Source organism: Streptomyces sp. NPDC041205 (assembly GCF_055591765.1).
Genome location: NZ_JBVIZH010000006.1, coordinates 454,317 through 511,987 on the forward strand (window position 1 = coordinate 454,317; position 57,671 = coordinate 511,987).

Here is a 57,671-nt window from a genome sequence, read left to right on the forward strand (position 1 = left end):
ACGAGTGCGGCTACCAGCGGTCGTGAACTGTGTGGAGTGGTTGGGCAGTTGGTGGCCGCACCCGTGCGTCATCCCCAGCAACAGCGGTACGGCGGGTGCGCGTCGGCGCGTCACCTGTCCAGGTATGAGGAGACGCCCCCATGGCGAAGGCGAAGTTCGAGCGGACCAAGCCGCACGTGAACATCGGCACGATCGGCCACGTCGACCACGGCAAGACGACGTTGACGGCGGCCATCACGAAGGTGCTGCACGACGCGCACCCGGACCTGAACCCGTTCACGCCGTTCGACGAGATCGACAAGGCTCCCGAGGAGCGCCAGCGCGGCATCACGATCTCGATCGCGCACGTCGAGTACCAGACCGAGGCGCGTCACTACGCTCACGTCGACTGCCCCGGCCACGCGGACTACATCAAGAACATGATCACGGGTGCGGCGCAGATGGACGGCGCCATCCTCGTGGTCGCGGCCACCGACGGCCCGATGCCGCAGACCAAGGAGCACGTGCTCCTGGCCCGGCAGTCCGGCGTCCCGTACATCGTCGTCGCCCTGAACAAGGCCGACATGGTGGACGACGAGGAGATCCTGGAACTGGTCGAGCTGGAGGTCCGCGAACTCCTCAGCGAGTACGAGTTCGACGGGGACAACGCCCCGGTGGTGCAGGTCTCCGCCCTCAAGGCGCTCGAAGGCGACAAGGAGTGGGGCGAGAAGCTCCTGGGCCTGCTGAAGGCCGTCGACGAGAACATCCCGCAGCCCGAGCGCGACACCGACAAGCCGTTCCTGATGCCGATCGAGGACGTCTTCACCATCACCGGACGCGGCACCGTCGTCACCGGTCGTATCGAGCGTGGCGTCCTGAAGGTCAACGAGACCGTCGACATCATCGGCATCAAGACCGAGAAGACCACCACCACGGTCACCGGCATCGAGATGTTCCGCAAGCTGCTCGACGAGGGCCAGGCCGGTGAGAACGTCGGTCTGCTCCTCCGTGGCATCAAGCGCGAGGACGTCGAGCGCGGCCAGTGCATCATCAAGCCCGGATCGGTCACCCCGCACACCGAGTTCGAGGCCACCGCGTACATCCTGTCCAAGGACGAGGGCGGCCGCCACACCCCCTTCTTCAACAACTACCGCCCGCAGTTCTACTTCCGCACCACCGACGTCACCGGTGTCGTCACCCTCAAGGAGGGCACCGAGATGGTGATGCCGGGCGACAACGCCGAGATGACGGTGAACCTCATCCAGCCCGTCGCCATGGAGGAGGGCCTGCGCTTCACCATCCGCGAGGGCGGCCGCACGGTGGGCGCCGGCCAGGTCACGAAGATCAACAAGTAGCCTCCCGCCCGCCCCTGCGAGGGCGGGGCGCACCTGCCGGACCTCGGCCTCGGCAAGACTGGCCCGTCATCCACTCCGGAGCGGGCCAGTACGCGCTCAGGCGTCCGTCACCCGCAGACCGGCCATGACCGCCAACGCCGGTGCCAGCTCAAGCAGTTGAATACCGCTGATCGTCGCCCCGCGCAGCCCTTCGAGCCCCGAGGCGATGCCGAGAGCCGCCGCGCCGCTCAGGTCGGCCCGGTCCACGGTGACGCCGTCGAAGCGGACACGCTCCAGCGTCGTACCGGGAAAGGCGACGCCGTTGAGGCGCGCGCCGCCGAAGTCGACATCCCGCAGCAGGCAGTCCACGAAGACGACATCGCGCAGCTCGGCCGCGCGCAGGTTGACCGAGTCGAACTTGCAGCGGTGGAACACCACGCGGCGGAGCCGGGCGCCGTACAGCTCCACCCCGGCGAGCAGCCCCGCGCCCGACTCGCAGTCCGTCCACTGGGTCTCGGCGAGGTCGGTGCCCACCCAGCGGGTCTGCCACGTCCAGACATCGGTGAAGCGGACCCGGCGATACCGCCCGCCCTCGACGGCCACCGAGGAGAAGGCGCACTCCAGGAACGCGGTGCCACCGCCGTCCAGATCGACGAAGTCACCCCCGTCGAAGTGCACGGACTCATGGTCCCCGTCCCGCCCGAGCTCCCCCGCGAACACCTCGAGGCGGTGGGCGAACGGAAGGTCGGCGAGGCTCCGGGGGGCGGGAGTGGCGGGGCGCGGGGTCGCGGGCATGACGGGTCCTCTCCGAGGGGCGGAGTCAGGGGTGGGGATGAGGGGTGGGATGCCGTTCGTTGTATCGCGCCCGGGCAGCGGCGACCCAATCGGGCGGCGCGGGACACCTGCCTCCGCCGCCCGAGCCGTCGCGGCGAGACACCTTCGAGGAAAGGGTGGAAATGACCCCAAACCATCCACCCCAAGTGTGAGGTACGCCACTTGCCGGAGAGCCCGACTCAAGCCGGAGAATCCCCAACTCACCTGCCAGCAGGGCGAGTTGATGAAACCAAGGCACCCTCACCCGCCCCCCGCGCCGGTTCCCTCAAACGGATCCTGCGCCGCACCGTCCGGCAGGCGACAAGCAGCCCCTCGCGGTACGTCGCGCTCCGGCTCGGCAGGGGCGGCCATGCGCAGGGACTCCACCAGTTCGCGGCAGAGCGCGTCCGAGCACAGCACCTCCTCGCGCCGCCCTTGCGCGCGGATGCGGCCGCCCTCCATGACGACGACGGTGTCCGCGTCGAGCACGGTCGACAGGCGGTGGGCGATCGCCACCGCGACGCCGGTGGCCGCGCGCGAGCGGATGCAGTCGCGCGCGGCCACCTCGGCCAGTCCGCCCAACCGAGCGGTGGCCTCGCCCAGGAGCGGCACGTCGGGGGTGGCGAGCAGCGCACGGGCCGGGGCGACGCGCTGCCGCTCACCACCGGACACGCCGGTCGAGGACAGGGGGCATCCAGGCCCTCATGGAATCGCCGATCACTGATCGACCCCGCCCCCGCCCCCCGACCCTGACCCCGGCGCGGCCGGGCGGAAGGCTTCGCCGGATCGCTTATCGAACGAACGTGCGAACATTGAGTTAGAGTGCTCATGCGGCCCGAGCGAGCCGGACGACACAGAGGGGGGTCATGGGAGCCAGGAGGTGTGTATGTCGTTTACGCACCTCCGTGTGGCGAGTGGCTACTCGCTGCGGTACGGGGCCAGCCATCCGCACACGCTCGCCGAGCGGGCCGCCGAGCGGGGGCTCGACGCCCTGGCGCTGACCGACCGGGATTCACTCGCGGGCGCGGTGCGCTTCGCCAAGGCGTGCGCGCGGTCGGGCATCCGGCCGCTGTTCGGGGTCGACCTGGCGGTGCCCGGCGTACCGGCGCCGGGAGCGGCACCGGCCGGGCGGCGGCGGACCCCCGCCAGGGGCGGCGCGTTCGTGACGGAGGCGCCGCTGCGCGCGGTGTTCCTGGCCCGGGACGCGCGCGGCTGGGCCGAGCTGTGCCGTCTGGTGACGGCGGCGTCGGACCAGGGCGTCACCTGGGAGGACCTGACCTGCGCGGAGGACGAGGCGTTCGTGCTCCTCGGGGCGGACTCCGAGGTGGGGCGGGCCCTGGCGGCGGGACGCCCGGACCGGGCCGCGGCGCTGCTCGGCCCGTGGCGTGAGCGGTTCGGCCGGTCGCTGCGCGTCGAGGTGTCCTGGCACGGGCGGTCCGGCACCGGCCCCGGGTCGCTGCGCCTTGCCGCGCGGATGGCGGGATTCGCCGCCGAGCAGCGGGTGGAGGTGGTGGTGAGCAACGCCGTGCGCTACGCCGATCCGCGGCAGGGCGAGGTCGCCGACATCCTGGACTCCGCCCGCCTCCTCGTCCCCGTCGACGACCGGGACGCGTCCCGGCTCGACGGCGGGCAGCGGTGGCTGAAGGACGCCGGGGAGATGGAGCGGATCGCCGGGCGGATCGCCGAGGCCGCGGGCGGCCGGGGCGTGGACGCGCGGCGGCTGCTCGCGGCGACCGAGGAGACGGCCACGGCCTGCGCGGTCGACCCCGGTGAGGCGTTCGGGCTCGGGCAGCTGAACCTCCCGGAGTCCGAACTGGTGGGCGCACGCGCCGAGTTGGTCGACAAGGCCCTTGCGGACCGGTGCGCCGCGGGCATGATGGGGCGCGGCTACCACCGGGACGTCCGGCGCTGGGACCGGCTCGAGGACGAGCTGCGGATCATCGCGGGGCACGGTTTCGCCGGGTACTTCCTGACCGTCGCCGAGGTGGCGGCGCAGGCGCAGGCGCTCGGCATCCGGGTCGCGGCGCGCGGTTCGGGCGTGGGCTCGCTGGTCACGCATCTGCTGGGGATCAGCCCGGTCGACCCGGTGGCGCACGGGCTGCTGATGGAGCGGTTCCTGTCCGCGCGGCGGTCCGCGCTGCCCGACATCGACCTGGACGTGGAGTCGGCGCGGCGCCTGGAGGTCTACCAGGCGGTGCGGAAACGTTTCGGCGCCGACCGGGTGGCGACGCTCGCGGTGTACAAGACGTACCGGGCGCGCGGCGCGATCGAGGACGTGGCGCGGGCCCGGGGCATGGCCCCCGACAAGGCGGCCCGCCTCGCCAAGGCGTTCCCGCACATCCGGGCGAAGGACGTGCGGGCGGCCCTCGCCGAGCTGCCGGAGCTGCGCGAGGTCACCGCGGAGGACCACGGCCGGCTGTGGGAGCTGGTGGAGGCGCTCGACGGGCTGCCGCACGAGGCGGCCATGCACCCCTGCGGCCTCCTGGTCTCCAACGCGGGACTGCTGCGGCGCACCCCGGTGGCTCCGACCAGCGTGGAGAACATCGCCATGTCCCAGTTCGACAAGGAGGACATCGAGGACACCGGGCATCCGAAGATCGACGTCATCGGCGTCCGCATGCAGTCGGCGCTCGCGCACGCGGTCGCCGAGATCGAACGGGTCACCGGCGAGCACCTGGACCTGGACGACCCCGCGCAGGTGCCGCCGGGCGACCCTGCCACGTACGACATGATCACGTCCGGGGACACCCTGGGGACGTTCCAACTGGAGAGCCCGGGACAGCGCGAGCTGGTCCAGAACCTGCGGCCGCGGTCGTTCGACGACCTGACCCTCGACATCAGCCTGTTCCGCCCCGGCCCGGTGGCGGCCAACATGGTGGCGCCGCTGATCGAGGCCCGCGACGGCCGGGCCCGCGCCCACTGCCCGCACCCGGACCTGAAGCCGATCCTGGCCCAGACCGAGGGGCAGGTGGTCTTCCACGAGCAGGTCATCGCGATCATGGCGACGATGACCGGCTGCGACCGGGGCACGGCGGACGAGGCGCGCCGCGCCCTGTCCGACCCCGAGCGGCAGGGCCGGGTGCGGGCCTGGTTCGCCGCTCAGGCCCGCACCCGCGGCTATCCGGTGCGGGCCGTACGGGACGTGTGGGACATCCTGGAGGGCTTCGGCAGCTTCGGCTTCGCGAAGGCGCACGCCGCGGCCTTCGCGCAGCCCGCGTACCAGTCGAGCTGGCTCAAGGCCCACCGGATGGCGGCCCTGCTCGCCGGGCTGCTCACGCACGACCCGGGGATGTACCACAAGCGCGTCCTGGCCGCGGACGCCCGCCGACACGGGGTGCCGCTGCTGCTGCCCGACATCAACCACTCCCAGGCCGCACACACAATCGAACTGGTGTCCGGCAAGTGGGGTGTACGGATAGGGCTTTCGCAGGTCCGCGGCATCACCGAGGCCGAGAGCGGCCGCATCACCGCCGGGCAGCCCTACACCTCGCTGAAGGACTTCTGGCAGCGCGCCCGGCCCAGCCGTCCGCTGGCCGAACGGCTCGCGCAGGTCGGGGCGATGGACTCCTTCGGCGTGCGGCGCGAACTCCTCCTGCGGATCTCCGAGTTGCACCGCTCCGGCCGCGGCCAGGACTCCGCCACGGGACAGCTGCCCATGGGCGACGGCGGCGAGCCGGGCGGCGGCACCGCCGCTCTCACCGGCCTGCCGGCCATGGACAGCTCCGAGCAGCTCGCCGCCGAGCTGGACGTGCTCGGCATGGACGTCTCCCGCCATCTGCTCGCGGACCACCACGCCCTGCTGGCCGACATCGGCGCGACGCCCGCCGCCGATCTGCCCCGGCTGCGGCACGGTGCCACGGTGCTGGTCGCCGGGGTCAAGGTCGCCACCCAGACACCGCCGATCCGCTCCGGCAAGCGCGTCATCTTCGCCACCCTCGACGACCCCACCGGCCTGTCCGACCTGGCGTTCTTCGAGGACAGCCACGCGCACTGCGCCCATACGGTCTTCCACAGCAACCTGCTGCTCGTACGCGGGACGCTGACCCGCCGCCCGCCGCGCGCCTTCAGCATCACCGGCACGGCCGCCTGGGACCTGGCCGAGCTGATCGAGCTGCACCGGGACGGCGGACCGGCCGCGGTCGCGGATCGGCTCGCCCGTCCCGCGACCCCCGGGCGCCGGGCGGGCACGCGCCGCACCCTCACCCAGCCGACCGGTTACGCCCTGCACCCCTGGGCCGACCTCAAGCCCCCGGGAACCCCGGCCGCCCTCACCGCTCTCGACGGAAGGACCTTCCACCATGCGAGTCCCGGAAGCGCGGGGTGACCGACGATGATCCTCTACCTCCACTTCGGCGACCCGCAGCCCGAGCCGACGTACCGCCGGCTCATGGACACGCTGGCCGAGTTCACGCCCACGGTCCAGGCCCTGCCGCCCGACGCGGCACTCGCCGACGTGTCCGGGAGCGTGCGGTACTTCGACCGTGACGCCACCGCCCTCGCGGCCCTGATCCGGATGCGGACGGCCGCGGTCTTCGGCCTGGACGCGACCGTCGGCGTCGGCCCCAACCCGCTCCTCGCCCAACTGGCCGCCCACCGTGGCGCCCCCGGCGCGATCCGCGCCGTCCCCGACGCCCCCGGGGCCATCACCGCGTTCCTCACCGGGCTGCCCGCCGCCGCGCTGCCCGGGGTCGGCCCGGCGACGGTCCGCACCCTGGCCTCCTACGGCCTGGCCACCGCCGACCTGATCGCCGCCACTCCCCTGCTCACGCTCCAGCGCATCCTGGGCACGGCGGCCGGGCGCCAGCTCCACCAGCGCGCGGCCGGCATCGACCCCACACGGGTCGTCCCCGGCGCCCCGCCCCGCACCTTCAGCGCCGAGCACCGCTTCACCCGCGACGAACTCGACCCCGACCGGCAGCGCGGCGCCCTGGCCCACCTCACCGAAAAGCTCGGCACCCGGCTGCGCGGCGAGCGGCAGGCCTGCCGCTGTCTGACCTTGACCGTCCAGTACGCCGACCGCACCGGGTACTCGTCGATCACCCGCAGCCGCACCTTGCCCGAACCCACCGCGCACAGCCCTCGACTCCGCGTGGCGGCACACGCGTTGCACGGCACCCTGGGGCTGCAGCGGGCCCGGGTCCGGGGCCTCACGCTGCGCGCGAGCGACCTGTGCGACGCGGGGTCGGCGTCCCGGCAACTGACCTTCGGGGCCGACGACGACAAGGCCCGCCGTATCGAGGCGGCGGCCGACCGGGCCCGGGCGCGCTTCGGTCCGGGCGCGGTGCGGCCCGCGAGCACCGCGGGGCTGCGGTGACCTTTCCGGCGCCGGGCCGCGCGTCGGCCTGTAGTCACGTGCGCCGGTGCCTGTAGTGCGCAGGCACCAGGGCGGGTGCGGGCTGGTCCGGGCGCACCAGGGGAAGACGGCGGCGGGGGACGATGCCCGGCCGGGGGGCCGGAGGCAAGTGTGGGAGGCGCGCACCTTCTCGTGCCCGCACGCACTCGCCCACCCTTCACGCGCTCGCTCGCGCCTGCCGCGCTTGCCCGCACCCCAACGATGAACGGGACGTCCATGTCCGTGACTGTCGCTCCCCCGGCCCGCGTCGGGAAGCTGTCGATCGGTGCCCTCGGTGTCCTGGCGCTCGCCCTAGGCACCCTGCAGTCGGTGGTGGAGCCCGCGCTCCCGCAGTTGCAACGCGAGTTGGGGGTCAGTCCCGCCGAAGGGGCCCTGATCGGCAACACGTTGCTCATCACCGGCGCGGTCGTCGCACCCGTCGCGGGCAAGCTCGGCGACCGCTACGGCGGCAAGCGGGTCCTCGTCCGGCTGATGGCCGTCGTCTCGGCCGGTGGTCTGCTGGCCGCCCTGGCGCCGAACCTGCCGGTGCTGCTGGCCGGTCAGGTGCTGCAGGGCGTCATGGTGGGCGCGCTGCCCCTCTCCTTCATCCTCGTCCGCAAGCACCTCGCGGCAGGGCCGTCGCGGCTGGCGATCGGCCTGGTCATGGCGCTGTTCACGGGCGGCGGCATGGTGGGGACGCTGAGCGCGGGGCCGATCGCCGAAGGGCTGTCCTGGCCCTGGATGTTCGCGCTGCCGACCGTCGCGGTCATCGTGACGACGGCGGCCGTGGCACGACTGCTGCCGCACGATCCGCCGGTCCGGTCGGACAGCGGGATCGACTGGCCCGGCATGGTGCTGCTGAGCGGCACGCTGCTCGTGTTCATGCTCGGGCTCGTGAAGGTCACGGGCTCCGGCCTGCCGCCCCTCGCGGTCGGTGGCCTCGCGGTGGTCGTCGTCGCCCTCGCGACCGGATGGGTCGTCGTCGAGCGCCGGGCGGCCGCGCCGATGGTCGACCTGCGCATGCTGGCACGGCCCGCGCTCTGGCATTCGTGCGTGCTCACCTTCGTCGTCACCGCCGGTTTCGGGATGGTGGCCTTCCTGCTCCCGCAGTTGTTCGCGTTGGAGGCCGACGGGTACGGCTTCGGGCTCGGCACCACCGACATCGGCCTTCTCCTGCTGCCCGGCGCCGTCGCCGGGGCGGTCAGCGACTCGGTCGGCGGGGTCGCGGCGCGGCGTCTCGGTCTGCGTACCGTGCTCGTCGTGGGCGCCGTCGTCATGGCGGCCACGGCGATCGCCCTCGCGGCGCTGCACACCGCGGCATGGCAACTCGTCCTCGCGAAGGTGCTGACCGCGATCGCCGCGGGCGTCGCTTCCACGGCGCTGCTCACCCGCGCCGCCACCGCCGTCGAGACCGAGGACACCGGCATCGCCACCAGCCTGCTCGTGGTGACCCGTGTGATCGGCGTCGCCATCGGCGGCCAGGTCGGCGGCTCGATCCTCGACGCCGGGGCCGACCCGACGACGGGCCTGCCGACCGAATCGGCCTTCGCCACCGGCTTCGTCGCCGCCGGTCTCATCGCCGCACTCTCACTGCTCGTCGTCCGTGTCACGAAGAAGGGAACCCAGGCATGACACCTGTCGATCTGTCGATGAACGTGAGTACGCCGACCGCGCGGCGCACCGTCCTGATCTCGGGCGCCGGCGTCGCCGGACCAGCCCTCGCGTACTGGCTGCGCCGCTCCGGACACACGGTCACCGTGGTGGAGAAGGCGGGCGCACCGCGCGGCGGCGGCTACCCGATCGACATCCGCGGCACCGCGACAGAGGTGGTGCGGCGGATGGGCGTCCTGCCGCGGCTGCGGGACGCGCACATCGACGTGCGCCGCTTCACCTTCCTCGACGCCGACGGCGCCACCGTGGCCTCGGTCGGCGCGGGCACCGCCACCGCAAGCGCCGAGGGGCAGGACCTGGAGGTACGTCGCGGGGATCTGGCCGCGGTCCTCCACTCGCTGGTCCGCGACGACGTGGAGTTCCTGTTCGACGACTCCATCGACACCCTCGACCAGTACGGGCCCGGGGTCGACGTCACGTTCCGCAGTGGGCGGCAGCGCACGTTCGACCTGGTCGTCGGCGCCGACGGCATGCACTCGGCCACCCGGAACTCCGTCTTCGGCGTCGAAGAGCAGTTCCACCGCCATCTCGGCCACTGCTTCGCCCTCTTCACCACGCCGAACACCTTCGGGCTCTCCCGCGAGCTCATGATGTGGAACACCCCGGGGAGAGCCGCGGCCCTCTACGCCACCGGGCACGACGACGAGTTGCACGCCTTCCTGAACTTCCACCAGCCACAGCCGCCGCTCGCCGCCCTGCGCGGCCCCGACGCCCAACGGGACCTGGTCGCCAGGGTCTTCGCGGACGCGGGCTGGGAGGTCCCCGCCATGCTCGACGCCCTGCGCAAGGCGGACGACCTGTTCTTCGACACGGCCGGTCAGATCCGCATGCCCCACTGGTCGAGGGGCCGCGTCGCGCTCGTCGGCGACGCCGCGTACGCCCCCTCGTTCCTCACCGGCCAGGGTTCGAGCCTCGCGCTCGTCGGCGCCTACCTGCTCGCCCACGCCCTGGCCACGCACCGGGACCACACCGCGGCCCTCACCGCCTACGAACACGGCCTCCGCCCGTTCGTGGCCCTGAACCAGGCCCTGGTCGACGAGGGCGGGGCCGCGCTCTTCCCCACCACGGCGCAGGCCCTGGAGCAGCGCGACGCGATGCTGCGCGGCCTCGTCACCATGCCCTCGGCGACGGCGCGACCGGCCCACTCGGCCCTGACGCTGCCGGAGTTCGCCCCGGCGCCCTGACCTAGTCGGCGTCCGCCCGGGCCAGGCCCGTCCGGTAGGCGATGACGACGAGCTGGGCCCGGTCGCGGGCCTCCAGTTTCGTCATGGCGCGCTGGACGTGGGCGCGGACGGTGAAGGGGCTGAGGAACATCTGCTCGGCGATCTCCTGGTTGGACAGGCCGGTCGCGACCAGGGCCACCATCTCGCGTTCGCGCGGGGTGAGCACGGCGAGCCGTTCGGGGTGGCGCGGCGGGGCGTCGGCCGGTGTGGCCAGGAACCGGGCCACCAGGGAGCGGGTCGCGGCCGGGGACAGCAGGGTGTCGCCGGCGGCGATCGTCCGTACGGCCGCCAGCAGGTCCTCGGCCCCGATGCCCTTGCCGATGAAGCCCCCGGCGCCCGCGCGCAGCGCCTGCGCGACGTACTCGTCGGTCTCGTACGTGGTGAGGATCAGGATGCGGCTGGCCCGCAGGTCCGGGTCCGCGCAGATCTCCGACGTGGCGGCGAGGCCGTCCACCTCGGGCATCCGGACGTCCATGATCACAACGTCCGGGCGCAGTTGCCGGGTGAGCCGCACCGCCTCCCTGCCGTCGGCGGCCTCGCCGACCACGGTGATGTCGTCGGCGGAGTCGAGAAGCAGCCGGAAGGCCCCGCGCAGCAGGGCCTGGTCGTCGGCGAGCAGCACGCGAAGGGTCATGGGGCGCCCCCGGTTTCTCCGGCCTCTCCGGCGCCCGGCCGTCCGGCGCCTGTCGCTCCGTCAGACATCGGCGCTTCGATGGGTGTCGCCCCGTCCGTCATCTGCCCCTCGGCAGTCGTCGCCCCGTCCGTCATCTGCCCCTCGACAGTCATCACTCCACCCGTCATCTGCCCCTCGGCACTCGTCGCACCGTCACCGCTCCGCGTCGTGTCCTTGGCGGGCGGCAGGGGCAGTTGGGTGGAGACGAGGAAGCCGCCCTCCGGGCGCCTGCCCGCGGAGAGTCGTCCTCCGACCGCGGTGGCGCGTTCACGCATCCCGATCAGACCGTAACCGGGCGGGCGTTCCGTCGCCGTGGCCGCGCCCGCTCCGGCGGCCGCGTTCGGCGTCGTACGGGATTCCCTGCCGTCGTCGGCGACGGTGATGGTCACGCGGTCGCGGTTCCAGGCGAGGCGCACCCGGGCGCTGCCGGTACCGGCGTGCTTGGTCACGTTGGTCAGGGCCTCCTGGACGATGCGGTAGGCGGTGAGGTCCACTCCCGGCGGCAGCGGCCTGGCCGTGCCCTCCTCGTGCACCGAAACCTCTAGGCCCGCGCGGCGGAAGGACTCAAGGAGCGTGGGGAGCCGGGACAGTCCGGGCGCCGGTTCGGCGGGCCGGGCCGTGTCCCCGGGTTCCGTGTCCTCGGACTGGCGCAGCAGGCCGACCGTGGCCCGCAGGTCGTCGAGCGCGTCGCTGGTGGTCTCGACGAGTTCCCTGAGGCTCTTGCGGGTCTGCTCCGGGCGGGTGTCGAAGAGGTGGGCGGCGACCGTGGCCTGCGCGTTGGCCAGGGTGATCTGATGGGCCACCAGGTCGTGCAACTCCCGGGCGATGCGCACCCGTTCCTCGGCCACTCTCCGGCGCGCCTCGCTGTCCCTGCTCTCCTCGGCCCGCAGGGCCCGCTCCTCCACGGCCGCCAGATAGGCCCGCCGGTTCCGCACCGAGCGCCCGAGCACCCCGGCCACGAGGGGAAACGCCGCCACCGCCCCCACCCTGCTCGCGTCCTTCCAGGAGAGGGCCCCGAACAAAGGGGTGGCGGCGAGAAGGAGTGCCGCGGAGATGAGCGACACCGCGCTCGCCGCGCGCCGTTCGTTGCGCACGGTGAGCGCGTAGGAGTAGGCGGTGATCACGGCGGGGGCCACGATGAGCGGGCTCAGCAGGAGGCCCAGGGGCGGCACGAGGATGCCGCTCGCGGTCGTGACCGCCATGACGGCCAGGGGCGCCCGGTGCCGCAGCGGCAGCACGGCACTGGACACCACGGCGATGGCGTAGGCAGCGGCGGACGGCGGTGACAGCGGGCCGTCGTCGTCGCGCAGCACGCCGCCGAGCAGGCAGAGCGCGAACGCCGTCGCCGTGACCGCGCCCTCCCGCCACCATGTGCCGCGTGTGCGCGGGCCACCGCCGTCCGTGTGCGTCATGACCGGCTCAGTACCGGTGCCGGCCGACGGGCAGCGGCTGCGCCGCCGCGTCCACCACGGCCGCGGGGGCCGGGACGTGCCTGTTCAGCTTCTCGCCCTCGATGTCCACGTTCGGCAGCACGCGGCTCAGGATACGGGGCAGCCACCAGGCCCGGTGGCCGAGCAGGGCGAGGACCGCGGGCACGATCGCCATCCGCACCACGAAGGCGTCGAAGGCGACGGCGGCGGCCAGGCCGACGCCCATCGTCTGGATGGTCGGGCTGCTCATCCCGATGAATCCGGCGAACACGCTGACCATGATGATCGCCGCCGCGGCCACCACCCGTCCGCTGTGCCGGAACCCGGTCACGATGGCCTCGCCGGGGGACGCGCCATGGACGTACGCCTCCCGCATCCGGGTGAGCAGGAAGACCTCGTAGTCCATGGCGAGGCCGAACACGATCCCGATGACGAGGATCGGCATCAGCGACATCACAGGGCCGGTCTGCTCGATGCCGAGCAGGTCCGCCGCCCAGCCCCACTGGAAGACGGCGACGAGGACACCGAAGGCGGCACCCACCGACAGCAGGAAGCCGAGCGCTGCCTTGACGGGGACCAGGATCGAGCGGAACACCACCATCAGCAGGAGCACCGCCAGGCCGATGACCACCGTCAGATAGGGGATGAGGGCGTCCGACATGGCTTCGGAGATGTCGATGTTCATCGCGGTCTTGCCGGTCACCAGGACGCCGGCGCCGGTGTCGGCCTCGACCCCGGAGACCGCGCCCCGGATCGCGTTCACCAGGTCCTTGGTCTCGCCGCTGTTCGGCGCGGTCTTCGGTACGGCGGTGAGGACGGCCGTGTCCTTGGTCTTGCTGAGCAGCGGATCACCGACCGACGCGACCCCGTCCACGCCCCGCACGGCCTTGACGACCAGGTCCGTCGCGGCCCGGGTGTCCGCGGCCCGCGACGAGTCCACGACCACGGTCAGCGGGCCGTTGAAGCCGGGGCCGAAGCCGTCCGACAGCAGGTCGTAGGCGCGGCGCTGGGTGGTCTCCACCGACTTGGACTCGTCTCCGGGCAGCCCGAGTTCGAGGCTCAGCGCCGGTGTCGCGACGGCACCGAGACCGAGTCCGGCGACCATCAGGACGGCCACGGGGCGACGCAGCACGAACCGCGCCCAGCGGGTGCCGAGCCCGGGACGGCCCGCCGCGCCGGGCACCGGGTGCTCGCTTCCCTCCTTCTGGTACGAGGGTGCCTTCCGGGCGGCGCGCGACAGCACCCGCCGGCCGAAGAAGCCGAACAGCGCCGGGACCAGCGTCAGCGCGACGAGTACGGCGAGGGCCACCGCGCCCGCCCCGCCCAGGCCCATCTTGGTGAGTTCGGGGATGCCGACGACGCCGAGGCCGACCAGGGCGATGAAGACGGTCGCCCCGGCGAAGACGACGGCGGATCCGGCCGTGCCCGCCGCCCGGCCCGCGGCCTCCTCCGGGTCGCTGCCCCGGGCGCGCTCGTCGCGGTAGCGGGAGGTGATGAAGAGCGCGTAGTCGATGCCGACCGCGAGGCCCAGCATCAGCGCCAGGATGGCGACGGTGTCCGTCAGGCCCAGCGGCACGGCGAGCGCGGAGACCAGGCCGAAGGCGATGGCCACGCCCACGAACGCGGTGAGGAGCGAAAGGCCGGCCGCGACCAGCGACCCGAGGGTGAGGACGAGGACGACGGCCGCCACCGCCACGCCGACGATCTCCGTCGTACCGCCCGGTGCCTCTTCCGACTCCAGGGCCGAGCCGCCGATCTCCACGGTCAGACCCGTGCCCCGGGCCTTGCCCGCGGCGTCCTCCAGGGCGCTCTTCGTCGGCCCGGTCAGGTCACGGGCGTCCGCGGTGTAGGTGATCGTGGAGTAGGCGATGGTGCCGTCCTTGCTGACGGCGCCGGTCTTGTACGGGTCGGTGGCCGACGCGACCTGGTCGCCCCCGTCCAGCGAGCCGAGCGTGTCCTTGACGGCCGCCTTGTTCTCCCCGGCCGTCACCCGCTGCCCGTCCGGGGCCTGGAACACCAACCGGGCCTCGGCGCCCTGGGCGTTGCTCTCGGGGAAGCGCTCGTCAAGGAGGTCGAACGCCTCCTGCGACTCGGTGCCCGGCATGGAGAGGTCCTCTTCCTCCGCGGCCGGCGCCACGGCGGCGGCCGCCACGGCCAGCAACAGGGCGCCCAACCACAGACCGCCCACGAGCCGGCGCCTCCGGAAGGCCCACCGCCCGATCCGGTAAAGAAAAGTCGCCACCTGTAGATCACTCCAGACACCGCTAGGCAAGGGAAACGCGCGAGATGCGCGCGCCTCCCACAGTTGCCTCCGGCGCCCCTGCCGGGCATCGTCCCCTGCCGCCGTCTTCCCCTGGTGCCCCCGGACCAGCCGCGCACCTGTCCTGGTGCCTGCGCACTAGAGGCGGCCCGTCATCCGTTCGGCCCACCCCACCTGCGTGAGCCCCGGGCGCCTCGGAGCGTGGGGGCATGACCTTCGTCGACGAGTTGAAGAGCGCCGTCACCCCGCGAGCAGCCCTGCTCGTCGTCGGTGTACTGGCGCTCCAGCTGCTGTTCATCGCCTCCTACGTGGGCGCGCTGCACCATCCGAAGCCGCGGGACGTGGCCTTCGGAGTCGTCGCCCCCGGCGACGCGGCCGCCCAGACCAGGGACAAGCTGGCGAAGCTGCCCGGTGAGCCACTGGACCCGCGCGTGGTCAAGGACGAGGCCGAGGCGCGGCGGCAGATCATCGACCGGAAGATCGACGGCGCCCTGATCGTCGACCCTCAGGGCACCACCGACACCCTCCTGGTCGCCTCCGGCGGCGGCAAGGCACTCGCCAACGCCCTGGAGATGATCGCCGCCAAGGCCGACGGCGATCAGAAGCGCTCGGTGCGGCCCGTCGACGTCGCCGCCGCGTCGCCCCAGGACTTCAACGGCCTGTCGTCGTTCTACCTGGTCGTCGGCTGGTGCGTGGGCGGCTATCTGTGCGCCTCGATCATGTCGATCAGCGCGGGCTCGAAGGTCGCGAACCCTCAGCGCGCGGCGATCCGGCTCGGCGCCATGGCCCTGCTCGCCCTCGCGGGCGGCCTCGGCGGCGCGGTCATCATCGGCCCGATCCTGGGCGCCCTGCCCGGCTCGATCATGGCCCTGTGGGGCCTGGGCGCCCTGGTCACCTTCGCGGTCGGCGCGTTCACGCTCGCCCTGGAGGCAATCACCGGCGTCGTCGGCATCGGCCTGGCCGTGCTCGTCATCGTGGTGGCGGGCAACCCCAGCGCGGGCGGCGCCTTCCCCCTGCCGATGCTGCCCCCGTTCTGGGAGGCGATCGGCCCGGCCCTGCCCCCGGGCGCGGGCACGTGGGTGGCCCGCTCCATCGCGTACTTCCAGGGCAACGCGGTGACGGGCCCGCTCCTGGTCCTCTCGGCGTGGGCGGTGGCGGGAGCGGCGGTGACGTTGCTGGTGGCGACGCGCAAGGCGGGCGGGCGGACGAAGACGGACGAGGCGACCACCAGCCCGTCCGGCGTTTGAGGACGAGCCGCGAAGCGGCGAAAAGGGAGCCAGGGGCACGGCTCCGTGAATGTCAGACCCGCCTGCGACCCTGAAGAACATGATCCGCACACTCGCCGTCGAAAACTACCGCTCGCTGCGCAAACTGATCGTCCCGCTGGACCGCCTGAACGTCATCACAGGCGCCAACGGCACGGGCAAGTCCAGCCTGTACAGAGCACTGCGCCTCCTCGCGGACGCGGGCCGAGGCGGCTCCGTCGCGGCCCTGGCCCGGGAAGGCGGGCTTCAATCCGCCCTGTGGGCAGGCCAGGCCAAGGCGGAGGCGGCCAACATGAGACTCGGCTTCGCCGGCGACGAGTTCGGATACGCGGTCGACTTCGGGCATCCCATACCGACGTCGGGCGTGGGCGCGGCCCCGTCCCTGTTCAACCTGGACCCGGAGATCAAGCGCGAGTGCACGTGGGCGGGACCGGTCCTGCGCCCCGCGGCCCTGCTGTGCGACCGCGCGGGCCCCGCCGTGCGCACGCGGACGGCGGACGGCGGCTGGCACCGCACGCAGGGCCTGCGGCCGTACGACAGCATGCTGAGTGAGCTGGCGGACCCGCAGCTCGCGCCCGACCTGCTCCGGCTGCGCGAGCTGATCCGGTCCTGGCGGTTCTACGACCACGTCCGCACCGACGCCGACGCCCCCGCCCGCGCCGCCCGCATCGGCACCCGCACCCCGGTCCTCGGCCACGACGGCGCCGACCTGGCGGCGGCCCTGCAGACCATCCGCGAGATCGGCGACGCCGGGGCGCTCGACGCCGCCGTGGACGACGCGTTCCCGGGGACGCGGGTGCGGGTCGAGGACAACGGCGGGCGGTTCGAGGTGCAGTTGCACCAGAGGGGGCTGAACCGCCCCCTCGGCGCGGCCGAGTTGTCCGACGGCACGCTGCGCTATCTGCTGTGGGCGGCCGCGCTCCTCACGCCCCGGCCGCCCTCGCTCCTGGTCCTGAACGAGCCGGAGACCAGCCTCCACCCGGACCTGCTGCGCCCCCTCGCGGACCTGATCCTGCACGCGACCAAGGACACCCAGATCGTCCTGGTCACCCACGCCGACCCGCTGGCGGAGGCGGTCGCGAAGGGCGCCCGCCGCCACCGCGTGGACGTCAACTCCATAGAGCTGGTCAAGCAGTCGGGCGAGACGGGGGTCGCGGGCCGCGAAAGCCTTCTGGACGAGCCCTTGTGGTACTGGCCCAAACGCTGACGCACGGGCACCGAGCCCCGTAAGGGGCGCGGGGAACTGCGCGACCAGCCCCCACGACCCGCAGACGAAAGGGGCCGCCCAGCACCCGAAGGCACCGGACGGCCCACACCCGACGACAAGGCTCAGGCGGCCGACCCCACCCCGTAGAACGCCAGCCGCATCAACCCCTCCATCTCGGAGAGCATCGGCATCCGCGGATTGGCGGGCGCGCACTGATCCGCGTACGCGTTCCTCACCTGCTGGGGCAGGGCCTCGATGAAGGCGGCCTCGTCGACCCCGGCCTCCTGGAAGGAGGCGGGAATCCCGCACCGCGCCCGCAGCTCCTCGACGGCCCGGGCGTAGGACTCCACGCCCTCCTCGGGCGTGGCCGCCGCCAGGCCCAGCGTGCGGGCGATCTCCTGGAACCGCTCCGGCGCCCGGTACACCTCGGCCTTGGGCCACGGCGTGGCCTTCCCGGACACGGTGCCGTTGTGCCGGATGACATGCGGCAGCAGCACCGCGTTGGTGCGGCCGTGCGGGACGTGAAAGGTGTTGCCGAGGGTGTGCGCCATGGCGTGCACGAGGCCGAGGAAGGCGTTGGCGAAGGCCATGCCCGCGACGGTCGAGGCGTTGTGCATCTTCTCGCGGGCCTCGGGGTCGCCGGCCCCGTTCACCACGCACCTCTCCAGGTTCTCGAAGATCAGCTTGATGGCCTGGAGGCAGAGCCCGTCGGTGTAGTCGTTGGCGTACACGGAGACGTACGCCTCGGTGGCGTGGGTCAGGGCGTCGAAGCCGGAGTCGGCCGTGACGGCCGGGGGCAGCCGCAGCGGCAGGACCGGGTCGACGATGGCGACGCTCGGGGTGAGGGCGTAGTCGGCGAGCGGGTACTTCTGGGCGGCCTCCGGGTCGGAGATGACGGCGAAGGGCGTGACCTCCGAGCCCGTGCCCGAGGTCGTCGGGATGGCGATCATGCGTGCCTTCTCGCCGAGCCCGGGGAAGCGGAAAGCCCGCTTCCTGATGTCGAAGAACTTCTCCTTGGTGTCGGCGAACTCGACCTCGGGGTGCTCGTACATCAGCCACATGATCTTGGCGGCGTCCATGGGCGAGCCGCCGCCGAGGCCGATGATGGTGTCCGGCCGGAAGTCCCGCATCCGGGCGGCGCCCGCGCGCACGGTGGCGAGTTCCGGGTTGGGCTCGACGTCGTCGATGACCTGCACGGTGACCGGCTCCGCGCGGGCGGCCAGGATGTCGGTGACCTTCCGTACGAAGCCGAGGTCCGACATCGTCCGGTCGGTGACGACGCAGACGCGCTCGATGCCCTCCATCTCGCCCAGGTAGCGCAGCGAGTTGCGCTCGAAGTAGATCTTCGGCGGGACCTTGAACCACTGCATGTTGGTGTTGCGCCGTCCGATCCGCTTGACGTTGACGAGGTTGACGGCGGAGACGTTGTTCGACACCGAGTTGTGTCCGTACGAACCGCAGCCGAGGGTGAGGGAGGGCAGGAAGGCGTTGTAGACGTCGCCGATGCCGCCGAAGGTCGAGGGCGCGTTGACGATGACGCGGACCGCCTTGACGCGGCGGCCGAACTCCTCCGCCAGCGCCTCGTCCTCGGTGTGGATCGCGGCGCTGTGCCCGAGGCCGTGGAACTCGACCATCCGCGCGGCGAGTTCGATCCCCTGCTCGGTCGAATCCGCCTTCAGCGCGGCCAGTACGGGCGAGAGCTTCTCGCGGGTCAACGGCTCGCCCTCGCCGACCTCCGCGCACTCGGCGAGCAGGATCTGGGTGTTCTCGGGCACCTCGAACCCGGCCTGCTCGGCGATCCATCGCGCGGACTTGCCGACGACGTCCGCGTTGAGCTTCGCGCCCGCGCAGTTGGCGGCGAACGCCGTGGTGCCGAAGACGAACTCCTCCAGCTTGGTCTTCTCGGCCGCCGACACCACGTACGCGCCGAGCCGCTGGAATTCGGCGATCCCCTCGTCGTACACCTCACGGTCGAGAACGACCGCCTGCTCGGAGGCGCAGATCATGCCGTTGTCGAAGGCCTTGGAGAGCACGATGTCGTGCACGGCGCGGTTCAGCTTGGCGCTGCGGGCGATGTACGCGGGGACGTTGCCCGCGCCGACGCCGAGTGCGGGCTTGCCGCAGGAGTAGGCGGCGCGGACCATCGCGTTGCCGCCGGTGGCGAGGATGGTCGAGACGTCCTCGTGGTTCATGAGGAAGCCGGTGGCCGCCATCGAAGGGTCCTCGATCCACTGCACGCAGTCCTCGGGCGCCCCGGCCGCGACTGCCGCGTCCCGGACGACGCGGGCGGCCTCGGCGGAGCACTTCTGGGCGCTCGGGTGGAAGGCGAAGACGATCGGGTTGCGGGTCTTCAGGGCGATGAGTGCCTTGAAGACGGTGGTGGAGGTGGGGTTGGTGACCGGGGTCATCGCGCAGACGACACCGACCGGTTCGGCGATCTCGGTGATGCCGTTCAGCTCGTCGCGGGAGATGACGCCCGCGGTCTTCAGTCCGCGCATCGAGTTCACGACGTGCTCGCACGCGAAGAGGTTCTTGACGGCCTTGTCCTCGAAGAGGCCGCGCCCGGTCTCCTCGACGGCCTGCCGGGCCAGTTCCCCGTGCGCGTTCAGCGCCGCCAGGGAGGCCTTCGTGACGATGTGGTCGACCTGTTCCTGGTCGTAGGACTCGAAGCGGGCGAGCGCGGCGCGGGCCCGCCTGACCAGACCGTCCACCAACTCCTCGCCCCGCGCGTCCTTTGCCCGCGCTTCCCGGGCCCGCGCGTCCTCGGTCCGCGTCTCCTTCGTCTCCATGGCAGGTACTCCCTCTTCAGACCCCTGTGGTGACCTCTCCATTCGACCTCCGCGGCGCCGCCCAGAGATCAAGAAAAAGCCCTGACCCGAGAGGGAGAAAGTCCTTCCGGCAACGCGAAATATCGCGGAAAACGATCTCTCACCTGCGTGAACGCCAAGGGCCCAAAGACCCTTGCGAGCTTGTGAACGCATTCACAAAATCCCCGCCCGTACTCCTGATCCGGCCATTCCCGCCCCACCGAAAGGACCTGACCGGGGTGACGCACTCCACTTCCCCACCCCGCGACCGCACATTCCGGCTATCGCGGAAACTTCCCCCGATTCCCCCCTTCCCGCCGGTCACGCGTGGTGCACCACACCTCAACCGACCGTGAGGGATCATTGCTTCACGCCACTACACACAGTTTTCAACCAACGACTGAAAGTCAGCGCCCGATGTGCTTTCGCTGTCGCCTTCGGCAAGACTCCGGTCCGTTCCGTTCGTTATTCGCAACAACAAGCAAGGGAGTGTTCGAAATGCGGTACATCTCTGGGGGGATCGCGCTGGGCGCCGCTCTCGCGCTCGGCGGTCTGGCCACCGCGGCCACCGCCGTTCCGGCGCCCGCGGCCACCGCTGCGCCCGCCGCCGCGAGTGGCTTCGCGCCCTCCGAGCTGGTGCTCACCGTCGGCTACGGCGCCAAGGCCGCCGACGCCTCGATCCAGCGGGCCGTGACCCTCGGCTGTTCCTCCACCGGCGTCGGCAGCCACCCCGACGCGCCCGGTGCCTGCGACCAACTGCACGCGGTCGGCGGCAAGTTCGACAAGGTGACCAAGGCGCCGACGACCACCGCCTGCACCAAGGAGTGGAACCCGATCGTGGTGACGGCACAGGGCGTCTGGGAGGGCCGACGGGTCTCGTACGAGCACACCTTCGCCAACCCCTGCGCGATGACGGCGGGTCAGGGCAAGGTCTTCAACTTCTGAGACCGCGCGGGTCCTGAGGGCCCGTGAGCCAGCCCCGCAACGCGGCCTGGGCGCCGGCCTGGAAACGGGTGTCGGCGCCCAGTTCGTCGAGCAGGCGGCTGATCCGGCGGCGCGCGGTGTGCACATGGACGCCCAACCGGCGCGCGATCGCCTCGTCCTTGAAGCCGCCCGCCAGCAGGCCGAGCAGATCGCGGTGCTCGTCGGACAGGCGCGGCCCGGCGCCGCCGAGCGGTAACGCCCGCTCCCACAGGGCCTCGAAGAACGGCCGGAAGACGTGCTGGAGCAGCGCGTCGCGCACGACGACGGCCGCGCGGGTCGGGTCGACGCCGGCCGCGGGCGGCAGCAGCGCGTCCCTGCCGTCCACCGCGATCAGCTTGGTGGGCACGTCGGCCGCGACCCGTACCCCGAGCCCCCGGTCGACCAGCGGCCCGAGCAGCCGGGTCCTGCCGGGCAGCGCGAGCCCCTCGCGGGCGAGCACCACCCGCACACTGACCCCGCGTTCCAGCAGGGCCGCGATGCCGGTGCCGGGGTCGGCGCCCGCGACCGCCCACGGGTTGAGGTAGGGCGGCCGGTCGAGGATCAGCACCTCCTTCTCGGCGCGGGCAAGCAGGTGGTCCACGTGCCGCACGATGGCGCCGGGACCGCTCACCGCCTCGACGGCCGCGACCGCGCCGGGCACGAGGGCCGGGGCGGGTTCGAGGCGCTCGGCGATCTCGTCGGCCTGGCGCCGCAGCCGCTCCAACTCCGCTGCCTGGGCGTGCAGTTCCGCCTGTCTTCGGTGGATCAGGGCCCGCACGGCGGGCGCCGGCGGCACCGGACGCGGCAGCCCGGCACGGCCGAAGGACCCGGCCCCCGCCCCGGCTCCACCCGCACCCCTCCCCGCGCCTCCGCCCGGACCCGCGCCCCCGCCCGCGCCGGAGTCCGGATCCCCACCCGGCTCCGTGTCCGCGTACGGAACCGTGAACCCGTGCTCCCGCAGCCGGGACAGCGACCGCTCCAACTGCCCCCGTGTCAGCCCCAGTTCCCGCCGCAGCTGCTCGGCGTCGCGGGCCGCCGGGGACCGCTGCCGCAGCAGCGCCCCGTACACCCGCTCGTCCGCCTCCCCCAGGCCCAGGTCGCGCAGCGCGCTCCCCTTGCCGCTCCCCATGGTCATGTCGGGCAGTCTCACCCCGCCCCACGACGCACACAAGTGTGCGGCCCCACTTGTGACCAGTCGTTATTCCTTGATCAACATGCGGGCAACGACTTCCATGAGCACGGCAAGTACACGGTGCGCTCTTTTCTGCGCGTGGAGGGGAACTTGAGAAGCTCACGCAGACGGACACGAATAACGGGGAGCGCGGCGCTGCTCGGCGCCGCGGCACTGCTCGCCTCCGGAGTCCCGGCGGCACAGGCCGCTCCGGCGGCTCCCGAGGGCCCGGCCACCGAGGTCGTCCCCGGCAAGGGCACGGCGACCCCGGCCCTGGTCGACGGGATCGCCGAGGCCGCCAAGGACTCGGGCAGCCCGGCCGACGCGGCCCGCGGCCACCTCGCGGCCAAGAAGGGCCGCTACGGAATCCCGGACCCGCGACAGGACCTGAGCACCGAGTCGACGCTGCGGCACGGCGACGGCGAGACCGTGCGCTTCCAGCAGAAGCACCGGGGCGTGCCGGTCCTCGGCGGCCAGTATCTGGTGCGGATGGAGAAGAAGGACGGCGAGCGGGTCGTCACCGGCACCTCCGGCAAGTACTTCACCGGCCTCGCGGTCGGCACGAAGGCCGAGGTCGCGGAGCGGACGGCCGTCGAGCGCGCCGTGGCCGCGACCGCCTCCGGGGACGGCCGGACGGGCAGCCTGACCAAGCTGGCCCCCAAGTCCCGCAAGGCTGGTAGCACCGAGGGCAAGGCCGCGAATGGCTCCAAGGACGGCGGCGGCGACGTCCTCTCCGGCGCCTCCCACGGCCTGGTCGTCCTGCCCCAGGGCGAGGGCCTTCTGACGTACCACGTCACCGTCTCCGGCAGCGATCCGGCGACCGGCGCCCCGGTGAAGCAGGAGGTGTACGTCGACGCGGCGTCCGGCTTCCCCGTACTCCAGTACTCGGCGATCCAGACCATCGACGGCCCCGGCGACGGCTTCCCCGGCGCCAAGGGCAGCGGCGTCAGGCTCGACGGCAAGAAGGTCGCCCTCGACGTCGCGCACGACGCCACGTCGGACTCGTACCAGCTCCGGGACCACCGCCACCAGTGGGACGGCAGCAAGAACGCCCTGACCACCTGGGACGCGCGAGGTGTCGACGCCAACGACGCGTCGGGACGCTGGCCGCAGGGGATCACCGAATTCGCCTCCAAGACCAAGGAGTTCGGCAAGGAGGCGACCGACTCGGGCGCGGTCGACGCGCACTGGGCGGCCGGGCAGGTCCACGAGTACTACAAGAAGAAGCACGGCCGTGACAGCCTCGACGGCAAGGGCATGGCCATCAACTCCCTGGTGGGCGTGACCGACGGAGGCTTCCCGTTCGTCAACGCCTACTGGGACGGCCAGAAGATGGTGTACGGCGGCGGCGACGAGGAGTTCAAGCCGCTCTCCGCCGATCTGGACGTGGTCGGCCACGAGATGACGCACGGCGTCGTCGAGCACACCGCGGGCCTGGTCTACGTCGGCCAGTCCGGCGCCCTGAACGAGGCCATCGCCGACTACTTCGGCAACGCCATCGACGTGAACGCCTCGAAGACGCCGATGGACGACCCGAAGGCCGGGCTCATCGGCGAGGACCTGTGCCGCACCCAGTCCCCCGCCGACTGCGCCCTGCGCGACCTGGGCGACGGCCGCACCACCGCGAAGGACTTCCTCGGCGTCACCATCGGCACCGACAGCGGCGGCGTGCACCTCAACTCGACGATCGTCTCCGGCGCGCTGTGGGACATCCGTGAGGACCTGGGCGCCGCCCTCGCCGACAGGATCGTCTACAAGGCGCTCGCGGAGTACCTGACGCCGCTCGACGGCTACACCGACGCCCGCAACGCCGTGGTCGCCGCGGCCAAGGACCTCGGCGTCAAGGGCGCGAAACTGCGCACCGTGCACCGCTCGTTCGACGCGCACGGCATCACCAAGGGCTGGGAGAAGGCCATCGGCGCCGACTCCGAGAAGCTCCTCGGCGACCTGAACGCCACCCGGGTCGGCGGCAGGCTGCCGAACACCGGCGCGGGCGCGGGCGGCGGCTGGTGGGCCGCGTCGAAGTCCGACGACGAGGGGCAGGAGGCCTTCTCCGTGTACGCGGGCCGCACCGACGGCACCGGCACACCGAAGCTGCTCAGCCCCAACGACGGGCGCTACCACGTCTATCCGGACACCGACGGCAAGCGCGCGGTGTGGGTGGCGTACGGGCCGACCAGCGTGGAGATCCTGTCCCGGCCCCTGACCGGCGGCCCGGTGAAGAAGCTGTGGTCGGCGGGCACCACCGTCGCCAACGTGCGCATCTCCGACGGCAACGTCACCTGGCAGGAGTCCAGCCCGCACGGCCAGCAGCGGGTGGCCTATCTGCGCCCCGGTGACCGGGAGCCGGTGTTCGTCGACGGCGGCCGCTACGACGTGGTGACCGCGCTGCCCACCATCAGCGGTGACAAGCTCGGCTACGCCAAGGTGTACACCGACAAGGACGGGCAGCAGCAGGTCTCCACGGAGATCACGGACGTGCGCACCGGCAAGCAGACGCTGGTCCCGGCCAAGGGCGGCCTCCTCGGCGTCGCCACCCCGGCGATCAACGGCAAGTACCTGTACTGGCTGGTCGACGACATCGCCGACGACAACCGCATGGCCCTGCGGCGCGCGAAGCTCGACGGCACCGGCCTGACCGACATCGTGCCCGAGGACTCCAAGGACTCCTACTTCTGGAACGTGGACGCCTCCGACTCGGCGCTCACGCTCACCCAGTGGCAGCCCCAGCGGGGCTGGAGCAACGGGAACCTCACCAAGCTGGTGCAGACCGACCTGGACGGCAAGGGCCTCAAGCGGGTCTCCTGCAACCGGGGCGAGCAGACCGGCCACGCGGCCGACACCGGCAGGCGCGTGGTGTGGATCGACGGCACCACCGGCCACACGGACCTGGTGACCCGGGCCCGCCCGGCGGGCACCTGCTGACCCCCGGACACACGCACGACGGTGCCCCGTCCACCTCACCGGGTGGGCGGGGCACCGCCTTCGGGGAACCCGGTCCGCCGCCCCGCCTCCTCCAGGGGGCGGCGGACCGGGGTGGCTCAGACCATGGCGGCGAGCAGGTCGCGCGTGTACGCGGCGCTCGGCCGCTCGAAGACCTCGTCGCGGGTCCCGGTCTCGACGATCTCGCCGCCGCGCAGCACGGCGACGCGGTCGCAGAAGTGCCGCACGACGGCCAGGTCGTGGGAGACGAAGAGCAGCGAGAGGCCGAGCTCGTCCCGCAGGTCCATCAGCAGGTTCAGGACCTGTGCCTGCACGGACACGTCGAGGGCGGACACCGGTTCGTCGGCGATGATCAGCCGGGGCCGCGGGGCGAGCGCGCGGGCGATGCCGACGCGCTGGCGCTGGCCGCCGGAGAACTCGTGCGGGTAGCGGTCCAGGTCGGCGGCGGACAGGCCGACCTGCTCCAGGAGTTCGGCCGCGCGCTCCCGGCGCTCGGCGGCACCGGCCCGGGTGTGCACCCGCAGCGGTGTGGTGACGATCTGTTCGACGGTACGACGCGGGTTCAGCGAGGCGTAGGGGTCCTGGAAGACCAGCTGCACCTCGCGGCTCAGCTCCCGGCGCAGCGCGGTGTCCCCGGCGGCGCCGGAGATGTCCCGGCCGTCGAAGCGCACCTCGCCCGCCGTGGGCCGCTGGAGCCCGGCGAGCACCCGGGCGGTGGTGGACTTCCCCGACCCGGACTCGCCGACCAGGCCGAGGGTCTCGCCCTCACGCACGTGCAGGGTGACGCCGCGCACGGCCCGGGCGGGCTCGCGGCGGCGGCCGAGCAGGGTGCGGCCGCCGCCGAACTCCACGTGCAGGCCGGTGACCTCGGCGAGGGGGCGGCCCGTCGTGGCGCTGGGCGCGCGGGGCGTGGTGCGCGGCTTCGGTTCGGGTTCGTCGACCGTCGGCAGGCGGGTGCCGGGGTCGCTGGTCAGGGTGGGGGCGGCGCCGATCAGGGCGCGGGTGTAGGGGTGTTCGGGCGCGGTGAGGACCCGCCGGGTCGGCCCCTGTTCCAGGAGGTGGCCGCCGCGCATGACGAGCACGCGGTCGGTGGCGTGCGCGACGACGCCCACGTCATGGGTGACCAGGACGACGGCCGTGCCGTGCTCGTGCCGCAACTCGTCCAGCAGGTCGAGCACTTGGCGCTGGACGCGGGCGTCGAGGGCGGTGGTGGGCTCGTCGGCGACGAGCACGTCCGGGCTGTTGATCAGCGCCATGGCGATCATCACGCGCTGCCGCATGCCGCCGGAGAACTGGTGTGGATAGTCCCGGGCGCGGGCGGCGGGGATGCCGACCCGCTCCAGCATGTCGGCGGCGCGGTCGCGGGCCTCGGCGCGGGAGGCGGCCCGGTGGTGGATCCGGTAGGCCTCGGCGAGCTGCGCGCCCACCCCGTGGAAGGGGGACAGCGCGGCGAGGGCGTCCTGGAAGACCATCGCGACCCGGTTGCCGCGCAGCGGCCGCAGCGCGCCCTCGTCCGCCCCGACGATCTCGGTGCCGCCGACCTCGATGCTCCCGGCGACCCGGGTCCGCGCCGGGTCGTGCAGGCCCAGCGCGGCGAGGCCCACGGTGGACTTGCCGGAGCCCGACTCCCCCACCAGGCCGACGACTTCGCCCCGCGCCAGGTCGAAGGTGACGCCCTCGACGGCCATGACGGTGCCGCGCGTACCCGTGAAGGTGACGCTCAGGTCCCGTACGCGCAGCACGGGCCATTCCTTGCCGGAGCCGCTCACGCGAGCCTCACTCTCGGATCGAGCCAGGCCACCACGAGGTCGGCCAGGGCGACGAACACCACCACGAAGAACGCGGCGAGCAGCACGGTGCCGACGACGGTGGGCAGGTCGTTCTGCACCACGGCGTCCACCGCGAGCTTGCCGACGCCGCTGAGCCCGAACACGGTCTCGGTGATGAACGCGCCGCCGAGCAGCGCGCCCACCTCCAGGCCGAGGAGCTGCACCAGCGGCGCGGCGGCCCCGCGCGAGGTGTACTTCAGGTGGGCTCGCAGCGGGCCGAGTCCCTTGCCGCGCGCCGTGCGCACATACCCCTCGTGCATGACCTCCAGCATCTGGGCGCGGGAGAGCCGGGCGAACACGGCGGCGTTGACGAAGCCGAGGACCAGGCACGGCAGGAGCAGTCCCGCGGCCCAGGCACCGATGTCGTCGCCGGGTGAGGTGTAGCCGGGCAGCGCGAACCAGCCCGTCCGGTAGACGAGGAGGTACTGCAGGGCGTAGCCGAGGAAGTAGATCTGCACGCTGGCGCCGACCAGCGTGAAGCCGGACAGGAGCCGGTCGGTGAGGCGGCCCCGGCGCAGCGCGGAGAGGAAGCCCGCGCCGATCCCGAAGACGACGATCACCGCGAGCGCGCCGCCCGCGAGCGAAAGGGTGACGGGGAAGCGGCTGGTGATGGCGGCGCGCACCGGCTCGTGCAGCGCGTAGGAGTAGCCGAGGCAGGGCGCGTCGCAGGCGATCGGGGTGCCGTCGACGTCGTTGATGGTGCGGCCCGCGACCAGGCCGCGCACATAGTCGGCGTACTGCGCGACGATCGGCTGGTCCAGGCCCATGGAGTCGCGGACCGCCGCGGTCTGGGAGGCGTCGCACTTGGGTCCGCAGGCGATGGCGGCCGGGTCGGAGGGGGCGGCGTAGAAGAGCGCGAAGGCGGTCGCGGAGATCGCGAGGAGCACCACGGCCGCCTGCAGCGCCCGTCGGGTGAGGTATCCGAGCATGGGTCAGGACTTCTTCAGGTACAGCCAGGCCGGGCTGATGGTGCCGTAGATCGGGTGGATGAAGGCGCCGCCGACGTCGGCGCCGCGCACCTGCTGGACGCGCTGGTGCAGGAACGGCACCAGCGGCACGTCCTTCATGATCGTGTCCTGTTCGAGGGCGATGAGCGCCTTGGCCTTCTTGGTGGCGTCGCCGATCCCGGCGATGCGGTCGAGTTCCCTGTCGACGGCCGGGTTCTTGTACCGCGGGTCGTTGTCGAGGGTGTCGCGGCGGCTGTCGAAGCGGTACGGGACGCCGGTGGCCGGGGTCGGCCAGTCCACGGACGAGGTGGACATCCACAGGTCGTACTTGGGTTCGGCGCCGCGCAGGACCTCGTTGGTGTAGGCGGGCAGCGGCATCGGCTTGGTGACGAGTTCGATGCCGGCCTTGGCGAAGGCGTCCACGAGGACCTGGGCCAGGCGGTCGTTGACGGCGTTGGACTCGTAGGCGTAGCTGAGGCTCTTGACCGGCTTCTTGGCCTTGGCCAGGTGCTCCTTGGCCTTCTTGATGTCGCCGGTGGGCGCCACCGGGTGGGTGTCGTACGGATGCCAGCCGACGATGGCGGGCGAGGAGTAGGTGGTGGCGATGTCGCCGACGCGCGGGCCGCCGAGGGCCTGGCGGGCCTGCTGGCGCGGGAGGAGGTAGTGGATGGCCTTGCGGACCTCCAGGTCGGCGACCCGGTCGTTGCGGATCACCAGGTGCGAGCTGAACGCGCCGCGTCGGCCGTCGACGACCAGGGCCTTCTTCTTCGGGTCGCGGTTGGCCTCGCCGATCAGCTCGGGCGGGAACTCGTTCTTGGTGGTGACGGTGGCCGCGCCGTCGCCGCGCCCGTTGAGGATCTCCTGGGCGGTGTTGAGTTCCTTCTTCTCGAAGGTGAACTCGAACTTGTCGGCGTACTGGTGGCGGATCGGATCGGTGTCCGCCTTCCAGTGCGGGTTCTTCGCCAGGGTCAGGGACTGGTTCTGCTTGTGCTCGACGATCCGGTAGGGACCGGTCGCGAACGGCTTGAGGTCGTAGGCGGCGCCGGTGTCCTTGTCGGGGCGCACCGGTGACGAGGAGGACTGCGCGGCCATGAACGGCACGTCGGACTGCGTCTTGTGGAAGCGGAAGACGATGGTCTTGTCGTCGGGCGTCTCGATGCGGTCGAAGTCGCCGTCCTTCTCGGGGCCGCCGTAGACCTTGCGGGCCTGCGCGAGGTCGGACGTGCCGGTCAGCCACTGCGGCCAGTACGACGGGCCGACCTCGAAGCCGGGCGCGAAGGTGCGCTCGATGCCGTACTTGACGTGCTTGGAGGTGATCGGCTTGCCGTCCTGCCAGGCGATGCCGTCCTTGAGCTTGTACGTCCAGGTGCGGCCGCCGTCGGAGGGCTTGCCGGTGTCGGTGGCGAGGTCGCCGACGAGCTTCGGCTTGCCGTCGACGATCTGGTACTGGGTGAGCTGGCGGCCCCACAGGAGCGAGGTGTTGTAGGCCTCGCCCGCGTAGATCTTCTGCGGGTCCAGGTGGGCGTAGTCGCGCAGGTTGGCGACGCGGATGGTGCCGCCCTCGCGGGCGCCCGCGACGGCCGGGGCGGGGCCCGCGCTGTCCTTCGCGCTGCCGACCCCGGCGATCAGGTCGCCCTCCTCGCGGGGCCCCGCCGCGTCCGCCTTCGACCCGGCCCCGGCCGAGCAGGAGCACAGCACGAGCATGGCGGAGGCGGCGGCGACGAAGGGGACCGCGGTGCGCGAACTGATCCTGGGCATGGTGGAACTCCCTTGCGGGTGGGGCGGGTGGGGCGGGTGGAGGGTGACGCGCGGACGCGTCGGGGTCAGCGGCGGGTACGGGGGTCGAGCGCGTCCCGTACGGAGTCGCCGAGCAGGTTGAAGGCGAGGACGAAGAGCAGGATCGTCACGCCGGGGAAGACCATGTAGGTCGGGTCGTCGTAGAAGACCTCGGAGCCGCGGGCGATCATCCGCCCCCAGTCGGGGATCGGCTCGCTGATGCCGACGCCGAGGAAGGACAGCGCGGCCTCGGCGGTGACGATGCCGGGCAGGGCGATGGTGATGTGCACGAGCACCGGCGCCCACACGTTGGGCAGCAGTTCGCGCAGCACGATGTGGCGGCGGGACGCGCCCACGGCCCGGGCCGCCTCCACGAACTCCCGTGTCCGCAGGGACCGGACGGTGGTGCGGAGCACCATCGCCAGCGGCACCCAGCCGAACGCCGCGAAGATCACCACGAGCACGGTGAACTGCATCCAGGCGGGTTCGTTCTCGCCCGGGTCCACGAAGCGGGTCTGCACGATCGGGCTGAGCGCGAGGAAGAGCAGCAGCGTGGGGAAGGCGAGGAGCACGTCGCAGACGAAGGTGAAGACGCGGTCGGCGAGCCCGCTCAGATAGCCGACGGTCACACCGAGCACGACTCCGAGGACCGCGATCACGAGGACCGCGGCGCCCGCGACCAGCAGTGAGGTGCGGATGCCGTACAGGAGCTGCGTGAACACGTCCCGGCCGAGGCCCGGTTCGAGGCCGAACCAGAAGTCGCCGGACATGCCGCCGCCCGGCAGCACCGGCAGGCCTTCCGGGCTGAGCAGTCCGGGTTCGTTCTGGCCGTAGTGCTCGGTGGGGTTCTTGCCGTACGCGGCGGCGACGAGCGGCGCGGCGAGGGCGAGCAGCGCGAACAGGGCCACCACACACAGCGCGGCGAGGCCGAGCCGGTCTCGGCGGAAGGCGCCGACGGCCGCGGCGAGCGGGCCGCGGGACCCTGGGTGTGGCGCGTCGGCCATGCTGCCCAACTCCTGATGACGTGCGGACGCGGAGGTTTCCCGCGTCGAGGTGCGCATCATTAGAGCCAGCGAAGCGGAGCCTTTGCAAATCCCCCACAGAAAGCATTTCGGGAATGCTTCGGAGATTTACAGGGGCGCAACATTTCGAGCCCCCATAAGGGTATGAATTCGGGCATATCGCCGCATTGAGATCTGCGCCACAGACCCTCATCACGGAAGGTCACACAGCCATTCGACCTTGCTTAGGAAGGTCATCTAGGCGCATGACCTCCGCATCACCGGTCAATCTACGCGCGTCACCCCTTGAGAATTCAGGGATCCCGAATTCTTCAACCTGCCTTCTTAACCCTCTCGGAAAACGCCGAAGGGCCCCGGAAACCGAAAGGTTTCCGGGGCCCTTCGCCGTGCTCGAACCAGGCGTCAGCCGATTTCCGCCCCGAAGGCCTCGAGGGCCTCGGGCACCGGCTGGAAGAACGTCTCGCCGCCGGAGCTGCAGTCACCGCTGCCGCCGGACGTCAGGCCGAGGGCCGTGTCGCCCGCGAACAGCGCGCCGCCGCTGTCGCCGGGCTCCGCGCACACGTCGGTCTGGATGAGGCCGTTCACGATGTCGCCGTTGCCGTAGTTCACGGTGGCGTCCAGGCCCGTGACCTTCCCGTCGTGCAGCTGCGTGGTGGAACCGCTGCGCTGCACCTCCTGGCCGACGGTCGCGGCCCCGGCCTTGGTGATCTTCTGCGTACTGCCGTTGTAGAGGTTCACCTCGCTCGGGTGCGCGGTGTCGCCGGAGTACTTGACGATGCCGTAGTCGTTGTCGGGGAAGCTGGAGCCCACGTTCTCACCGATGGCCGGGCCGCCCTGCTCCTCGGACCAGCTCTTGACGGCCTCGGTGCAGTGCCCCGCGGTCAGGAAGTGCGGGGCACCGTCCTTGACCACGTTGAAGCCGAGCGAGCAGCGGCTGCTGCCGCCGAAGATGGCGTCGCCACCGGCGATGAAGGGCTTGAACTCTCCCTTGGAGTGCTTCAGTTCGGCCTTCTCACCGAGGCCCTCGACGACCGACGTCAGCTTCTTCAGGTCGGCGCCCTTGACCGTGCGGTCCACGGTGACGACGACCTTGTTGGTGGCCGGGTCGGTGGCCCACGAGCTGCCGGGGACCGAGGCCTTGTCGGTGAGCGTGGTGCGGGCGCCCTTGAGCTCGGCGAGGGAGTTCTCGACGAGTCTGGCCTTGGCGCCGGCGGACTCGACGGCGTCCTTGGCGTTGTCGTCGAGGACGTTCACGACGAGGTTCTTGGCCTGCGCGTCGTAGTACGTCCCCGCGGTGTCGGCGCCCAGCTCCTTGTCGAGCGAGGAGGCGAGCTTTCCGGCCTTCGCGATGGACAGCGTGTCCGGCTTCGGGGTGGGGGTGTCCTCACTCGCGTTCGCAGTCTGGAAGGTGACGGCCGCGCCGATCAGAGCGACGACACCCGCGCCTGCCATGGCGGCACGGCGCTTGGGTATGCGGCGGTGCTTCAACTCGCGTCCTCCTGTGGGGGGTCGGTCCGCTCCGGTGTGGGGACCTCGGCGGCCGAGAGGCGTACGCGCATGGCGGGCTGACGATGGGAAAGCCGCGTCCATGCCAATGGGACGCGGCCCACTATTCCCAGCGGGCGAGGTCGCACACAAGGCCTACTTCCGGACGCACGCGTTCCAACGCCCCCGCGCTCCGGCCCTGTTGACCGTCCGTGGTCTCACCACGTCGGTTCCCGCTGCAAACACCGCGTGCGAGCGGTGGTCGGCAGCGGGTGAGGACTAGTCCTGTCCGGTTCTCGACGCTCGATGGCCGGGCGCGGGCGGCGCGGAGGCAGCGAAGAGCCCCCGCCCAGGAGTGGGGCGGGGGCTCAACGGCCGCTGACCGTACGGGGAACGGAGACCGCCTGCCGTACGGGACGGAGGTGGGCGTCAGTACACGCTCACGTTGTACGCGCGCAGGGCCTCGGTGACCGGCTGGAAGAACGTCGTACCGCCGGAGGAGCAGTTGCCGCTGCCGCCGGACGTCAGGCCGAGCGCCGTGGAACCGGAGTAGAGCGGGCCGCCGCTGTCGCCGGGCTCGGCGCAGACGGTCGTCCGGATCATGCCGTACACGATGTCGCCGTTGCCGTAGTTCACCGTGGCGTTCAGGCCCGTGACGCGGCCGGAGTGGGTGCCGGTGGTGGAGCCGCGGCGTGTCACGCTCTGGTTGACGGTCGGGTCGGCGGCGCGGGTGATGTCCTGGCTGCCCACGGTGCCGGACTTGGTGATCGAGTTGTTCGTGTACCGCACGATGCCGTAGTCGTTCGTCGGGAAGCTGGAGCCGTGCGTGCTGCCGAGCACGGTGGTCTTCGCCGAGTTGGCCCACCAGGTGCCCGCGCCGTCGGTGCAGTGGCCCGCGGTGAGGAAGTAGTAGGTGCTGCCGCTGCGGACGTTGAAGCCGAGCGAGCAGCGCCAACTGGTGGCGTACGTGGCGTCGCCGCCGGAGATGTACTTCTGGAACTTGCCCGGCGTCCGCTCGATCTTCAGGGCGCCGGCCTTGTCGCCCGCGGCCTGCTTCAGCGAGGCGATCTCGGCCTTGGAGACCGTGCTGTCGGCGGTGACCACGACCTGCTTGGTCTTGGGGTCGACGTTCCAGGCGGTGCCCGCGACGTCCGCCTTCAGGACGGCGTCGCTGGCCGCCGTCAGCTCGGAGGCGCTGTAGCCGCGGGACTCGTCCGCGCTGGCGGCGGGCACGGCGAGGGCGGCCGCGGCCACGAGCCCGGTCGCGACGGCGACCGTGCGGGAGTGTCTCGATATACCGCTGCGGGGGGTGGTGCGCTTGATCCTCACTGCTGGTTCCTCCCGAGGGAAGTCAGGGGGCCCATGTGGGTTGGGGGCCCGTGAGGCGCGGTCGAAGGACCGGTGGATTCCGGTTACACCGTGTCCCTGACAAGCGCTGCTCGGGAGTATTGGGGCCGCCGTGACACCACACAAGGGGTGCCTTTCGGCCGGGGCGGCCGATACACGACGACCGGCCCCGGCGGTGTCGCGGATGCGGCACACCACCGGGGCTCTGGGTCATCGGCGTCCTGTCAGACGTAATCGCGACGGGAAAGGTTCCGTTCCCCGGCGGCGATCTCGGCGGTGAGGGTGTTGCCCGGGGGCGGGAAGGGGCAGATGAAGTGGTCGGCGAAGGCGCACGGCGGCAGCAGCGACCGGTTGAAGTCGACGCTCGTACGGCCCTGTTCGTCGGGCGCGGCGGGCCGCAGGAACCGGAACCGGTAGCTGGAGACACCGCTGGTCCCGTCCGCGAACACCGCCCACAGCGAGCCGTCGCCCTGGACGCTCACCTGCAGCGTGTGCTCCCGCCCTGCCAGCGTGAAGGCGAGTTCACCGCCGAGCCCGAGCCCCCGCTCCACGCCGTCCGCGTTCCCGACGCGCACGGTGCGGTCCCGCTCGTACGGCGTGAAGCGGCCCTCGACCACGAAGCCCGGGTCGTACGCGGTGACGTCGATGCCGGTGAAGGCGCCCCGCGCGGCCGCGCCCGGGTCGAAGTCGCGCACCGCCCAGAGCCCTTCGCGGCGCAGCACCACCAGGCGCCGCTCGCCGAGCCCGAGCCGGGCGGCGGCGACGGGGCCGGGGTCGGGCGCCAGGCGGGCCGTACCGGCGAAGGGCTGCCCGTCGAGGGTGAGTCCGTCGTCCGCCGCGGCCGTCAGGACGAGGTCGTCGCCGTCCTCGGCCCAGTGCCCGGGCAGCCCGGGCAGGGCGCCTTCGGGGTGGTCGGCGAGCCAGTGCGTGCCGGTGAGGGCCAGCGGGCCGTAGGGCGCGGAGACGGTGGCCGTGCGCAGTTCGTGCCACTCCTTGAAGTCCCGCAGTGTGTCTTCGGTCGTGCTCATGGTGTGCAACCCTTCTCAAGCCTTCCACGCGGGCTCGGGCAGCCCGAGGTGTGAGCGCAGCGTCGCGCCCTCGTATTCCGTGCGGTACGCGCCGCGCTCCTGGAGCAGCGGCACCACCTGTTCGACGAACTCGTCGAGCCCTCCCGGCGTCAGGTGCGGGACGAGGATGAAGCCGTCGGCCGCGCCCGTCCTGACGAACTCCTCCAGTTGCTCGGCGACGGCGGCGGGCGTGCCGATGAAGGACTGCCGGGACGTCGTCTCGATGACGGTCTGGTGCAGGGACAGGCCCTTGGCGCGGGACAGGGCCCGCCACTTCTCGGCGACGGCGAGGGGGTCGCCGACCCGGACGCGGCCCTGGACGAGGGTGGAGTGCGGGTCCGGGTCGATGTCGGGCAGCGGCCCGTCGGGGTCGTAGGCGGACAGGTCGACCCCCCACACCTGTTCCGCGGCGAGCAGGGCGTTCTGCGGCGACACCTGCTGGCGGCGGATCTCGATGGCGCGCTCCTGGGCCTCGGTGGCGGTGTCCCCGAGGACGAGGGTGACGCCGGGCATGATCTTCAGGTCGTCCGGGGCGCGCCCGTACGCCGCGAGCCGCCCCTTCACGTCGGCGTAGAAGGCGCGGCCCGCCTCCAGGGTGCCGTGCCGGGTGAAGACGACGTCGGCCGAGGACGCGGCGAACTCCCGGCCCTCGGGCGAGTCCCCGGCCTGGATCACCACGGGGTGGCCCTGCGGCGGGCGCGGCAGGCCGAACTCCCCGGCAATGTCGAAGTGCCGGCCGCGGTGCGCGAACGGCCGCGGCTCGCCGACGGACCCGTCGGGCCCGTCGGGGGTCCAGGAGTCCCACAGCTCCCGCGCGGTGGCGACGAACTCGGTGGCTCGGGTGTAGGGGGTGCCCCCTGTTCGAGCGGAGCCGAGAGCTTGGGAGAGGCCGGCGTGGTCGAGGAAGCCGCCGCGGCGGAAGTTCTCGCCGGTGAAGGCGTCGGAGGAGGTGACGACGTTCCACGCGGCGCGGCCGCCGCTCAGATGGTCCAGGGAGGCGAGGCGCCGGGCCAGTTCGTAGGGCTCGTTGAAGGTGGCGTTGACGGTGGCGGCCAGGCCGAGGTGTTCGGTGACGGCGGCGAGCGCGGCGAGCACGGTGAGGGACTCGGGCCGTCCGACCACGTCCAGGTCGTGCACGCGCCCCTTGTGCTCGCGCAGCCGCAGCCCCTCCGCCAGGAAGAAGAAGTCGAAGAGCCCGCGTTCGGCGGTGCGCGCCAGATGCGTGAAGGAGGAGAACTCGATCTGGGAGCGGGAGCGGGGGTCCGCCCACACGGTGGTGTTGTTGACGCCGGGGAAGTGGGCGGCGAGGTGGATCTGTCTCGGTGTCGTACGAGGCGTCATGACGGGTCCCCCGCGAGTGCGGCGTAGCGGTTGGCGGGCCGGGGCAGGCCCAGGTGCTCCCGGAGCGTGGCGCCCGGGTAGAACGTGCGGAACACACCCCGGTGCTGGAGCAACGACACGGTGCCGTTGACCAGGCGCTCCAGGTCGCGGCGCGGCTCGACGGGGGTGAGGTGGAAGCCGTCGACGGCGCCCGCCTCGTGCCAGCCGGCGATGAGGTCGGCGAGGTCGACGGGGCCGCCGCGGTACAGCGGGCCCTCGGCGGTGGGCAGCGGGCCGCCCCCGTGTCCGGGCTGCGCCGCGTGCTCGCCGCCGCCGAGGTCGACGACCAGCGCGGCCAGCACCCGCAACTGCCCCGGTGGGCGGCCGAGTTCGGCGGCACGGCGGTGCAGCGCGGCGCGGGCGGCGCCCGTCTGCTCGGGGCTCGCGGCCCGCACCAGGGCGACGTCCGCGTGCCGGGCGGCGGTCTCGCGGGCGTGGCCGTCGGTCGCGTCGACGACGACCACCGGGTTGCCCTGCGGCGGGCGCGGCACGATCGAGGGGCCGCGCACGGAGAAGGTGCCGCCCTCGAAGTCGACGTAGTGCAGCTTGTCCCGGTCGATGAAGCGCCCGGTCGCCACGTCCCGGATCTCGGCGTCGTCCTCCCAGCTGTCCCACAACCGCCGGGCCACGTCCGCGACTTCACCGGCCTCGCGCCACAGCGCCTCCGCGGGCGCGGCCCGGCGCCGCCCGAACAGCCGCGCCTCGGCCTCGGTGGCCGACACGTCGACGGCCCAGCCGGCCCGGCCGTGGCTCACCCAGTCGAGGGTGGCCACGGCGGCCTGCACGTGGAAGGGCTCGGTGTGCGTGGTCGTCACGGTCGGCACCAGGCCGACGCGGCCGGTGACCGGGGCGATCCGGGAGAGCACGGCGAGCGCGTCGGGCCCGTGCCGGGCGAAGGAGTCCCCGAGCGTGACGAAGTCCAGGGCGCCGCGCTCGGCGAGCAGCGCGAGCTCGGCGTACGGGGCGGCGGCGTAGGCGCCCGGCTGGTCGATGGCGGCGGCGAGGTGCAGGGGGCCGCGGCACGCGGCTGATGCGGTCATGAGGAGCGAACCTCTCTCGACGAGTACCGGCCGCGAGGGGGCCGGTGGAGCAAACAGGCACAGACAGCACAGACAGACGCGACAGGTACGGGAGCAGCCGGGGCCGCTCATCGCGCCGGGTCCGTGAGGAAGGTGAGGACGGCGCGCGCCGTGGCGTCGTTCTGCCGGAACGAGGGGCTGTTGGTGCGGGGCCGGGTGAAGGCGCCCGCGCCCCGGGCGTCGGTGTGCGGGCCGAGCGCGAAGCGGCGCGGGTGCGGGGTGCCGGAGTGGTCGCGGACGCGGCCGTCGGCGGGGTCGACGGCCAGCAGACCGTCGGGGGTCTCGGCGACGCCCTCCGCGTGCAGCGCGCGCAGCAGGGGGTCGCGGGTGCGGGCGAGCGTCGGCTGCGGCAGCCGCGCCTCGACCAGGGCGCGGGCCGCGACACTCGCCCCGGGCACGGTCGCGCCGCGCGCCCGGAACTCTCCCCCGCTCGCCGCCACCGTCATCCCCGCGCCGAGGAACCGCACCACCCCGGCCCGCGACAGCGCGAGCAGTTGCCGCAGCCTCGGCCCTGGCGGCCCGGAGGCGAGGTAGCTGAAGTAGCCGTGCCACCACGGCCCGATGTCGCCGAGCCGCACCAACTGCCCGTACACGAACAGCAGTCCGAGGAAGACGGCCAGGTCGGGGCTGTGCGCGGGGTCGTGGCGGCGGGTGAGGTCGGCGGTGATGTAGGCCCTGATGCCGTCCTGGAGTCCGTCGTACGAAGGGTGGCGGACGCCGTCCAGGGGGTGGTCGATGGCGCGCAGGTCGAGGCGGTCGGCCGGGTCGGGAACGGCGGCGGAGACGAGGGCGGCCAGCTCGGGGCTGCCGGGCGGGCAGACCGCGTACTTCTCGTCGAAGTCCGGCCAGGCCATGGCGGTGCGCTCGGTGTGGGCGGTGAACAGGCGGTGGTAGTGGGCGAAGCCCAGTTCCTTCTCGATCAGCGGCCACACGTCGCGGGCGAAGTCGTAGCCGTCGGGGCGCGCGAGCAGCTCGTCGATCTGCGCCGGGCCCAGGTAGCGCGGCAGCGGCGGCCGTTCGCCGTCGTCCCAGGTGTAGCCGAGCTTGGCGTGGTAGGGCACGCCGCGCCGCGATCCGACGTACAGGACGGGCTCGCGTCCCGACGGCAGATAGGTGTCGCCCTCGTACCGCCCGCCGCGCCCCTCGGTCAGGAGCACCATCAGGTCGACGAAGGCCAGGCCGAAGCCCCGGACCAGGACGGGCTCGCCCGCTTTGAGGGCGCTCAGGTCGGTGTCGGCGGTGAAGTCGGGCGGCAGGTGCACCAGGCCGTGGCGGCGGGCGTAGCGGGACAGGCGCTGCTGTTCGTGGTCGGGTTCGGCGTCGAGGTGGCCCTGGGCGAGGACGACCAGGTCGGCGGGCAGGGGGCGGTCGGTGCCTTCGAGCCACACCTCCTGGCGGCCGTCCGGTGGACCGGTCAGGCGCAGGGCGCGGCGGGCGTGGTGGTGGACGGTGATGCCGGGCGGCAGGGCGGCCACCGCCTTCTCGTACACCCAGCGCAGATAGGCGCCTTGGGTGCGGCGGTCGGCGAAGACGTGTCCGTCGACGCCCGCCCACTCGTGCAGGGCGGGTCCGGGGAGCACGGGCCCGGCCGTCTCCACCGTGTCGTCGGTGAACATCGTGACGTCCCGCGCGTGCGAGTTCATCCACAGCAGCGGCGACTGCTCCGCCCGCCAGATCCGTCCCGGGCCGGGCGGGTAGGGGTCGACGAGGTGGATGTCGAGGCGCGCACTCCCGTACAGCTCGGGCGCGTTGGCGGCGATGCGCTCGATGATGCCGGTGGCGCGGGGGCCCGCGCCGACGATGACCAGGGCGGGGTTCATCGGGCCCGCTCCGAGCCGCGCGCGTAGTGCCGCTCCACGTAGTACTGGCCGACGCTGAGCAGCGAGGTCACGACGACGTACCAGAGCGTGGCGACGAGCAGGAGCGGGATGACCTGGTAGGTGCGGTGGTAGACGAGTTGCACGGAGTAGAGCAGGTCCTGGACGGCGATGACGCTGACGATCGAGGTGCCCTTGAGGGTGCCGATCAGCATGTTCCCGGCCGGGGGCACGATGGAGCGCATGGCCTGCGGAAGCACCACGCGCCGGAACCGCCGCCACCGCCCGAGCCCGAGCGACTGCGCGGCCTCCACCTGGCCCCGGTCCACGGAGAGGATGCCGCCGCGCACGACCTCGGCGGCGTACGCGGCCTCGTGCAGCGTGAGCCCGATGACGGCGATGGTGACGGGCCCGAGCAGATCCACGGTCTTGACGCCGAACAGCGTCGGATAGAGCGCGCCGATGTTGAACCAGAACAGCAGCTGCACCAGGATCGGCATCGACCGGAAGAACCAGACGTAGCCCCAACTGACCGATCTCAGCACGGGGTTGGCGGAGAGACGACCGAGGGCCAGCAGGGTGCCGAGCGCGAAGCCGAGCGCCATCACCACCCCGGTCAGCCACAGGGTGAGCCAGAGTCCGCGCAGCACGGACGCGGAGGTGAAGTAGTCACCGACGACGTCCCACTGGAAGGCGTCGTTGCGGGCGACGGACCGGGCGACGAGCGCGAGGGCGATGAGGACGACGGCGGCGGCGATCCACTGGCCGACGCGGGGCCGCGCCACGACGGGCAGGTCGGCGGGGTCGTCCGTGGGCGGGTCCGGCGGGCGGACGTCGACTTTGGCGAGGGTGTCGGATGACATGGGAAGGCTTTCGTCAGGACGAGCAGGACGACAGGACGAGTGCCGCCTTCACATGGGTCGCGCCGGGGCGCGGCCGGACACGGACCGAGCCCCTCAGCAAGGGTCCGCCTCTTGAGACTACGGGGCGCTTCGCGCCTGCTGTCAAGGCTGTCCAGGAGCAGCGCGGAACCCTGTCCAGAATATGAGCCGTACGTCTCAGGTCAGTTGACGCAGAAACGGATGCCTGTTCCACTTGTGCTCATGCATCCACAGCAGTGGCTGGTCAGGCGCTCCCACATCGACTTCGGTCGCGTGTGGTCCGCGTCTTGTTGATGCACTGTTGATGCACTTCTGAGCCGACCCGTCCCGCCCCCGCGCCCGGGCCCACCGCCCCGCGCGTTCCACGATGCGGACATCCGTCTCGGCTTTCTCTGAACTCCCGTGCGCTTTCGCGCCGTTGCTTCGCCTTCACACGCGTACCTCTACGCGACCCCCTCCCCTCGCACGACCTGCATCGCGTCACGCCGCACCGCGTCACGCCGCACCGCGTCACGCCTCGCCTCACTTCGCCCCACGTCACGCACCGCATCACATCGCACCGGAGCCGGAGACCACCACGTCATGCGCACACCCCTGCCCTCCCGCCGCCTCACCACGGCCTTCGCCCTGCTCACCGCCGCCACCCTGACGCTCACGGCGTGCGGCTCCGGTGACTCCTCGACCGCCGCGGGCGGCGCCGCCCCCGCGGGCAAGAGCGGCGAGCTCCCGACGACGGACGTGGTGTCGTCCATCGCCAAGAACGACGAGGCGGCACGGCTGCTCCCGGCGGACGTGCGCGCCCGCGGCACCCTCAGGATCGCCACCAGCGTCGGCGGCACCCCGCCCGGCTCGGCCTATCTGCCGGACGGCAAGACCGTCGTGGGCCAGGACATCGACTTCGCGAACGCCGTCGCCAAGGTCCTCGGCCTGCGCCTGAAACGCGAGACCGCGAGCTTCGAGGCGATCCTGCCGTCCCTGGACAGCGGCAAGTACGACCTGGGGACGGGCAACTTCGGCGTCACCGACGAACGGCGCAGGACCATCGACTTCGTCACGTACATCAACGACGGCCAGGGCTTCGCCGTCCGTGCCGACAGCAAGCTGAAGAAGATCACGGACTTCGCGCAGTTGTGCGGCCTGAACGTGGCGACCGGCGCGGGCACCACCTTCGAGGTGACCCTGGAGGACAACAAGCACGTCTGCGCCGACGCGGGCAAGAAGCCGTACAGCGTGAAGACCTACACCGAGCCGGGTGCGATCTGGCCCTCGCTCCAGCAGGGCCGCAGCGATGTGGTGATGTCGACGATCAACGGCCTGCGGTACGCGGTCGAGCAGCAGGAGGGCCTGAAGTTCCTGGGCGAGTTCCACCGCCTGGACGTGGGCTTCGCCTTCAAGAAGGGCACGAAGCTGGCGCCCGCGTTCCAGGCCGCGGTCAACCGCCTCATCGAGGACGGGACGTACGACCGCATCCTGAAGAAGTGGGGCACGCGGGCCTCGGCGATCGACGAGTCACGGATCTCACCACCGGAGATCAAGGACTGACGACACGTCACCCGCGGCGGCCCGGGCCCCGGCCTCACCGCGACCCGGGCCCCGCGCCGCGCCTCGCCTCAGCAGTCGCAGCAGCAGCACTCGCAGCAATCACACCCGCAGTCGCAGTCCCGGCAGGCACCCTTGCGCTTCTTCCGGGACCAAGGGCCCTCGTACTCGTGCGCGCAGCACATCTGGCACGTGCAGAACAGGCCGATCGCGACCACGCACCCGGCGATCAGCCCGCGCCGCGGCTTCGACGGCTCGCCGCCGGACCAGCCGCCGTCGCCGCCGCCGTGCCCGCCACCGCCGTAGTCCCCGCCGCCGTACGAGCCGTCCTTGTAGTTCCCCGAGCCGTACGAGGACCCGTCCCCGTACGACCCCGACCCCCACGACCCCGAGCCGGACCCCGAACCCGAACCGGACCCGGAGCCCCACGACCCGTCGTAGGCCGTCACCTCGCGCCCGGAGAACCCGGTGGGCCCGGCGGGCCCCGCACTCGGCGCGTGCCCGCACGAGGACGTGCCGAACGCCCGGTCGACGGAGCGCGCGAGTTCGTGCACGAGCAGGGCGTGCACGAGCTTGCCCTCGGTGAACTCGACCTCGGCGAGGGCGAGCCGGATGCCGTGCAGCGCGTCGTCGGCGAGCCGCCGGGCCTCGGCACGGGAGGTGCCGAGGGCCGTGATCGGGTTCCAGGCGCCCGCCTCGGCGTCCGCGACCCGGTCCTCCACGGCGTCGAGGAGGTGCGCGAGCCTGCCGAAGAGGCGTCCGGCCTCGGCCAGCGGCTCCGCGTTGCCCGGGCGTCCGGCGAGCACGGCGGTGTGCGCGAAGGCGGCGGCGGTCGCGGTCTCGGTCGGCTCGGTGACCGTGAGCAGGCAGGTGCCGGGGCCCGCCAAGGCCTCGATGCCCTCCTGCCGTTCGACGGCGTCCAGCAGGACCGCCGTGTCGAAGCCCACGTCGGCGCCGGTGCTCGCGCCCGCGCGGTCCCACTTGCCGGCGACGCGCCGGGCCGCGGCGGCCACCGGCCCGCGCGCCAACAGCCCGTCGCCGTCGACGACGTGGTCGCGGACCTTCGCGGAGGCGAGCACGAGCGAGACGGCCGCGGCGAGCCGCGCGCCCTCGCCCTGGGCGACGGAGGCGGTGCGCATGCCGCGCAGCGGGCAGGGGCCCGCGGTGCGCCGCCAGCCGGAGGCCCGGTCGGCCTGAGCCTCCGTCAGAACCGAGATGATGAGCCCGTCGTAGTTGGTCACGACGCGTGCGAACTGCCCGTGGTCACCGCGCAGCGCGAGACACAGCCCGCACAGATGCGCCATCCACTGGGTCCTGAGCCCCTCCCCGAGACGGTGACTGCAGGGCCTGACGATTCCGAACAAGGCGACTCCCCCGTGAGCCCGATGAGTCCGACGAATCCGCTGGGTGCGCGAACTCCGGCATCGTATCGAGCCGTCCGTCCACTCGTCCGTTCACCCGTACGCACCATCCGTCACCCGTACGCCGCGAAGAATCATATTTCACTCACTGTCAGCAGCCGTACACGGCAAGACCCTTGAAGAATCCCGCGCGTCGCCGTATTGACTGTGTGCCAGTACCGTCACGAAAACCCCGCGCGGCGACTATCCCCTTGGCGCACCATCCGCATCATGGACGACCATAGGGATGCGGAACGCAAGCAGACCGCTGCGAGAGGAGGCGTCCATGGGATCGGTGCGCAAGGCGAGTGCCTGGCTTGGCCTCGTCGACGACAACAACGACGAGCGTTACTACGACGGATACGAAGACGACGGGGCCGACGGCCCCGAGGCGGCCGAGGCCTGGGTCACGGACCCGCGGGTCAAGGTCGCGTCGGACGTGGCCGAGGACAAGGGCCACAGGATCGGCACGGTCACGCCGGACAGCTTCCGCGACGCCCGCGCCATCGGTGAGATGTTCCGGGACGGCGTGCCGGTCATCGTGAACCTCACGTCGATGGAGCCCGGCGACGCCAAGCGTGTCGTCGACTTCGCCGCCGGGCTCATCTTCGGCCTGCGCGGCTCCATCGACCGGGTCGCGCACCGGGTCTTCCTGCTGACCCCCGCCAACACGGAGATCGTCAGCGGCGAGGCCACGCCACACCGCACGGACGGCTTCTTCAACCAGAGCTGAGGCAAGGCCGCTCGCCGTGCCCGTGCCCGCCGCCGCGCGCCCCGCGCGCTCAGCGGAAGGCGTCGAGCCCGGTGAGCGCCTTGCCGAGGACCAGCTGATGCATCTCGACGGTGCCCTCGTAGGTGAGCACCGACTCGAGGTTCGTCGCGTGCCGCATCACGGGGTACTCGAGCGAGATGCCATTGGCGCCGAGGATCGTGCGCGACGTGCGGCAGATCTCGATCGCCTCTCGTACGTTGTTGAGCTTGCCGAAGCTGACCTGCTCGGGCCGCAGCCGCCCGGCGTCCATGCGGCGCCCGAGGTGGTGCGCGAGCAGGATGCCCTTGTGCAGTTCGACCGCCATGTCGGCGAGCTTGGCCTGGGTCAGCTGGAAGCCGCCGATCGGCTTGCCGAACTGCTCCCGGGTCCTTGAGTACTCCACGGCCGCGTCGAAGCAGGCGCGGGCCGCGCCCATCGCGCCCCAGACGATGCCGTAGCGCGCGTGCGACAGACAGCTCAGCGGGCCCTTCAGGCCGGTGACGCCGGGCAGCACCGCGTCGGCCGGCAGCCGCACCTCGTCCAGGACCAGCTCGCTGGTGACGCTGGCGCGCAGCGACCACTTGTGCCTGATCTCCGGCGCGGAGAAGCCCGGGGTGTCCGTGGGGACGGCGAAGCCCCTGATCCCGTCGTCGGTCTGCGCCCAGACGACAGCCACCCCGGCCACGGACCCATTGGTGATCCACATCTTGCGGCCGGTCAGGACCCAGTCCGTGCCGTCCCGCTTCGCGTACGTCCGCATGGCCGCCGGGTCCGAGCCGTGGTCGGGCTCGGTGAGGCCGAAGCAGCCGATGGTCTCGCCCGCCGCCATTCCCGGCAGCCAGCGCTGCTTCTGCTCCTCCGAGCCGAAGCGGTGGATCGCGTACATCGCCAGCGAGCCCTGCACAGACACCAGCGACCTGATCCCGGAGTCGGCCGCCTCCAGCTCCAGGCAGGCCAGGCCGTACTGCACGGCGCTCGCGCCCGCACACCCGTACCCGGTCAGCGACATCCCGAGCGCCCCGATCGCCCCCAGCTCCCGGGCCAGCTCCCGCACCCCCGGCAGTTCGCCGCTCTCGTACCACTCCGCGATGTGCGGCAGCACGCGGTCGGCCGCCCACGACCTGACGGTGTCCCGCACCGCCAGATCCTCCGCGTCCAGCAGGTCGTCGAGGCCGAGGGGGTCGGCGGGGTCGAACGGGGGCAGATTGCTGCTGCGCGACATGGCGGGGGCCTCCGACGGGCTTAACTAGCGCTGGTAGTCACTGCGACTCGGGGTCGACGCTACGACGCGGCATCCCCCACGTCCAGAGCGAGCCCGGAGCGGCGGGGGCCCTGCCGGGGGCTCCCCAACCCCACCCCTTCCCGAACCTGGGGGCTCCGCCCCCAGACCCCCGCTCCTCAAACTCCCCCAAGCTCTTAAGGAGCAGGGGGGACCCCCACGAGGGGCTGGATTTTCCAGCCCGTCCGGCGTTGAGGACGAGGCGCGAAGCGCCGATCAGCGGGGGTCCAGGGGGCGGCAGCCCCCGGTTTCGGAGAAGGGGCGGGCCTGGGGCGCCCCGCGAGGGACACCACCCTCAGCGCAAAGACTCCACCGGAACCCCCGCCCCCTCACGAGGAACAGGTATCCCCGGCTCGCCCTCCTCGGCAGGGGCCCCGCACTCCATGACCCGAGGCAGCCGCAGCGCCGCGAGGGCGCCGAGAAGGAGCAAGCCCGCGCTGACCAGCAGGGTCACATGCAAGCCATGCACGAAGGAGTCCCGGGCGGCCGCCCGCAGGGCCTCGCCCTGCGCCCCACCGAGCCGATCGGCCACGTCATAGGCCTCACCGAGCGAATGCCCGGCGGCGGCGCTGTCGGCGGCGGGCACCCCCCGCACGGAGGAGAGCCCGGGCGCGTACGCGGCGTTCATGACGCTGCCGAGCAGCGCGATGCCGATGCCGGCGCCGAGCTGGTAGGAGGTCTCACCGATGGCGGCGGCCCCACCGGCCTGGGTCTGCGGTGCCTCGCTGAGCATGGATTCGTAGGCCCCGAAGAGCGTGGTCTCCAGGCCGAAGCCGAGCAGGACGAAGCCGGTGAGGAGCAGCGGGGCGTTGTCGTCGCCGCCCATGGCGGTGAGGGCGGCGACGGCGAGCGCGGTGAGTCCGAAGCCGGAGGCGACCATGGCGCGCGGCCCGAAGCGCTGGAGCATGCGGGACCCGGCGAGGCCGGCGGCCATGGCGGCGATGGTGAGGGGAAGCAGCCGGAGCCCGGTTTCGAGAGGGGAGAGACCGAGGACGAGCTGGAGGTACTGCGCGGCGATGAGTTCGAGCCCGACGAGGGCGAGCATCGCGAGGACGATGCACCCCACGGACGTACTGAACGCGGGCCGCGTGAACATGGCGAGGTCGACGAGCGGATACCGCCGACGCCGCTGTCGGCGTACGAAGGCGATGAGGAGCCCACCGCCCACGAGGAGCGAGAGCAGCGTGGTGGCGCCGAGCGGCGACTCCCCGCCACCGAGCCGCTTGACGCCGAGCACGAGGCCGAAGAGACCACCGGCGGCCATGAGGGCGCCGACGACGTCCCAGGGCCCGTTGCGGGCGCCGGTCGACTCGGGCAGGAGCCAGCGTCCGACGGGCAGGCTGACGAGCATCAGCGGGATGTTGATGAGGAAGACCGAGCCCCACCAGAAGTGTTCGAGGAGGAAACCGCCGAGCAGCGGGCCGCAGGCGGCGCCCACGGCGGCGACGGCGCTCCAGATGCCGATCGCGAGGGCGCGCTCGCGCCGGTCGGGGAAGACCTGGCGCAGGATCGAGAGCGTCGCGGGCATGATCATCGCGCCGCCGACGCCGAGCAGCGCGCGGGCCGCGATGAGGACGTGCGGGGTGTCGGCGAGGGCGGCGACGGCGGAGGCCACGCCGAACAGGCCGTAGCCGAGGAGCAGCACGCGTCTGCGGCCGACGCGGTCGCCGAGGGTGCCGAAGAGGATCAGGAGGGAGGCGCAGACCAGCGGATAGATGTCGACGATCCACAGGAGCTCGATCGCGCCGGGCTTGAGGTCCTCGGTGACGGCGGGCACGGCGACGTGCAGGACGGTGGCGTCGACGGCGACAAGCAGCAGGCTGACGCAGAGGACGACGAGCACGACCCAGCGGTTGGCGCCCGCGCCGGGGGGCCGACGGCCGGATGGAGCGGCGGCCGTGGTCGTCCCGGACATGTGCGTACCTCCCAGTGATTCCTCGCGAGTGCGGCCAGTGGGGGGCCGGCGGGACCCTACGGGATCCGGTCGTCCGGCTGTGGCGGCTGTGAACGGCGAGTGGCCGTCAGCGTACGCGAGTCCCCGGCCGGCTCGCGTGGCGGACCTCTCATGGTTGCCGCGCGGGGGTGTGGTGTGTGCCACGTTCGCCCGTGCCGGTGATGTTCGGGTGCCCTCGTGCCGTCCCGAGCATGCGGGCGGGGAGCCGATAATCGAGCCCGTGACCGATCTTGATCAGCGCCCCGCCACGGGGCACCGGACCGCCGCCGCGCTGCGCCGGGCGGCGCCCGCGCTCTTCGTGTACGCCGGGGTGCGCGCGCTGGGGCTCGCGGTGCTCGCCGTGTGGGGCGCCGCGGCGGGCAAAAGTCCGCACACCTTGCTCTCCGCCCGCTGGGACTCGCTCTGGTACACCCGCGTCGCCGATTTCGGCTACGGCTGGGAGGTGAGGCTGCCGGACGGCAGTGTGCACTCGAACCTGGCGTTCTTCCCGCTGCTGCCCTGGCTGGAGCGGGCCGGGTCGGTGTTCGGCCTGTCGTACGCGGACGCGGGCCTGGTGGTGAGCGCGCTCGCCTCGCTGTGCGCGGCGGGCGGGATCTTCGCGGTCGCGGAGCACGTGTACGGCCGCCGGGCCGGGGTGTGCGCGGTCGCGCTGTGGGCGGTGCTCCCGGTCGGCATCGTGCAGTCGATGGCGTACAGCGAGTCGCTGTTCACCGCGCTCGCGGCCTGGGCGCTGTACGCGGTCCTGACCGGGCGCTGGGTGACGGCGGGGCTGCTCGCCGCGCTGGCCGGGCTCACCCGGCCGGTGGGCGCGGCGGTGGTCGCCGCGGTGTGGGCGACGGCGGCCCTCGCGGCGTACCGCGGGAAGCGGGCCGGTGAGCGGCCGCTGGCGTTCGGGCGGGACTGGCGGATGCTGCTCGGCGTGCTCCTGGCGCCGCTCGGCGCGGCGGGCTACGTCCTGTGGGTGGGGCACCGCACGGGCGACGGCCTGCTCGGCTACCTCGACGTCCAGAAGCAGTGGGGCAACGGCTTCGACGGCGGCTACGCCTTCGCGCGCTTCATCGGCGAGAAGTTCACGTCCCCGGCGGGGGCGCTCGCGGGGATCGGTCTGATCGTCGGTGTCGCCGGTCTCGTCTGGCTGTACGTCAAGGGGGTGCGGCAGCACCAGCCGCCCGCGCTGCTCGTCTACTGCGGGATCGTCGTCGTGCTCGCGCTGTGCGCTTCCGGCTACTTCGGCTCCAAACCGCGCCTGCTGATGCCCGCCTTCCCGCTGCTGCTGCCGCTCGCGGTGGCGCTGGCGCGGCTGCGCGCAAGCAGGGCGGCCCTGGTCGTGGGCGGGGTGGCCGTGGTCAGCGCGGTGTACGGGGCGTTCTGGCTGCACGGCTCGGGGCCGCCGTGAGCCCGCCCCGGGGCCGTCCGGGCCCTCCGCTTCCCGCCAAGATCACCCACGCAAGATCGTTACCGGGCGCGGGCGGTGAGCATCCGGTGAGCGGACGGAGAATTCCGCACCAGGTCCCGGTGAACGAATTCATAAGCAGTCTGAAATCGCGAGCGTAATGATCAACGGATTGGGTAAAGCAGGCATCATTGAATAGGGATTCCGGCCGGAATAAACCGGAGCCTGAGATCAATGCCACATCACATCGTCATCACAAACGCTCTGATTCGACCTAGTAGGGCACTCACTCGCTGTAACGTCGATTGGGTGCGTACCGAACGAAACCTGACCCGTCTGGACCGGCTGTTCGCCCGGCTAGACCGTGAGCCGGAACGACCGGCCCACCTCGATGAGCCGCGGATGAGCCCGCACCGGGTCGTGCTCTTCAGCGCGACGCTGGCCTTCTACGTGGCCATCGTCGTCGCCGTCGTGGCCACCTCCTGGCTCGTGCGGTTCGACTGGCAGGTCATGTTCTTCCGGCCCTACCAGCAGTGGCCCGAGATCCACGGCTTCCTCGACTACTGGGTGGTCCTCGGCCAGCGCGGCCCGACCGCCGTGATGGTCGCGGCCTGGCTGGGCTGGCGCTCCTGGCGGCAGCACACGCTGCGCCCGCTGCTGATGTTCGGCGCGGCCCTGCTGCTGCTCAACGCCACGGTGGGCGCCGCCAAGATCGGCATGGGCCGCCTCGGCCCGCACTACGCCACCGTCATCGGCTCGAACGAGATGTGGCAGGGCGGCGATATATTTCCTTCGGGCCACACCGCCAACGCCGTCGTGACCTGGGGAATCCTCGCCTATCTGGCCTCCACCCCGCGCACCCGCCGCTATCTGTCGGCGCTCTCCGCCGTGGTCTCCCTCAGCGTCGGCCTCACCACCGTCTATCTGGGTACGCACTGGCTCAGCGACGTCCTGCTCGGCTGGGCCGCCGGACTGCTGATCCTGCTGGCGCTGCCCTGGGTCGAGCCGCTCATCACCCGCGTCGAGGCCTGGATCCTCAGCATCCGGGACGCCTGGGCGCGCCGCGGCGGCCGCCCCGCCACGCCCCCGGTACCCACCCCGGCCCTGGTCCCGCAGCGCACCTCCGGCGGCCCCGGTGGCCCCGGCGCCCCCGGCGACGAGCAGCCCGTCCGCGAGCCCGTCGCGACCGCCCGCCCCCGCACCCCCGCCTACCTCGCCCCGGGCCCGCACACCGCCCGCTGCGAGCGCACGCCGGTCACCCCGCAGGGCACCCGCCGCCCGCCGCACCCCGAGCGGGTGCGCGGCACATCGGCACGGCCCCTCACGGGCGGCTGAGCGCCCCCCAGACCGCGGGAACGGTACGCACAGCTGGCTCCCGCACGGCGAAGGCCCCGGACACCACTCAGTGTCCGGGGCCTTCGTACGTCCTGGCCGGGGGCGTCCGGGGCGCTGGCGTCCGGGGCGGAAGCTCAGCCCTTCCAGCAGCGCGTCACCGCGCCGTCCGCGACCTCGAAGTTCAGCCGCCCCGCGAGGTACTCCATGGTGATGAAGGTGCCCGGCGGCAGCGACCTGACGGTGGACCAGCCGCGGGCGCGGGCCCGGCGCTCGGCGTCCTCGGCGGCGAGGCCGACGTAGGAGTCCGGGCTGTCCTGGGGCTCGGCGGCGGGTGTCGGTATGGGTGCCATGCCCGCCACGTTAGGCGGCCGGTGCGCCGCGGGGAAGTCCGCTAGCCGTGCACCATGCGTCACCGATGCGGCTCTGGTCACGCTTCTGTCACAGGATCACGACGCGCGTTTCGCCCGGACTTCGTCACACGTACGAGCGGTTCGTTGCTCTCGAGGACCGAATTCGGCATGAACTCCGGGTCGCCCAGGAGCCCCTGGAGAGATCGCGGGAAAACCCGTTGGAACGCTGCCGGAAGATCCTTCCGGATGTCCGGAAATGCCTCCGGAAATCCTTTACCGATCCTCCGCATTTCCGATTACCGGGCGGTTCCGGTGAGGTGACGCGGCATGAGGAATTCATGGTTCCAGGGCTATTGACGGGTGGCCGCCGGAGTGCGTCCGCCGCCGGAACGCGGTAGGCCCGCCACCGGAACGAGACACCCCCGGACGGAACGCGGGACGCCCTCTGTCGGATCCCGGTGCGCGGCGACATCATGTCGTGTGCTTCGAGCAAGCCCGGGACGCGACAGCGAAGGGGCAAGCGATGGGGACGCAGACGGTGGGGGCGCGGCACGGGCCGGCGCGGGAGCGGACGCCGGGGCGCATCGTCGTCGACTGGCTGACCACCACCGACCACAAGAAGATCGGGCATCTCTACCTGATCACGTCGTTCGCGTTCTTCCTGATCGCGGGCCTGATGGCCCTGATGATGCGGGCCGAACTCGCCCGCCCGGGCCTGCAGCTGATGTCCAACGAAGAGTTCAACCAGATGTTCACCATGCACGGCACGATCATGCTGCTGCTCTTCGCGACGCCGACGTTCGCGGGCTTCGCCAACGAGATCATGCCGCTGCAGATCGGCTCGCCGGACGTGGCCTTCCCGCGCCTGAACATGCTCTCGTACTGGCTGTTCCTCTTCGGCGGCCTGATGGTGCTCGGCTCGCTGCTCGTGCCGGGCGGGCCCGCGGCCTTCGGCTGGTTCGCGTACGCGCCACTGAACAGCCTGGAGCGGTCCCCCGGCATCGGCGCCGACCTGTGGATCATGGGGCTCGCGCTGTCCGGCTTCGGCACGATCCTCGGCTCGGTGAACTTCCTGACCACCATCATCGGGATGCGCGCGCCCGGGATGACGATGTTCCGCATGCCCATCTTCACCTGGAACGTGCTCTTCACATCGATCCTGGTGCTCCTCGCGTTCCCGGTGCTCGCGGCCGCCCTGCTCGTCCTGGAGGCCGACCGGCGCTTCCACTCGGTCGTCTTCGACGCCCAGTTCGGGGGCGCGCTGCTGTGGCAGCACCTCTTCTGGTTCTTCGGACATCCGGAGGTCTACATCATCGCGCTGCCGTTCTTCGGCATCATCACGGAGATCATCCCGGTGTTCAGCAGGAAGCCGGTGTTCGGCTACGTCCCGCTGATCGGCGCGACGATGGCCATCACCGGGCTCTCGGTGGTCGTGTGGGCGCACCACATGTTCGCGACGGGCGCGGTGCTGCTTCCGTTCTTCTCGTTCATGTCGTTCCTGATCGCGGTGCCGACCGGGGTGAAGTTCTTCAACTGGACGGGGACGATGCTCAAGGGGTCCCTGTCGTTCGAGACACCGATGCTGTGGTCGGTCGGCTTCCTGGTGTCGTTCCTGTTCGGCGGTCTGACGGGAGTCATCCTCGCCTCGCCGCCACTGGACTTCCACGTCACCGACTCGTACTTCGTCGTGGCGCACTTCCACTACGTGGTCTTCGGCACCGTCGTGTTCGCGACCTTCGCGGGCTTCTACTTCTGGTGGCCGAAACTCACCGGCAAGATGCTCGACGAGCGGCTCGGGAAGATCCACTTCTGGACACTCTTCGTGGGCTTCCACACGACGTTCCTCGTGCAGCACTGGCTCGGCGCGGAGGGCATGCCCCGGCGGTACGCGGACTATCTGGCGGCGGACGGCTTCACGGTGCTCAACACGGTGTCGTCCATCGGCGCCTTCCTGCTCGGCCTGTCCACGCTGCCGTTCCTCTACAACCTCTGGAAGACCGCCAAGTACGGCGAGAAGGTCGAGGTCGACGACCCCTGGGGGTTCGGCCGCTCCCTGGAGTGGGCGACCTCCTGCCCGCCGCCCCGGCACAACTTCGTCACGCTCCCCCGGATCCGCTCGGAGTCCCCGGCGTTCGATCTGCACCATCCCGAGTACGCGGCGCTGCGGGCTCCGGACGACCAGACCGATCACCCCGGTCCAGGGCCCGGCTCAGGCGGTCCCTGACCGAGCGCATCCCCTCGCTGAGCCCCTCGGGTTCGAGCACCTCGAACTCGAAGCCCAGGAACATCAGATGGAAGACCATGAACTCCGGGCTGCCCGCGCCGGTGCGCAGCAGGCAGGTGCCGTCCGTCTCGGCCTCCAGGGTGCCGTCCGACGGCGTCACCCGCTGGGCCGCCTCCTCCAGGGGCACGAAGAGGCGGACGGTGGCCTGCGCCGCGTAGGCGCGCGTGGAGACGCCCCGGGAGACGTACGCGGCGAGGTCGGCGGCGGGCGGGGTGCGGGGCTCGCAGCGCGGGCCGTGCGGAGGCCTCGGCGTGACGCGGTCCACGCGGAACGTGCGCCAGTCGGCGCGGTCCAGGTCCCAGGCGACGAGGTACCAGCGGCGCTCGGTGCACACCAGGCGGTGCGGCTCCACGACACGGCGGCTGGAACTGCCGCCGTGGTCGCGGTAGTCGAACCGCAGCCGCTCCGAGTCCCGGCAGACGGCCGCCAGTTCGGTCAGGACCGACGGGTCGACGGCCTGGGAGCGCGCGGTGTGCAGCATCGGCACGGTGAAGGCGTTGAGCGCGCCGACGCGGCGGCGCAGCCTTCCCGGCAGGACCTGTTCGAGCTTGCCGAGGGCGCGTACGGAGCTCTCCCCGATGCCCTCGATGCCCTGCCCCGCGGCCGTGCGCAGGCCCACCGCCACGGCGACCGCCTCGTCGTCGTCCAGGAGCAGCGGCGGCAGCTCGGCGCCCGCCCCCAACTGGTAGCCGCCGCCCGTGCCGGGGCTGGCGTTGACGGGGTAGCCCAGCTCCCGGAGCCGGTCCACGTCCCGCCGCACCGTGCGCGCGGTGACGCCGAGGCGGTCGGCCAGGTCGGCGCCGGACCACTCGCGGTGGGCCTGCAGCAACGAGAGCAGCCGAAGCAGGCGGGCGGAGGTCTCCAACATGGTCGTGATTCTCCCCCGGCCCGGGGGCGGGCCCGACCATGGGGGCTGCGCCCCCTCTCCCCCCGCTTCGGCCCTTCGGGCCTCGTCCTCAAACGCCGGACGGGCTGAGATCCGCCTCGCGCTCACGTGCCGGACGGGCTGAAATCCGCCTCGGCCTCACACGCCGGACGGGCTGAGATCCGCCGCCGACACCCGTACCGCCAAGTCGTTGTCGTTCGTGTAGTACGGGCCCACCTCGACCTGGCCGCCCACGCAGTCCACTCGTGTCACCGGGTACGTGAAGATCGGCTTCTTGTCGGCCACGTCGTCCAGGAGGCGGGCCAGGCGGATGCGCGGGCCTTCGTCGCCCGCCGGGTGGAGCCAGAGGTCCCAGACGCCCTCGGCGGCGGCCAGTTCGGCGTACGGCAGGGCGAAGCCGAAGTCCGTGGCCGCGGGGGCCGCGGGCGTCACCTCGGCGTGCAGGACCTGGGAGACGTCGCCGCGCAGGACGGCCTCGATGCGCGCGGCGCCGGTCAGCGCCGTGCCGTAGACCCGGCCGTGCCCGGTCAGGCCCGTGCCGTCGATGCACAGCTCGCCGACCTCGGCGTGCGGGGCGCGCAGCCAGGCGCGCACCGACAGGTTGCCCTGCTTGGTGGCGTACGGGATGCGGACCGCGACATGGCCGCGGCTGCCGCTGGGCGCGCGGTCGACCAGCGAACGCAGGTCGTTCACGCCCGGCACCAGGCGGCGCGGCTCGCCGCCCTCGACCTGCGCGTACGCGTTCCAGCGGCCCTCGGCCAGCTCGACGCTGCTGGGCAGCGCGGCGCGCAGGCTGCCGTCTGCGGCGGGGGCGAGCGGCAGGCGTACCTCGACGGGCGGGTCCGACTCCCGAAGGCGCAGCAGCAGATGGGCGGCGCCCGCCTCACCGGGGTCGGTGACGTCGAAGGTCAGCCCGCCCGCGGAGTCCGCGATGCAGTCGGCGCGCGGCGCGAGCGGCTGCGCCTCGCCCATCGTGGCCTCCCCTGAGCCGTCCAGCGTGCCCCGTGTGAACACGGCCGTCATGCCAAGCGCCCCTTCGTCGGTACCGTCCGGCGGGCGTCCCGCACGGCGTACGCGCCGCCGAGCAGGGCCCCTCTCGCGCGGTGCATCGAGCCGCGCATCCGGCCGCCCAGCGAGCCGCCCCGCGTGAGCATGCCCTGGAACATGTCCTCGTAGCGCTCGGCGATGCGGGCCGGGTCGAAGCGCTCGGAGTCCTCGAGCGCGGCGCCCGCCATGCGCTGCCGCAGCGCGTCGTCGTTGATGAGTTCGAGCAGTCCGCCCGCGATGGCGTCGGCGTTGCCGACCTCGACGAGGCGGCCGTCGACGCCGTTGTCGATGATCTCGCCGGGACCGTGCGGGCAGTCGGTGGCGACCACGGGCAGCCCGCAGCGCATGGCCTCCACGATGGTCATGCCGAACGACTCCAGGCTGGAGGTGACGGCGGCGATGGAGCCCTTGGCCCACTCCGGCTCGATGGGGTGCGCCGGGCCCATGAGGAAGACGTGGTTGTACAGGCCGAGGTCGTCGATCAGCTTGCGCAGCTTGTCCTTCTGCTTGCCGCCGCCGTAGATCCGCAGACGCCAGTCGGGACGCTCGCGGCGCACCTTGTCGAAGGCGCGGATCAGCAGGTCGTACCGCTTGACGGGGGCGAGCCTGCCGGCCGCCACGACCCACTTGTGGGAGCCGTCGGCAGGCTCGATGCCGGGCGCGGGCACGGGGTTCGGCACCGCCTGCACATGCACGCCGGGCAGCCGCATCCGCTGGCGGTAGGCGTGCGCGTCGGCCTCGGTCGTCGTGGTCAGGACGTCCAGGCGCGGGTACACGCTGCGCAGTTGGAGGCGCAGTTCCTTGGGGTGGCTGTCGAGGGTGAGGTGCTCCTGGCCGACGCGCAGCACGCCGCGCCGGGTCTGGCGGGCGATGTGCACGTTCAGGCCGGGCCGGGTGCCGATGACGACGTCGGACCTGAGGGCGGACAGGTGGGCCGCGATGCGCTCGTCGGTGAGGGCGCTGTACTGGGCGTAGCGGCCCTCGGCGCTCGGGAAGACCTTGGCCGGGGTCCGGTAGGCCTCGCTGCCGCCCTCGTACCCGGGGCTGCCCTTCCGGATGTCGACGAGGTGGCTCAGCCTGATCCGCGCGTCGGGGGTGAAGACCGGCTCGTCGCGGTGGCGCAGCACCGACACGATGTCGACGTCATGGTGCTCGGCGAGTGTGTTCGCCAAGTTGTACGTGGTCCGGATCGTCCCTCCGATCCCGTACGCGTTGTGAATCAGGAAAGAGATATGCATACGTCCCCGTATCCCGCGCTTCCCTGCGGACAGTCCGTCTCGTCCGCCTACCGAGGGGTTAGACGGGAATCGAGGGCCAAGGGTTGGGTCCAATATCCGTCTTGTTCTGGAACGGATGCCCGATCGCAAGCCGGAAGCGGGAACTCCGTGACTGGTACAACGATCACGGCTGGTAGGAGAGCTGCGGTACGTCGAAGCAGGTGCGGTTCATGTCGCCCTGTGTGACCCAGCCCTCATCGCCCGCGTCGCCTGAGTCGTCGGGGTCGTCCGCGCCGTCCCGCCAGCGCGCCACCGACACACAGGTCTCGCGCGTCTTCGGTGGCCGCTCGCGCCGCTCGTACGTCACGGGCAGCAGCAGCCCGTCGGCGTCATAGGGCTCGCCCCGGCTCATGAAGCGGTCGACGCACGCGCGCGTGACGTCGCTCCCGGCCCCTGAGCAGGACTTCGCCGCGTCCGTGAACCACATCGCGGCCGCCCAGCCCTCCAGCTGCCACTGGGAGTGCGTCTTCGCGCCCTTCGTGGCGTCGCGGAACTCGCGCACCGCCGGATGGCCCGTGTCCGCGTAGTTGCGGCTCGCGCCGGTGGCCCACAGGGCGTTGCGGCAGCGCGGCGCGTCCTTGTAGTCCTCGGCAACCGTGGATGACCAGTTCTGGACGTTGGTGACCTTCGCGGTGATGTCGGCGCCGACGTCGTCCATCGCTTTGCAGAGCTGCGCGTTGCCGTGGGTGTCCATCGCGTCGAAGACGAGGTCGACGCCCCGGTCCTTGAGGTCGGCGGCGACGGCACGGAAGTTGGGCAGCGCGAAGTCGACCTGTTCGGTGACGACGTCGTAGCCCTCGGTCTCCAGGCCGCGCTTCACGAGACGGGCGTACGCGGCCGACGCGGCCTGGTTGTAGGAGACGACGGCGGCGGTGCGGGCGCCGTGCTCGCGCTTGAAGTAGCGGTAGACCTCCGTGCCGCCGTACAGCTCGCCGTCCCAGCCCGGCTCGCCGGTGCGCGGGGCGAGGCTGCCGTAGATGCCGTACAGGTGCGGGTAGGTGTCGTAGGCGGAGCCGATGGGCTGGCCGCCGATGTCGGGCACGCCCGCCTTCGACACGCGCGGGGCGCCCGCGTAGTCGAGGGAGGTGGTGGCGACGAGAGCGACGACCTTCTTCTCGTCGAGCAGCTTGTGCACGCACTCGTTGTTGCCGACGCCGCTGCCGCCGTCGTCGCAGGTGTGCACCTCGACCTCGCGGCCGCCGACGCCGCCGCGGTCGTTGAGGCGCTCGAAGTACGCCTTCGCGCCGTCGCGCGGGCCGGTGAAGGCGGAGCCGCCGACCGGGCTGGTGGCGCTGGCGATGATGCCGACCCGCACCGGCGGCCCCTGCTGGGTGCCGCGCGGCACGGGCGGGCGCTCCTCGAAGTCGCTCTCGGGGAGGCGGCTGCCGCAGCCCGCGCCGGCCAGGAGCGCGGCGGCCGCGAGCACGGCGAGGACGCCGGAGCGCCATCTCCGCCGGGCACGAGGGCCCGGCGCCCCGGCAGTCCGAGCCTGACGGCTGCTCAAGGCCTCAGCAGCCGGGGCCGGGTGAGGCGTTGCCGCTCAGCTTCACCAGGGCGCACAGCGTCTTCACGGACACCTTCCAGGTGTCGTCCTGGTTCACGGCCGTCCCGCTGGCGGTGGGCAGCGCGGTGGCGCCCTTCAGGGTCAGCGCGTACGTCACGTCCGCCTCCGTCGCCGAGGTGAACTCGACCTTGCCGACCTTCGCGCCGACCTGCTTGCCGCGCTCGTCCCCGCTGAAGCCCTGGAGGACCGCGCGCATCTTCGGGCCGTTCTCCAGGACGGCCTCCTTGTCCCGCATGGACGTGGCCGGGTCGAAGAACTTCTCGAAGTTCGTCCGCACCTGTTTCTCGGCGGCCGCGGGGTCGGCGGGCTTCTTCGCGTCGGGCGCCGCGCTCGACGACGGCGGCTCCGCGGGGGTCTTCTCCGTCTTCTCCACCGAGGGCTTCGGCGGCGCGTCGTCGCCGCCCCCGCTGTCGTCACCGCAGGCCGCGGCGGCCGGAACGATCAGCAGGACCGCGGCTGCCGCCAGGACCGCGCTCCGTACCCTTCCCCGCCGGGGATCGATCCCCCGCCTGGGCCTTGTCCCGAGAACCATCTGGCTCACCACCGGGTGTCGGTCCGGGCGAAGAGCGCCCGGTGCTTTCAGGGTCAGCTTCCAGAAGGCATAGTGCAAGCCATTGGCTGACATGAACAGACCTGTCAGTAACAGACCTGTCTGACTTACGACGTCTCCCAGGGGGCCTCGATGCGGGCGGCACGAACGGATCGGCGATCTCCCACGGCGTCCTCGGCCGCCTCCGGCGCGGCCCGGCTGCGCGCGGTGCATCCGATGCTGTGGGCGGCGTTCGCGGCTCTCGCGACCGGGGCGGTGCTCTGTGTGATCGGCTGGTACGGCATCTCCGGCGAGCGGTTCGCCGAGCGCCAACTGCCCTACATCGCCTCGTGCACGGTGCCCGGCGCCGCGCTGATCGTGG

General features: G+C 72.1%; 40 protein-coding genes and 2 pseudogenes (1 of these 42 only partly in view). 15 read left to right on the forward strand and 27 right to left on the reverse strand.

The genetic code is table 11. The annotated features are described in order from the left end of the window. Positions 1 to 140 precede the first annotated feature (140 nt). On the forward strand, positions 141 to 1,334 hold the full coding sequence (gene tuf, locus ACZ6BG_RS27110) for an elongation factor Tu (RefSeq protein WP_469006025.1): 1,194 nt from the start codon (positions 141 to 143) through the stop codon (positions 1,332 to 1,334). 96 nt (positions 1,335 to 1,430) lie between these two features. On the opposite strand, the gene ACZ6BG_RS27115 is transcribed toward tuf, so the two are convergent. Further along, positions 1,431 to 2,108 carry a pentapeptide repeat-containing protein gene (locus ACZ6BG_RS27115; RefSeq protein WP_469006027.1) on the reverse strand — a complete coding sequence of 226 codons (678 nt, stop codon included), beginning with the start codon at positions 2,106 to 2,108 and terminating at the stop codon, positions 1,431 to 1,433. A 279-nt stretch (positions 2,109 to 2,387) separates the two neighbouring features. Next, the gene (locus ACZ6BG_RS27120; RefSeq protein ID WP_469006029.1) at positions 2,388 to 2,798 is read right to left on the reverse strand and encodes a P-loop NTPase family protein; all 411 of its coding nucleotides are present in this window, start codon (positions 2,796 to 2,798) and stop codon (positions 2,388 to 2,390) included. A gap of 214 nt (positions 2,799 to 3,012) precedes the next feature. Here ACZ6BG_RS27120 and ACZ6BG_RS27125 point away from each other — a divergent pair, with 214 nt between their 5' ends. From ACZ6BG_RS27125 to ACZ6BG_RS27140, 4 genes are all read left to right on the forward strand, one after another. Beyond that, positions 3,013 to 6,450 (forward strand): DNA polymerase III subunit alpha, encoded by a 3,438-nt coding sequence (locus ACZ6BG_RS27125; RefSeq protein WP_469006031.1) that lies wholly within the window; start codon positions 3,013 to 3,015, stop codon positions 6,448 to 6,450. Between the two features lie 6 nt (positions 6,451 to 6,456). Next, positions 6,457 to 7,440, forward strand: a complete 984-nt coding sequence (locus ACZ6BG_RS27130) for a DNA polymerase Y family protein (protein WP_469006033.1) — start codon at positions 6,457 to 6,459, stop codon at positions 7,438 to 7,440. A gap of 255 nt (positions 7,441 to 7,695) precedes the next feature. Then, on the forward strand, positions 7,696 to 9,090 hold the full coding sequence (locus ACZ6BG_RS27135; RefSeq protein WP_469006035.1) for an MFS transporter: 1,395 nt from the start codon (positions 7,696 to 7,698) through the stop codon (positions 9,088 to 9,090). After that, positions 9,087 to 10,313: an FAD-dependent monooxygenase gene (locus ACZ6BG_RS27140; protein WP_469006037.1), complete on the forward strand. Its 1,227-nt coding sequence runs from the start codon at positions 9,087 to 9,089 to the stop codon at positions 10,311 to 10,313. The genes ACZ6BG_RS27135 and ACZ6BG_RS27140 overlap by 4 nt, the downstream gene beginning before the upstream one ends. 1 nt (position 10,314) lies before the next feature. Here the strand turns inward: ACZ6BG_RS27140 and ACZ6BG_RS27145 are convergent, their stop codons facing one another. From ACZ6BG_RS27145 to ACZ6BG_RS27155, 3 genes are read right to left on the reverse strand one after another with little or no spacing between them, the layout of a single operon-like run. Beyond that, positions 10,315 to 10,986 carry a response regulator transcription factor gene (locus ACZ6BG_RS27145; RefSeq protein WP_469006039.1) on the reverse strand — a complete coding sequence of 224 codons (672 nt, stop codon included), beginning with the start codon at positions 10,984 to 10,986 and terminating at the stop codon, positions 10,315 to 10,317. Continuing rightward, entirely contained in the window at positions 10,983 to 12,437 is a 1,455-nt protein-coding gene (locus ACZ6BG_RS27150; RefSeq protein ID WP_469006041.1) for a sensor histidine kinase, read from the reverse strand. The genes ACZ6BG_RS27145 and ACZ6BG_RS27150 overlap by 4 nt, the downstream gene beginning before the upstream one ends. Before the next feature lie 7 nt (positions 12,438 to 12,444). After that, positions 12,445 to 14,697: an MMPL family transporter gene (locus ACZ6BG_RS27155; RefSeq protein ID WP_469006045.1), complete on the reverse strand. Its 2,253-nt coding sequence runs from the start codon at positions 14,695 to 14,697 to the stop codon at positions 12,445 to 12,447. Between the two features lie 227 nt (positions 14,698 to 14,924). On the opposite strand from ACZ6BG_RS27155, the gene ACZ6BG_RS27160 reads away from it, so the two are divergent. Continuing rightward, positions 14,925 to 15,962, forward strand: coding sequence for a DUF3533 domain-containing protein (locus ACZ6BG_RS27160; RefSeq protein WP_469006046.1), 1,038 nt, complete (start codon positions 14,925 to 14,927; stop codon positions 15,960 to 15,962). A gap of 79 nt (positions 15,963 to 16,041) precedes the next feature. Continuing rightward, on the forward strand, positions 16,042 to 17,187 hold the full coding sequence (locus ACZ6BG_RS27165; RefSeq protein WP_469006047.1) for an AAA family ATPase: 1,146 nt from the start codon (positions 16,042 to 16,044) through the stop codon (positions 17,185 to 17,187). 122 nt (positions 17,188 to 17,309) lie between these two features. On the opposite strand, the gene adhE is transcribed toward ACZ6BG_RS27165, so the two are convergent. Then, complete coding sequence (gene adhE / locus ACZ6BG_RS27170) at positions 17,310 to 19,976, reverse strand: bifunctional acetaldehyde-CoA/alcohol dehydrogenase (protein WP_469006049.1); 2,667 nt, start codon at positions 19,974 to 19,976, stop codon at positions 17,310 to 17,312. A gap of 516 nt (positions 19,977 to 20,492) precedes the next feature. On the opposite strand from adhE, the gene ACZ6BG_RS27175 reads away from it, so the two are divergent. Then, complete coding sequence (locus ACZ6BG_RS27175) at positions 20,493 to 20,939, forward strand: subtilase-type protease inhibitor (RefSeq protein ID WP_469006051.1); 447 nt, start codon at positions 20,493 to 20,495, stop codon at positions 20,937 to 20,939. On the opposite strand, the gene ACZ6BG_RS27180 is transcribed toward ACZ6BG_RS27175, so the two are convergent. Then, the gene (locus tag ACZ6BG_RS27180) at positions 20,929 to 22,092 is read right to left on the reverse strand and encodes a helix-turn-helix domain-containing protein (RefSeq protein WP_469006053.1); all 1,164 of its coding nucleotides are present in this window, start codon (positions 22,090 to 22,092) and stop codon (positions 20,929 to 20,931) included. The genes ACZ6BG_RS27175 and ACZ6BG_RS27180 overlap by 11 nt on opposite strands. A gap of 147 nt (positions 22,093 to 22,239) precedes the next feature. On the opposite strand from ACZ6BG_RS27180, the gene ACZ6BG_RS27185 reads away from it, so the two are divergent. Continuing rightward, positions 22,240 to 25,053, forward strand: a complete 2,814-nt coding sequence (locus ACZ6BG_RS27185; protein WP_469006055.1) for a M4 family metallopeptidase — start codon at positions 22,240 to 22,242, stop codon at positions 25,051 to 25,053. A 116-nt stretch (positions 25,054 to 25,169) separates the two neighbouring features. Here ACZ6BG_RS27185 and ACZ6BG_RS27190 read toward each other — a convergent pair whose 3' ends face one another. The 11 genes from ACZ6BG_RS27190 to ACZ6BG_RS27240 form a co-directional block, all read right to left on the reverse strand. Continuing rightward, entirely contained in the window at positions 25,170 to 26,840 is a 1,671-nt protein-coding gene (locus tag ACZ6BG_RS27190) for a dipeptide ABC transporter ATP-binding protein (RefSeq protein ID WP_469006058.1), read from the reverse strand. Further along, the gene (locus ACZ6BG_RS27195) at positions 26,837 to 27,829 is read right to left on the reverse strand and encodes an ABC transporter permease (protein ID WP_469006061.1); all 993 of its coding nucleotides are present in this window, start codon (positions 27,827 to 27,829) and stop codon (positions 26,837 to 26,839) included. The genes ACZ6BG_RS27190 and ACZ6BG_RS27195 overlap by 4 nt, the downstream gene beginning before the upstream one ends. Positions 27,830 to 27,832: 3 nt before the next feature. After that, complete coding sequence (locus ACZ6BG_RS27200; protein ID WP_469006063.1) at positions 27,833 to 29,605, reverse strand: ABC transporter substrate-binding protein; 1,773 nt, start codon at positions 29,603 to 29,605, stop codon at positions 27,833 to 27,835. 65 nt (positions 29,606 to 29,670) lie between these two features. Then, positions 29,671 to 30,627, reverse strand: a complete 957-nt coding sequence (locus ACZ6BG_RS27205) for an ABC transporter permease (RefSeq protein WP_469006066.1) — start codon at positions 30,625 to 30,627, stop codon at positions 29,671 to 29,673. A 420-nt stretch (positions 30,628 to 31,047) separates the two neighbouring features. Further along, positions 31,048 to 32,133 carry a S1 family peptidase gene (locus ACZ6BG_RS27210; protein WP_469006068.1) on the reverse strand — a complete coding sequence of 362 codons (1,086 nt, stop codon included), beginning with the start codon at positions 32,131 to 32,133 and terminating at the stop codon, positions 31,048 to 31,050. 426 nt (positions 32,134 to 32,559) lie between these two features. Continuing rightward, a complete protein-coding gene (locus ACZ6BG_RS27215) occupies positions 32,560 to 33,459 on the reverse strand; it encodes a S1 family peptidase (RefSeq protein WP_469006070.1) in 900 nt (299 codons plus the stop codon). Between the two features lie 242 nt (positions 33,460 to 33,701). After that, a complete protein-coding gene (locus ACZ6BG_RS27220) occupies positions 33,702 to 34,505 on the reverse strand; it encodes a DUF1684 domain-containing protein (RefSeq protein WP_469006073.1) in 804 nt (267 codons plus the stop codon). 15 nt (positions 34,506 to 34,520) lie between these two features. Next, positions 34,521 to 35,885 carry an NtaA/DmoA family FMN-dependent monooxygenase gene (locus tag ACZ6BG_RS27225; protein ID WP_469006075.1) on the reverse strand — a complete coding sequence of 455 codons (1,365 nt, stop codon included), beginning with the start codon at positions 35,883 to 35,885 and terminating at the stop codon, positions 34,521 to 34,523. Next, entirely contained in the window at positions 35,882 to 36,964 is a 1,083-nt protein-coding gene (locus ACZ6BG_RS27230) for an LLM class flavin-dependent oxidoreductase (RefSeq protein WP_469006077.1), read from the reverse strand. The genes ACZ6BG_RS27225 and ACZ6BG_RS27230 overlap by 4 nt, the downstream gene beginning before the upstream one ends. Before the next feature lie 107 nt (positions 36,965 to 37,071). Beyond that, complete coding sequence (locus tag ACZ6BG_RS27235; RefSeq protein ID WP_469006079.1) at positions 37,072 to 38,823, reverse strand: FAD/NAD(P)-binding protein; 1,752 nt, start codon at positions 38,821 to 38,823, stop codon at positions 37,072 to 37,074. Further along, complete coding sequence (locus ACZ6BG_RS27240; RefSeq protein WP_469006081.1) at positions 38,820 to 39,683, reverse strand: amino acid ABC transporter permease; 864 nt, start codon at positions 39,681 to 39,683, stop codon at positions 38,820 to 38,822. Before ACZ6BG_RS27240 ends, ACZ6BG_RS27235 begins: the two co-directional genes overlap by 4 nt. 600 nt (positions 39,684 to 40,283) lie before the next feature. Here ACZ6BG_RS27240 and ACZ6BG_RS27245 point away from each other — a divergent pair. Further along, positions 40,284 to 41,243, forward strand: a complete 960-nt coding sequence (locus tag ACZ6BG_RS27245; RefSeq protein WP_469006083.1) for an ABC transporter substrate-binding protein — start codon at positions 40,284 to 40,286, stop codon at positions 41,241 to 41,243. 68 nt (positions 41,244 to 41,311) lie between these two features. Here the strand turns inward: ACZ6BG_RS27245 and ACZ6BG_RS27250 are convergent, their stop codons facing one another. Next, positions 41,312 to 42,604, reverse strand: a complete 1,293-nt coding sequence (locus ACZ6BG_RS27250) for a DUF5685 family protein (protein ID WP_469006085.1) — start codon at positions 42,602 to 42,604, stop codon at positions 41,312 to 41,314. Positions 42,605 to 42,926: 322 nt separating this feature from the next. Here ACZ6BG_RS27250 and ACZ6BG_RS27255 point away from each other — a divergent pair, with 322 nt between their 5' ends. Next, positions 42,927 to 43,373: a cell division protein SepF gene (locus ACZ6BG_RS27255; protein ID WP_468452752.1), complete on the forward strand. Its 447-nt coding sequence runs from the start codon at positions 42,927 to 42,929 to the stop codon at positions 43,371 to 43,373. 49 nt (positions 43,374 to 43,422) lie between these two features. On the opposite strand, the gene ACZ6BG_RS27260 is transcribed toward ACZ6BG_RS27255, so the two are convergent. Continuing rightward, entirely contained in the window at positions 43,423 to 44,613 is a 1,191-nt protein-coding gene (locus ACZ6BG_RS27260; protein WP_468452750.1) for an acyl-CoA dehydrogenase family protein, read from the reverse strand. A 352-nt stretch (positions 44,614 to 44,965) separates the two neighbouring features. Beyond that, the gene (locus ACZ6BG_RS27265; protein WP_469006089.1) at positions 44,966 to 46,585 is read right to left on the reverse strand and encodes an MFS transporter; all 1,620 of its coding nucleotides are present in this window, start codon (positions 46,583 to 46,585) and stop codon (positions 44,966 to 44,968) included. Positions 46,586 to 46,844: 259 nt separating this feature from the next. Here ACZ6BG_RS27265 and ACZ6BG_RS27270 point away from each other — a divergent pair, with 259 nt between their 5' ends. Both ACZ6BG_RS27270 and ACZ6BG_RS27275 read left to right on the forward strand, forming a co-directional pair. Next, positions 46,845 to 48,020 (forward strand): glycosyltransferase family 39 protein, encoded by a 1,176-nt coding sequence (locus ACZ6BG_RS27270; protein ID WP_469006091.1) that lies wholly within the window; start codon positions 46,845 to 46,847, stop codon positions 48,018 to 48,020. Positions 48,021 to 48,326: 306 nt separating this feature from the next. Then, positions 48,327 to 49,352 (forward strand): phosphatase PAP2 family protein, encoded by a 1,026-nt coding sequence (locus tag ACZ6BG_RS27275; RefSeq protein ID WP_469006093.1) that lies wholly within the window; start codon positions 48,327 to 48,329, stop codon positions 49,350 to 49,352. Between the two features lie 134 nt (positions 49,353 to 49,486). Here the strand turns inward: ACZ6BG_RS27275 and ACZ6BG_RS27280 are convergent, their stop codons facing one another. Further along, positions 49,487 to 49,702: an I78 family peptidase inhibitor gene (locus tag ACZ6BG_RS27280; protein ID WP_030356082.1), complete on the reverse strand. Its 216-nt coding sequence runs from the start codon at positions 49,700 to 49,702 to the stop codon at positions 49,487 to 49,489. A gap of 523 nt (positions 49,703 to 50,225) precedes the next feature. Here ACZ6BG_RS27280 and ctaD point away from each other — a divergent pair. Then, positions 50,226 to 51,908 (forward strand): annotated as a pseudogene (gene ctaD / locus ACZ6BG_RS27285) (aa3-type cytochrome oxidase subunit I); the annotation flags it as partial. On the opposite strand, the gene ACZ6BG_RS27290 reads toward ctaD, so the two are convergent. The 5 genes and pseudogenes from ACZ6BG_RS27290 to ACZ6BG_RS27310 form a co-directional block, all read right to left on the reverse strand. After that, positions 51,799 to 52,854, reverse strand: a complete 1,056-nt coding sequence (locus ACZ6BG_RS27290) for a helix-turn-helix transcriptional regulator (protein ID WP_468452740.1) — start codon at positions 52,852 to 52,854, stop codon at positions 51,799 to 51,801. The pseudogene ctaD and the gene ACZ6BG_RS27290 overlap by 110 nt on opposite strands. Before the next feature lie 156 nt (positions 52,855 to 53,010). Next, entirely contained in the window at positions 53,011 to 53,895 is an 885-nt protein-coding gene (locus tag ACZ6BG_RS27295; RefSeq protein ID WP_469006096.1) for a hypothetical protein, read from the reverse strand. A gap of 209 nt (positions 53,896 to 54,104) precedes the next feature. Next, a pseudogene (locus tag ACZ6BG_RS27300) lies at positions 54,105 to 55,157 on the reverse strand (glycosyltransferase family 4 protein); the annotation flags it as partial. Positions 55,158 to 55,320: 163 nt separating this feature from the next. Continuing rightward, positions 55,321 to 56,700: an ABC transporter substrate-binding protein gene (locus tag ACZ6BG_RS27305; RefSeq protein WP_469006098.1), complete on the reverse strand. Its 1,380-nt coding sequence runs from the start codon at positions 56,698 to 56,700 to the stop codon at positions 55,321 to 55,323. A 4-nt stretch (positions 56,701 to 56,704) separates the two neighbouring features. Next, positions 56,705 to 57,292 carry an MTB12 C-terminal domain-containing protein gene (locus ACZ6BG_RS27310; protein WP_469006101.1) on the reverse strand — a complete coding sequence of 196 codons (588 nt, stop codon included), beginning with the start codon at positions 57,290 to 57,292 and terminating at the stop codon, positions 56,705 to 56,707. Positions 57,293 to 57,442: 150 nt separating this feature from the next. On the opposite strand from ACZ6BG_RS27310, the gene ACZ6BG_RS27315 reads away from it, so the two are divergent. Then, a protein-coding gene (locus ACZ6BG_RS27315; RefSeq protein WP_469006102.1) for a hypothetical protein crosses the window boundary here: on the forward strand, positions 57,443 to 57,671 show its start. Its footprint extends 323 nt past the window's final position; 229 of the gene's 552 nt are visible here — the first part of the coding sequence; it begins with the start codon at positions 57,443 to 57,445; the stop codon falls past the right edge of the window.

Coding starts and splice junctions, on each gene's coding strand:
- ACZ6BG_RS27260 (WP_468452750.1), bottom strand. CDS start 44,613: ATGTCGCGCAGCAGCAATCTGCCCCCGTTCGACCCCGCCGACCCCCTC.
- ACZ6BG_RS27290 (WP_468452740.1), bottom strand. CDS start 52,854: ATGTTGGAGACCTCCGCCCGCCTGCTTCGGCTGCTCTCGTTGCTGCAG.
- ACZ6BG_RS27180 (WP_469006053.1), bottom strand. CDS start 22,092: ATGACCATGGGGAGCGGCAAGGGGAGCGCGCTGCGCGACCTGGGCCTG.
- ACZ6BG_RS27145 (WP_469006039.1), bottom strand. CDS start 10,986: ATGACCCTTCGCGTGCTGCTCGCCGACGACCAGGCCCTGCTGCGCGGG.
- ACZ6BG_RS27240 (WP_469006081.1), bottom strand. CDS start 39,683: ATGTCATCCGACACCCTCGCCAAAGTCGACGTCCGCCCGCCGGACCCG.
- ACZ6BG_RS27140 (WP_469006037.1), top strand. CDS start 9,087: ATGACACCTGTCGATCTGTCGATGAACGTGAGTACGCCGACCGCGCGG.
- ACZ6BG_RS27230 (WP_469006077.1), bottom strand. CDS start 36,964: ATGACCGCATCAGCCGCGTGCCGCGGCCCCCTGCACCTCGCCGCCGCC.
- ACZ6BG_RS27225 (WP_469006075.1), bottom strand. CDS start 35,885: ATGACGCCTCGTACGACACCGAGACAGATCCACCTCGCCGCCCACTTC.
- ACZ6BG_RS27115 (WP_469006027.1), bottom strand. CDS start 2,108: ATGCCCGCGACCCCGCGCCCCGCCACTCCCGCCCCCCGGAGCCTCGCC.
- adhE (WP_469006049.1), bottom strand. CDS start 19,976: ATGGAGACGAAGGAGACGCGGACCGAGGACGCGCGGGCCCGGGAAGCG.
- ACZ6BG_RS27265 (WP_469006089.1), bottom strand. CDS start 46,585: ATGTCCGGGACGACCACGGCCGCCGCTCCATCCGGCCGTCGGCCCCCC.
- tuf (WP_469006025.1), top strand. CDS start 141: ATGGCGAAGGCGAAGTTCGAGCGGACCAAGCCGCACGTGAACATCGGC.
- ACZ6BG_RS27205 (WP_469006066.1), bottom strand. CDS start 30,627: ATGGCCGACGCGCCACACCCAGGGTCCCGCGGCCCGCTCGCCGCGGCC.
- ACZ6BG_RS27295 (WP_469006096.1), bottom strand. CDS start 53,895: ATGACGGCCGTGTTCACACGGGGCACGCTGGACGGCTCAGGGGAGGCC.
- ACZ6BG_RS27150 (WP_469006041.1), bottom strand. CDS start 12,437: ATGACGCACACGGACGGCGGTGGCCCGCGCACACGCGGCACATGGTGG.
- ACZ6BG_RS27195 (WP_469006061.1), bottom strand. CDS start 27,829: ATGCTCGGATACCTCACCCGACGGGCGCTGCAGGCGGCCGTGGTGCTC.
- ACZ6BG_RS27235 (WP_469006079.1), bottom strand. CDS start 38,823: ATGAACCCCGCCCTGGTCATCGTCGGCGCGGGCCCCCGCGCCACCGGC.
- ACZ6BG_RS27200 (WP_469006063.1), bottom strand. CDS start 29,605: ATGCCCAGGATCAGTTCGCGCACCGCGGTCCCCTTCGTCGCCGCCGCC.
- ACZ6BG_RS27310 (WP_469006101.1), bottom strand. CDS start 57,292: ATGGTTCTCGGGACAAGGCCCAGGCGGGGGATCGATCCCCGGCGGGGA.
- ACZ6BG_RS27255 (WP_468452752.1), top strand. CDS start 42,927: ATGGGATCGGTGCGCAAGGCGAGTGCCTGGCTTGGCCTCGTCGACGAC.
- ACZ6BG_RS27220 (WP_469006073.1), bottom strand. CDS start 34,505: ATGAGCACGACCGAAGACACACTGCGGGACTTCAAGGAGTGGCACGAA.
- ACZ6BG_RS27130 (WP_469006033.1), top strand. CDS start 6,457: ATGATCCTCTACCTCCACTTCGGCGACCCGCAGCCCGAGCCGACGTAC.
- ACZ6BG_RS27135 (WP_469006035.1), top strand. CDS start 7,696: ATGTCCGTGACTGTCGCTCCCCCGGCCCGCGTCGGGAAGCTGTCGATC.
- ACZ6BG_RS27280 (WP_030356082.1), bottom strand. CDS start 49,702: ATGGCACCCATACCGACACCCGCCGCCGAGCCCCAGGACAGCCCGGAC.
- ACZ6BG_RS27165 (WP_469006047.1), top strand. CDS start 16,042: ATGATCCGCACACTCGCCGTCGAAAACTACCGCTCGCTGCGCAAACTG.
- ACZ6BG_RS27245 (WP_469006083.1), top strand. CDS start 40,284: ATGCGCACACCCCTGCCCTCCCGCCGCCTCACCACGGCCTTCGCCCTG.
- ACZ6BG_RS27125 (WP_469006031.1), top strand. CDS start 3,013: ATGTCGTTTACGCACCTCCGTGTGGCGAGTGGCTACTCGCTGCGGTAC.
- ACZ6BG_RS27175 (WP_469006051.1), top strand. CDS start 20,493: ATGCGGTACATCTCTGGGGGGATCGCGCTGGGCGCCGCTCTCGCGCTC.
- ACZ6BG_RS27160 (WP_469006046.1), top strand. CDS start 14,925: ATGACCTTCGTCGACGAGTTGAAGAGCGCCGTCACCCCGCGAGCAGCC.